Source organism: Saccharopolyspora antiqui, assembly GCF_052246905.1.
Classification (GTDB): domain Bacteria; phylum Actinomycetota; class Actinomycetes; order Mycobacteriales; family Pseudonocardiaceae; genus Saccharopolyspora.
Genome location: NZ_JBQQBO010000012.1, coordinates 171,918 through 225,606 on the forward strand (window position 1 = coordinate 171,918; position 53,689 = coordinate 225,606).

59 protein-coding genes are annotated in these 53,689 nt (G+C 68.9%); 20 read left to right on the forward strand and 39 right to left on the reverse strand.

Annotation, left to right across the window (positions count from 1 at the left end; genetic code table 11):
- Positions 1–42: 42 nt before the first annotated feature.
- Genes ACTWQN_RS20315 through ACTWQN_RS20325 form a run of 3 tightly spaced genes read right to left on the reverse strand, consistent with a single transcriptional unit; the run spans position 43 to position 2,545 of the window.
- Positions 43–954 (reverse strand): D-isomer specific 2-hydroxyacid dehydrogenase family protein, encoded by a 912-nt coding sequence (locus tag ACTWQN_RS20315; protein ID WP_443205083.1) that lies wholly within the window; start codon positions 952–954, stop codon positions 43–45.
- A gap of 17 nt (positions 955–971) precedes the next feature.
- Positions 972–1,568 (reverse strand): bifunctional 4-hydroxy-2-oxoglutarate aldolase/2-dehydro-3-deoxy-phosphogluconate aldolase, encoded by a 597-nt coding sequence (locus ACTWQN_RS20320; protein WP_443205084.1) that lies wholly within the window; start codon positions 1,566–1,568, stop codon positions 972–974.
- Positions 1,569–1,570: 2 nt separating this feature from the next.
- Positions 1,571–2,545, reverse strand: coding sequence for a sugar kinase (locus ACTWQN_RS20325; RefSeq protein ID WP_443205085.1), 975 nt, complete (start codon positions 2,543–2,545; stop codon positions 1,571–1,573).
- Positions 2,546–2,896: 351 nt separating this feature from the next.
- On the opposite strand from ACTWQN_RS20325, the gene ACTWQN_RS20330 reads away from it, so the two are divergent.
- The 3 genes from ACTWQN_RS20330 to ACTWQN_RS20340 all read left to right on the forward strand — a co-directional run bounded on the left by ACTWQN_RS20330 (position 2,897) and on the right by ACTWQN_RS20340 (position 6,065).
- The gene (locus tag ACTWQN_RS20330) at positions 2,897–3,442 is read left to right on the forward strand and encodes a YbhB/YbcL family Raf kinase inhibitor-like protein (RefSeq protein WP_443205086.1); all 546 of its coding nucleotides are present in this window, start codon (positions 2,897–2,899) and stop codon (positions 3,440–3,442) included.
- A 182-nt stretch (positions 3,443–3,624) separates the two neighbouring features.
- The gene (locus ACTWQN_RS20335) at positions 3,625–4,653 is read left to right on the forward strand and encodes a VanZ family protein (RefSeq protein WP_443205087.1); all 1,029 of its coding nucleotides are present in this window, start codon (positions 3,625–3,627) and stop codon (positions 4,651–4,653) included.
- 14 nt (positions 4,654–4,667) lie between these two features.
- Positions 4,668–6,065, forward strand: a complete 1,398-nt coding sequence (locus ACTWQN_RS20340; protein WP_443205088.1) for a mycothione reductase — start codon at positions 4,668–4,670, stop codon at positions 6,063–6,065.
- Between the two features lie 65 nt (positions 6,066–6,130).
- On the opposite strand, the gene ACTWQN_RS20345 is transcribed toward ACTWQN_RS20340, so the two are convergent.
- Complete coding sequence (locus tag ACTWQN_RS20345) at positions 6,131–7,393, reverse strand: CynX/NimT family MFS transporter (protein ID WP_443205089.1); 1,263 nt, start codon at positions 7,391–7,393, stop codon at positions 6,131–6,133.
- Positions 7,394–7,481: 88 nt separating this feature from the next.
- Between ACTWQN_RS20345 and ACTWQN_RS20350 the strand changes: the two genes are divergently transcribed.
- Entirely contained in the window at positions 7,482–8,183 is a 702-nt protein-coding gene (locus ACTWQN_RS20350; protein ID WP_443205090.1) for a FadR/GntR family transcriptional regulator, read from the forward strand.
- Here the strand turns inward: ACTWQN_RS20350 and ACTWQN_RS20355 are convergent.
- The 10 genes from ACTWQN_RS20355 to dxr form a co-directional block, all read right to left on the reverse strand.
- Entirely contained in the window at positions 8,153–8,401 is a 249-nt protein-coding gene (locus tag ACTWQN_RS20355; protein ID WP_443205091.1) for a type II toxin-antitoxin system Phd/YefM family antitoxin, read from the reverse strand. The two genes, ACTWQN_RS20350 and ACTWQN_RS20355, sit on opposite strands and share 31 nt — an antisense overlap.
- A gap of 19 nt (positions 8,402–8,420) precedes the next feature.
- On the reverse strand, positions 8,421–9,953 hold the full coding sequence (locus ACTWQN_RS20360; RefSeq protein WP_443205092.1) for a cobyric acid synthase: 1,533 nt from the start codon (positions 9,951–9,953) through the stop codon (positions 8,421–8,423).
- Between the two features lie 145 nt (positions 9,954–10,098).
- Positions 10,099–10,956 (reverse strand): type I methionyl aminopeptidase, encoded by an 858-nt coding sequence (map, locus tag ACTWQN_RS20365; RefSeq protein WP_443205093.1) that lies wholly within the window; start codon positions 10,954–10,956, stop codon positions 10,099–10,101.
- A gap of 86 nt (positions 10,957–11,042) precedes the next feature.
- A complete protein-coding gene (locus tag ACTWQN_RS20370; protein WP_443205094.1) occupies positions 11,043–11,435 on the reverse strand; it encodes a type II toxin-antitoxin system VapC family toxin in 393 nt (130 codons plus the stop codon).
- Complete coding sequence (locus ACTWQN_RS20375) at positions 11,432–11,704, reverse strand: type II toxin-antitoxin system Phd/YefM family antitoxin (RefSeq protein WP_443205095.1); 273 nt, start codon at positions 11,702–11,704, stop codon at positions 11,432–11,434. Before ACTWQN_RS20375 ends, ACTWQN_RS20370 begins: the two co-directional genes overlap by 4 nt.
- A gap of 56 nt (positions 11,705–11,760) precedes the next feature.
- On the reverse strand, positions 11,761–13,548 hold the full coding sequence (locus ACTWQN_RS20380; protein ID WP_443205096.1) for a penicillin-binding transpeptidase domain-containing protein: 1,788 nt from the start codon (positions 13,546–13,548) through the stop codon (positions 11,761–11,763).
- Between the two features lie 110 nt (positions 13,549–13,658).
- A complete protein-coding gene (locus tag ACTWQN_RS20385) occupies positions 13,659–14,495 on the reverse strand; it encodes a GNAT family N-acetyltransferase (RefSeq protein WP_443205097.1) in 837 nt (278 codons plus the stop codon).
- 193 nt (positions 14,496–14,688) lie between these two features.
- A complete protein-coding gene (gene ispG, locus ACTWQN_RS20390) occupies positions 14,689–15,843 on the reverse strand; it encodes a flavodoxin-dependent (E)-4-hydroxy-3-methylbut-2-enyl-diphosphate synthase (protein ID WP_443205098.1) in 1,155 nt (384 codons plus the stop codon).
- Between the two features lie 309 nt (positions 15,844–16,152).
- Positions 16,153–17,436, reverse strand: coding sequence for a M50 family metallopeptidase (locus ACTWQN_RS20395; protein ID WP_443205099.1), 1,284 nt, complete (start codon positions 17,434–17,436; stop codon positions 16,153–16,155).
- Positions 17,437–18,678, reverse strand: a complete 1,242-nt coding sequence (gene dxr / locus ACTWQN_RS20400) for a 1-deoxy-D-xylulose-5-phosphate reductoisomerase (RefSeq protein WP_443205100.1) — start codon at positions 18,676–18,678, stop codon at positions 17,437–17,439. It abuts the gene before it with no gap.
- A 126-nt stretch (positions 18,679–18,804) separates the two neighbouring features.
- Between dxr and ACTWQN_RS20405 the strand changes: the two genes are divergently transcribed.
- Complete coding sequence (locus ACTWQN_RS20405; RefSeq protein ID WP_443205101.1) at positions 18,805–19,080, forward strand: GlsB/YeaQ/YmgE family stress response membrane protein; 276 nt, start codon at positions 18,805–18,807, stop codon at positions 19,078–19,080.
- Positions 19,081–19,285: 205 nt separating this feature from the next.
- Entirely contained in the window at positions 19,286–19,570 is a 285-nt protein-coding gene (locus tag ACTWQN_RS20410; protein ID WP_443205102.1) for a DUF2631 domain-containing protein, read from the forward strand.
- A gap of 99 nt (positions 19,571–19,669) precedes the next feature.
- Here ACTWQN_RS20410 and ACTWQN_RS20415 read toward each other — a convergent pair whose 3' ends face one another.
- The 8 genes from ACTWQN_RS20415 to ACTWQN_RS20450 all read right to left on the reverse strand — a co-directional run bounded on the left by ACTWQN_RS20415 (position 19,670) and on the right by ACTWQN_RS20450 (position 29,408).
- Positions 19,670–21,103 (reverse strand): aldehyde dehydrogenase family protein, encoded by a 1,434-nt coding sequence (locus tag ACTWQN_RS20415; protein WP_443205103.1) that lies wholly within the window; start codon positions 21,101–21,103, stop codon positions 19,670–19,672.
- A 200-nt stretch (positions 21,104–21,303) separates the two neighbouring features.
- Positions 21,304–22,305, reverse strand: a complete 1,002-nt coding sequence (gene speB, locus ACTWQN_RS20420) for an agmatinase (RefSeq protein WP_443205104.1) — start codon at positions 22,303–22,305, stop codon at positions 21,304–21,306.
- Positions 22,306–22,429: 124 nt separating this feature from the next.
- Positions 22,430–22,996, reverse strand: a complete 567-nt coding sequence (locus tag ACTWQN_RS20425) for an aldehyde dehydrogenase family protein (protein ID WP_443205105.1) — start codon at positions 22,994–22,996, stop codon at positions 22,430–22,432.
- Complete coding sequence (speB, locus tag ACTWQN_RS20430) at positions 22,996–23,937, reverse strand: agmatinase (RefSeq protein ID WP_443205106.1); 942 nt, start codon at positions 23,935–23,937, stop codon at positions 22,996–22,998. Before speB (ACTWQN_RS20430) ends, ACTWQN_RS20425 begins: the two co-directional genes overlap by 1 nt.
- Before the next feature lie 44 nt (positions 23,938–23,981).
- Positions 23,982–25,289, reverse strand: coding sequence for a flavin monoamine oxidase family protein (locus tag ACTWQN_RS20435; protein ID WP_443205107.1), 1,308 nt, complete (start codon positions 25,287–25,289; stop codon positions 23,982–23,984).
- A 19-nt stretch (positions 25,290–25,308) separates the two neighbouring features.
- The gene (locus tag ACTWQN_RS20440; RefSeq protein ID WP_443205108.1) at positions 25,309–26,220 is read right to left on the reverse strand and encodes a cytosine permease; all 912 of its coding nucleotides are present in this window, start codon (positions 26,218–26,220) and stop codon (positions 25,309–25,311) included.
- Positions 26,221–26,521: 301 nt separating this feature from the next.
- A complete protein-coding gene (locus ACTWQN_RS20445) occupies positions 26,522–27,934 on the reverse strand; it encodes a PucR family transcriptional regulator (protein WP_443205109.1) in 1,413 nt (470 codons plus the stop codon).
- Between the two features lie 13 nt (positions 27,935–27,947).
- Positions 27,948–29,408 (reverse strand): PucR family transcriptional regulator, encoded by a 1,461-nt coding sequence (locus ACTWQN_RS20450; protein ID WP_443205110.1) that lies wholly within the window; start codon positions 29,406–29,408, stop codon positions 27,948–27,950.
- Positions 29,409–29,608: 200 nt separating this feature from the next.
- Here ACTWQN_RS20450 and ACTWQN_RS20455 point away from each other — a divergent pair, with 200 nt between their 5' ends.
- Positions 29,609–29,737: a hypothetical protein gene (locus ACTWQN_RS20455; protein ID WP_443205111.1), complete on the forward strand. Its 129-nt coding sequence runs from the start codon at positions 29,609–29,611 to the stop codon at positions 29,735–29,737.
- Between the two features lie 14 nt (positions 29,738–29,751).
- Here the strand turns inward: ACTWQN_RS20455 and ACTWQN_RS20460 are convergent, their stop codons facing one another.
- Positions 29,752–30,324 (reverse strand): TetR/AcrR family transcriptional regulator, encoded by a 573-nt coding sequence (locus ACTWQN_RS20460; protein WP_443205112.1) that lies wholly within the window; start codon positions 30,322–30,324, stop codon positions 29,752–29,754.
- 123 nt (positions 30,325–30,447) lie between these two features.
- Here ACTWQN_RS20460 and ACTWQN_RS20465 point away from each other — a divergent pair, with 123 nt between their 5' ends.
- Both ACTWQN_RS20465 and ACTWQN_RS20470 read left to right on the forward strand, forming a co-directional pair.
- A complete protein-coding gene (locus ACTWQN_RS20465) occupies positions 30,448–31,212 on the forward strand; it encodes an SDR family oxidoreductase (RefSeq protein WP_443205113.1) in 765 nt (254 codons plus the stop codon).
- A gap of 255 nt (positions 31,213–31,467) precedes the next feature.
- A complete protein-coding gene (locus ACTWQN_RS20470) occupies positions 31,468–32,367 on the forward strand; it encodes an NAD(P)-dependent oxidoreductase (protein ID WP_443205114.1) in 900 nt (299 codons plus the stop codon).
- Between the two features lie 26 nt (positions 32,368–32,393).
- Here ACTWQN_RS20470 and ACTWQN_RS20475 read toward each other — a convergent pair whose 3' ends face one another.
- A complete protein-coding gene (locus tag ACTWQN_RS20475; protein ID WP_443205115.1) occupies positions 32,394–33,815 on the reverse strand; it encodes a hypothetical protein in 1,422 nt (473 codons plus the stop codon).
- A 67-nt stretch (positions 33,816–33,882) separates the two neighbouring features.
- Complete coding sequence (locus ACTWQN_RS20480) at positions 33,883–34,155, reverse strand: AfsR/SARP family transcriptional regulator (RefSeq protein WP_443205116.1); 273 nt, start codon at positions 34,153–34,155, stop codon at positions 33,883–33,885.
- A gap of 142 nt (positions 34,156–34,297) precedes the next feature.
- Here ACTWQN_RS20480 and ACTWQN_RS20485 point away from each other — a divergent pair, with 142 nt between their 5' ends.
- Positions 34,298–35,440 carry a serine hydrolase domain-containing protein gene (locus ACTWQN_RS20485; protein ID WP_443205117.1) on the forward strand — a complete coding sequence of 381 codons (1,143 nt, stop codon included), beginning with the start codon at positions 34,298–34,300 and terminating at the stop codon, positions 35,438–35,440.
- Between the two features lie 407 nt (positions 35,441–35,847).
- On the opposite strand, the gene ACTWQN_RS20490 is transcribed toward ACTWQN_RS20485, so the two are convergent.
- Positions 35,848–36,762 carry a CE1 family esterase gene (locus ACTWQN_RS20490; protein ID WP_443205118.1) on the reverse strand — a complete coding sequence of 305 codons (915 nt, stop codon included), beginning with the start codon at positions 36,760–36,762 and terminating at the stop codon, positions 35,848–35,850.
- Between the two features lie 248 nt (positions 36,763–37,010).
- Positions 37,011–38,123, reverse strand: a complete 1,113-nt coding sequence (gene rlmN, locus ACTWQN_RS20495; RefSeq protein ID WP_443205119.1) for a dual-specificity RNA methyltransferase RlmN — start codon at positions 38,121–38,123, stop codon at positions 37,011–37,013.
- Between the two features lie 103 nt (positions 38,124–38,226).
- Here rlmN and ACTWQN_RS20500 point away from each other — a divergent pair, with 103 nt between their 5' ends.
- From ACTWQN_RS20500 to ACTWQN_RS20515, 4 genes are read left to right on the forward strand one after another with little or no spacing between them, the layout of a single operon-like run.
- On the forward strand, positions 38,227–39,123 hold the full coding sequence (locus ACTWQN_RS20500) for a metal ABC transporter substrate-binding protein (RefSeq protein WP_443205120.1): 897 nt from the start codon (positions 38,227–38,229) through the stop codon (positions 39,121–39,123).
- Positions 39,120–39,851, forward strand: coding sequence for a metal ABC transporter ATP-binding protein (locus ACTWQN_RS20505; RefSeq protein ID WP_443205121.1), 732 nt, complete (start codon positions 39,120–39,122; stop codon positions 39,849–39,851). Before ACTWQN_RS20500 ends, ACTWQN_RS20505 begins: the two co-directional genes overlap by 4 nt.
- A gap of 34 nt (positions 39,852–39,885) precedes the next feature.
- Positions 39,886–40,782 carry a metal ABC transporter permease gene (locus ACTWQN_RS20510; protein WP_443205122.1) on the forward strand — a complete coding sequence of 299 codons (897 nt, stop codon included), beginning with the start codon at positions 39,886–39,888 and terminating at the stop codon, positions 40,780–40,782.
- A gap of 13 nt (positions 40,783–40,795) precedes the next feature.
- Positions 40,796–41,473 (forward strand): metal-dependent transcriptional regulator, encoded by a 678-nt coding sequence (locus tag ACTWQN_RS20515; RefSeq protein ID WP_443205155.1) that lies wholly within the window; start codon positions 40,796–40,798, stop codon positions 41,471–41,473.
- Here the strand turns inward: ACTWQN_RS20515 and ACTWQN_RS20520 are convergent.
- On the reverse strand, positions 41,450–41,938 hold the full coding sequence (locus ACTWQN_RS20520) for a hypothetical protein (RefSeq protein ID WP_443205123.1): 489 nt from the start codon (positions 41,936–41,938) through the stop codon (positions 41,450–41,452). The genes ACTWQN_RS20515 and ACTWQN_RS20520 overlap by 24 nt on opposite strands.
- Positions 41,939–42,318: 380 nt before the next feature.
- On the opposite strand from ACTWQN_RS20520, the gene ACTWQN_RS20525 reads away from it, so the two are divergent.
- Positions 42,319–43,083 (forward strand): VOC family protein, encoded by a 765-nt coding sequence (locus ACTWQN_RS20525; protein WP_443205124.1) that lies wholly within the window; start codon positions 42,319–42,321, stop codon positions 43,081–43,083.
- Here ACTWQN_RS20525 and ACTWQN_RS20530 read toward each other — a convergent pair whose 3' ends face one another.
- Positions 43,084–43,713 carry a DUF5753 domain-containing protein gene (locus ACTWQN_RS20530; protein WP_443205125.1) on the reverse strand — a complete coding sequence of 210 codons (630 nt, stop codon included), beginning with the start codon at positions 43,711–43,713 and terminating at the stop codon, positions 43,084–43,086.
- 328 nt (positions 43,714–44,041) lie between these two features.
- Here ACTWQN_RS20530 and ACTWQN_RS20535 point away from each other — a divergent pair, with 328 nt between their 5' ends.
- The 4 genes from ACTWQN_RS20535 (at position 44,042) to ACTWQN_RS20550 (ending at position 46,163) form a co-directional block, all read left to right on the forward strand.
- Positions 44,042–44,542 carry a DUF6879 family protein gene (locus ACTWQN_RS20535; protein WP_443205156.1) on the forward strand — a complete coding sequence of 167 codons (501 nt, stop codon included), beginning with the start codon at positions 44,042–44,044 and terminating at the stop codon, positions 44,540–44,542.
- Between the two features lie 34 nt (positions 44,543–44,576).
- Complete coding sequence (locus ACTWQN_RS20540) at positions 44,577–45,410, forward strand: helix-turn-helix domain-containing protein (RefSeq protein ID WP_443205126.1); 834 nt, start codon at positions 44,577–44,579, stop codon at positions 45,408–45,410.
- 211 nt (positions 45,411–45,621) lie between these two features.
- Complete coding sequence (locus ACTWQN_RS20545; RefSeq protein ID WP_443205127.1) at positions 45,622–45,978, forward strand: hypothetical protein; 357 nt, start codon at positions 45,622–45,624, stop codon at positions 45,976–45,978.
- Positions 45,979–46,025: 47 nt separating this feature from the next.
- Positions 46,026–46,163: a hypothetical protein gene (locus ACTWQN_RS20550; RefSeq protein ID WP_443205128.1), complete on the forward strand. Its 138-nt coding sequence runs from the start codon at positions 46,026–46,028 to the stop codon at positions 46,161–46,163.
- A 3-nt stretch (positions 46,164–46,166) separates the two neighbouring features.
- On the opposite strand, the gene ACTWQN_RS20555 is transcribed toward ACTWQN_RS20550, so the two are convergent.
- Positions 46,167–46,682 carry a CGNR zinc finger domain-containing protein gene (locus ACTWQN_RS20555; protein WP_443205129.1) on the reverse strand — a complete coding sequence of 172 codons (516 nt, stop codon included), beginning with the start codon at positions 46,680–46,682 and terminating at the stop codon, positions 46,167–46,169.
- A gap of 4 nt (positions 46,683–46,686) precedes the next feature.
- Positions 46,687–46,857, reverse strand: coding sequence for a hypothetical protein (locus ACTWQN_RS20560; protein WP_443205130.1), 171 nt, complete (start codon positions 46,855–46,857; stop codon positions 46,687–46,689).
- Positions 46,858–46,931: 74 nt separating this feature from the next.
- Between ACTWQN_RS20560 and ACTWQN_RS20565 the strand changes: the two genes are divergently transcribed.
- Complete coding sequence (locus tag ACTWQN_RS20565; protein ID WP_443205131.1) at positions 46,932–47,330, forward strand: VOC family protein; 399 nt, start codon at positions 46,932–46,934, stop codon at positions 47,328–47,330.
- A gap of 77 nt (positions 47,331–47,407) precedes the next feature.
- Here the strand turns inward: ACTWQN_RS20565 and ACTWQN_RS20570 are convergent, their stop codons facing one another.
- The 8 genes from ACTWQN_RS20570 to rpsB all read right to left on the reverse strand — a co-directional run bounded on the left by ACTWQN_RS20570 (position 47,408) and on the right by rpsB (position 53,649).
- Entirely contained in the window at positions 47,408–47,881 is a 474-nt protein-coding gene (locus ACTWQN_RS20570) for a pyridoxamine 5'-phosphate oxidase family protein (protein ID WP_443205132.1), read from the reverse strand.
- 98 nt (positions 47,882–47,979) lie between these two features.
- Entirely contained in the window at positions 47,980–48,495 is a 516-nt protein-coding gene (locus tag ACTWQN_RS20575; RefSeq protein ID WP_443205133.1) for a phytanoyl-CoA dioxygenase family protein, read from the reverse strand.
- A gap of 37 nt (positions 48,496–48,532) precedes the next feature.
- Positions 48,533–49,264 (reverse strand): class I SAM-dependent methyltransferase, encoded by a 732-nt coding sequence (locus tag ACTWQN_RS20580; RefSeq protein WP_443205134.1) that lies wholly within the window; start codon positions 49,262–49,264, stop codon positions 48,533–48,535.
- A complete protein-coding gene (locus ACTWQN_RS20585) occupies positions 49,264–50,106 on the reverse strand; it encodes a phosphatidate cytidylyltransferase (RefSeq protein ID WP_443205135.1) in 843 nt (280 codons plus the stop codon). The genes ACTWQN_RS20580 and ACTWQN_RS20585 overlap by 1 nt, the downstream gene beginning before the upstream one ends.
- Before the next feature lie 36 nt (positions 50,107–50,142).
- Positions 50,143–50,700: a ribosome recycling factor gene (gene frr / locus ACTWQN_RS20590; RefSeq protein WP_443205136.1), complete on the reverse strand. Its 558-nt coding sequence runs from the start codon at positions 50,698–50,700 to the stop codon at positions 50,143–50,145.
- 100 nt (positions 50,701–50,800) lie between these two features.
- Positions 50,801–51,550 carry a UMP kinase gene (gene pyrH, locus ACTWQN_RS20595; protein WP_443205137.1) on the reverse strand — a complete coding sequence of 250 codons (750 nt, stop codon included), beginning with the start codon at positions 51,548–51,550 and terminating at the stop codon, positions 50,801–50,803.
- A gap of 272 nt (positions 51,551–51,822) precedes the next feature.
- The gene (gene tsf, locus ACTWQN_RS20600) at positions 51,823–52,638 is read right to left on the reverse strand and encodes a translation elongation factor Ts (protein WP_443205138.1); all 816 of its coding nucleotides are present in this window, start codon (positions 52,636–52,638) and stop codon (positions 51,823–51,825) included.
- Between the two features lie 189 nt (positions 52,639–52,827).
- Complete coding sequence (gene rpsB / locus ACTWQN_RS20605; protein WP_443205139.1) at positions 52,828–53,649, reverse strand: 30S ribosomal protein S2; 822 nt, start codon at positions 53,647–53,649, stop codon at positions 52,828–52,830.
- Positions 53,650–53,689: the final 40 nt, after the last annotated feature.

Below are 53,689 nucleotides of genomic sequence, written 5' to 3' on the forward strand. Positions count from 1 at the left end.
GTTTCGCGCGAAATCGCCCGACCCCCGCACCACCCGGGTGCGTCAGTAGCCCGCTGCGCGGTCGACCACGCCGAGCAACGGCTCGCCCGCCAGCCTCCGGCGAACGTTGTCCTCGACCCGCCGGGCCAGGGCCGGGATCAGCAGCGACTGCGGGTTCGCGGAGTGCGGCGAGATGATCGCCCGCGGATGCTGGAAGAGCGGATGTCCGTCCGGCAGCGGTTCCGGGTCCGTCACGTCCAACGCCGCGCCACCGATGCGCTCCGCGTCCAACGCCGCCACCAGCGCGTCGGTGTCGACCAGCGATCCGCGCGCGATGTTGACCAACCACGCGTCGGCGCGCATCCGGGCCAGCGCATCGGCATCGATCAGCTTCGCCGTCTCAGCGGTCGCCGGCGCGGCCAGCACGACGAAGTCCGACTCGGCCAGCAGTTGGCCCACCCCGGCGACGTCGTCGGATCCCCAGGTCCAGGCCGCCCCGTCGACCGGTTTGCCGGACCTGTTCACCGCGAGCACCCGAACCTCGAAGGGCCGCAACAACTCGATCAGCGCCCGACCGATGCCGCCCGCACCGATGATGCCGACCGTCGCGCCGAACAGACCGCGCATGCCCGCCGGACGCGCCCAGCGATCGGCCCGGGCCATCACGTTCAGCCGTCGCGCTCCGGCCAGCATCAGGCCGAGGGTGTGTTCGGCGACGGTCTGGGCGTAGGTGCCCGCCGCGGAGGTGAAGGTGATGCCGTCGCGCAGCGCACCGGCGGCCACCCAGGATTCGATACCGGCCGAGGGAAGCTGCACCCACTCCAGGCCTGAGTGGTCGAATTCGGCGAACCGGTCGGGCTTGCCGCCGTACCAGATCAGCGCGGTGGACTCCGCGGCCGAGCCGAGCTCGGCACCCGCCGCGACGACCGCCGCCGAAAGCTCCGGCGGGGCGTCCGGACCGATGTGGACCTTCACGTCTACTCCGTCTCCGATCAGCTGTTGTCGACCAACTTCGCCAAGGCGGGCAGCTGGTCGGCATCCTCCAACGCCGAACCGACCGCGACCACGGCCGCCCCGGCCGCGAGGAATTCCGGTGCGTTGTGCGAGTTCATCCCACCGGTGGCCACCATGCGCAGGCCCGGGAACGGGCCGAGCATCGCCCGGAACCACCCGGCGCCCAGCTCCGCAGCCGGAAACGCCTTGATCCAGGACAGTCCGAGGCGGTGGGCGTGCTGGATCTCGCTCGGGGTGGCCACGCCGGGCAGGTGCGGCAGGTCGAGTTCCGCGCTCAGCCGAGCGACCTCGGGGTCCAGGCCCGGCGCCACGGTGAACGCCGCGCCGAGTTCCTTGGCGGTGTGCAGCTGCTCGGTGGTCACGATCGTCCCGGCGCCCACCGGTCGATCGCGCTTCGCGCCCGCCAGCACCGCCGCGCGCAGCGACGACTCGGCCCGCTGGGTTTCGATCGGTACCTCGACCGCCTCGATGCCCAGATCCCACGCCCGCTCGGCCAGTTCGACGGTCCGCTGCGGGTCCATCCCGCGCAGGATCGCCATGACCGGGCCGGTGAAGAGCTTGTCGAAGAAACCCACGTTCACTCACTCCTGCCGAAGCTCAAGGTGCCCCACTGCTGCTCGTCGTAGCCGAGCCACTCGTCTATCGCGCCACGATCCGGCGGCGCCACGTGGTCTTCGGTGCTGAGCAGGCTCTGCGCGGCCAGGATGTGCCCGAGCCGCAGGCACCGGACGCCGTCCTCGCCGCGCAGCACACCGGAGAGGTATCCGGCGGCGAAGGCGTCCCCGGCGCCCACCGGCTCAACGACGTCGACCTTCGGGGCTGGCACGACCACCGTGTCATCCCCCAGGGCGTAGGCGGCATCGGCGCCGTCCTTGACCACGACGGTACTCGGCTCATCCAGCAGTTTCCGCACGTCCGCAGCGGTTTCGACGCCCCAGAGGGTGGTCGCCTCGTCAAGTCCGACGAACACGACATCGGCGAGCTGGGCGAGTTCCCGCAGCCGCGGCCCGGCCCGCTCGACCGACCACAGCGCTGGGCGGTAGTTGACGTCGAAGGTGATCCGGGCGCGGCGTTCGCGGGTCAGCACCCGCTGGACGAGCCGGTCGCAGCCGTCGGACAGCGCGGCGGTGATGCCGCTGAGGTGCAGCAGTCGCGGCGCGTCGAGCAGTTCGTCCGCGAGGAAATATTCGTCCATTGTGGACGCTGCGGAGCCCGCTCGGTAGTAGTAGACCCTGGTGCCCTGCGGGCCGGGATCCTTGAAGTACACGCCGGTCGGCGCGTCGGAGCGCACCTCCACCAGGCCGGTGTCCACTCCGGCGGCAGCGATGGCCGCCACCATGCGGCGGCCGAGCGGATCGTCGCCAACCCGGCTGGCCCAGCCGACCCGGTGCCCGAGCGCGGCCAGGTGAATGGCCACATTGGACTCGGCACCACCGGCGGAGAGGGTGAACGTCGGGGCCTGTTCGAGGGACACCGGGGCGGCCGGGGAAACCAGCGACATCGTCTCCCCCAGGCACAACACCTCACCGGGGCCGCTGCTGGGCTCCGCCACGTTCGCCTCCTCGATCACGCGCCGCACCGTCGGGGGACAGCTTAACGACTCGTCGCTGCGAAATACACATCTCCATTGCACAATATGCAACATGTTGTGCGGCGTTGGACACGTGGCGGATCCGCCGTGCGCCCGCGCGGGTGGCGGTCGGTCGACCTCAGAGCCTGTCTTTGATCTTGTTTTTGAAGCGGCGTAGCCACTTAGCCCACTATCGCAACCGGCACCGCCGCGGGTTCTCAGACGTCGTCTGAGGTTCCGCCACCCGCACCGCAACGCAAAACGAGTTAAAGGACAGGCACTAGGCTGAGCATCCGGTGATCACGCACAGCCCAGAAGATGGAGGATGCTCGCATGAGCTTGGAGCGCCCGATCGATCCGGATCCGTACTCGCTGCTGCCCGCGGTTCCGGCGTTCACCGTCACCTCCGACGACGTGACCGACGGGCAGCCGATGGCCCAGGCCCACGCCTTCGACGGCATGGGCGCCGACGGCCAGAACCAGTCCCCCCAGCTGCGCTGGTCGGACTTCCCGGCGACCACCAAGAGCTTCGTGGTGACCTGCTTCGACCCCGACGCGCCGATCCCGGGCGGATTCTGGCACTGGATCCTGGTCGACGTGCCCGCCGATGTCACCGAGCTGCCCAACGATGCGGGTAACCGGGACGGGCGGGGCATCCCGGCCGGATCCTTCCACGTGGCCAACGACTTCGGTGAGCGCGCCTTCGGCGGTGCCGCCCCGCCGCCCGGCGACCGCACGCACCGCTACTTCTTCGTGGTCCACGCCGTGGACACCGAGAAGCTCGGCGTGGACGACAGCGTCAGCCCGGCGGTGGTCAGCTTCAACCTGGCCTTCCACACCGTCGCTCGGGCCGTCATCACGCCCACCTACCAGCGCTGACGAGGGCGGATGCCAACTCGCCCGTTGGGCGCTGCCAGTTTCTAAAAGCCGTGCCAGTCCCGGTCTTCCGGGGCGGGCACGGCTTTTTCGCGCGCCAAGATCGCCCGATCGAGATGTATCCGAATCGCACCCTCGCGCCTCTTTAAAGGCAGGGAGATTTCGCAGGCGATCAGGAGATCGAGATGAGCGTGCTACCGGGATCGTTGGCCGCGCTGGTGGCAACTGCCGTGGCCGCGCTGCTGTTCGCGCCGTTCGTGGCCGGTGAGCACCGGCGGCACGGCGAGTTCCGCGTGGGCATCGCGGCGCTGCGCTTCGCCGTCCTGCTCTACGCGATCGGCCTGTGCTGCTACGTCTTCCTTCCGTTGCCATCCGCCGCGACGTGCTTCGCACCGCAGTGGCGCCCGTTCGCCGGGTTGACCGGCAGCTCCGCGATGTTGGGGCAGTTCGCCTGCAACATCGCGCTCTTCGTGCCGCTGGGCGCGCTCGCCCGGCGCGGCCTGCCGACCGCGGCGGTGCTCGGCGCGGCGGCCTCGGTGCTCATCGAGCTGACCCAGCTCACCGGGGCTTGGTTCGTCTACCCGTGCCCCTACCGGGTTTTCGACGTCGACGACGTCATCGCGAACACCACCGGCGCGCTGCTCGGTGGCCTGCTCGCGCCGCTCCTGCGGCGGCTGCCCACCGGGGCCAGCGGACGCCCCGCCGCCGAACCGCGCCCGGTCACCGCCCACCGCCGACTGCTGGGCATGTGCTGCGATCTGTTGCTGCTGTGGTGGCTCGGCGTCGGCTGCGCCCGCGCTGCCGACATCGCGCTCGGGGTAACCGGCACCGCCCCGACCGGTTGGTGGCAGGCAGCCGCGCTGTGGTTCGGGCCAGCGGCGTTGCTGCTGGTCGCGACCCTGATCGGCGATGGCAGTTCGCCTGGCCAGCACGCGGTCGTGTTGCGGGCCCGAGCACCGAACGGCCGCCCCGGACCGGCTGTGGTGCTGCGCCGCTGGGCGGTCGGGATCGGCGGGTTCGCCCTGGTCCAGGGCGTGTTCGAGGCCGTGGCAGGCGACCCGGACGCCGTGCTCGGCCTGCTGTGGTGCACCTTGCACGCCTGGGGTGTGACCAGCACCCGAGATCACCGTGGAATCACCGGGCGGATCGCCGGGTTGGAACTGGTCGACGCCCGAGGAAGCCAGTGCGCGGCGAACGCGGCCCGCTCGACGTGAGGCAGGATCGACCAGTGCGGCACTTCGATCTGATCATCATCGGTACCGGTTCCGGCAACTCGATCGTCGACGAGCGCTTCGCCGACTGGGACGTCGCCTTGGTCGAGAAGGGCATCGGGCCCAACGGCGCCTACGGCGGCACCTGCCTGAACGTCGGTTGCATCCCGACGAAGATGTTCGTGCACACCGCCGATGTCGCCGGTAGTCCGGCCAGCGGCGCGAAGCTCGGCGTCGATCTCGAACTGCGCGACGTGCACTGGCGCGAGATCCGGGATCGGATCTTCGGTCGCATCGACGCGATCTCCGCCGGTGGTCGCCGCTACCGCGCCGAGGACAACCAGAACGTCACCCTCTACGAGGGCGTCGCCCGGTTCACCGGGATCAAGCAGCTGACCGTGGACACCGCCGCCGGGCCCGAGACGATCACCGCGGACCGCGTCGTGGTGGCCGCCGGCAGTCGCCCGACCGTCCCGGAGATCCCCGGCCTGGACCAGGTCGACTACTACACCAGCGACACGGTGATGCGGCTCGACGAGCTGCCCCGCCGGATGATCATCATCGGCACCGGGTTCGTCGGCGCGGAGTTCGCGCACGTGTTCTCCTCGCTGGGCGTCGAGGTCACCATGATCGCCCGCTCCGGCCGGGTGCTGCGCGGCGAGGACGTCGACGTCTCCACCCGGTTCACCGAGCTCGCCGCCGATCGGTGGGACCTGCGGTTGAACCGCAAGGAAATCGCGGTGGAGCGCGACGGCGAGCTGGTCCGCCTGCACCTGGAAGGACCGGACGGTGCCGAGGCGGTGTCGGCCGAGGCGCTGCTCATCGCGGTGGGCCGGGTGCCCAACACCGACCTGCTCGACGCCGCGGCCGGTGGGTTCGAACTCACCGCGGAAGGCAAGATCAAGGCCGACGCCACCCAGCTGACCTCGGTCGACGGGGTGTGGGCGTTGGGCGACATCAGCTCCGACTACGAGCTCAAGCACGTCGCCAACCACGAGATGCGCGTGGTGCAGCACAACCTGCTGCACCCCGAGGAGCCGATCGAGTCCGACCACCGGTTCGTGCCGCACGCGGTGTTCTCCGCGCCGCAGATCGCCTCGGTCGGCCTCACCGAGCAGGAGGCGGTGCAGCGCGGCGTCAACTACGTCACCTCGACCCAGGACTACGCGGGCATCGCCTACGGCTGGGCGATGGAGGACACCACCGGCTTCGCCAAGCTGCTCGCCGACCCGGAGACCGGCCAACTCCTCGGCGCCCACATCATCGGCCCGCAGGCACCGACCCTGCTGCAGCCGCTGATCCAGGCGATGCACTTCGGCCTGGACGCCCGCACCATGGCCCGCGGCCAGTACTGGATCCACCCCGGCATGCCGGAACTCATCGAAAACGCCCTGTTGAACCTGCCCCTGAAGTAAGAAAGCGCGCGGATTTCGCTCGTGGGTGGTCACCACCCACTAACCCCGGTGGACGACCAGGCGGGTCAGATCGTGCGGGGGCGTCCGGCGATCACGCCGAAGACGGCCTGGACCGCGACGATCAGCATGGTCGCGATCAGCGAGGCCGACCAGTCGCCGGTCGAATCGTGCAGCACGCCGAACACGAACGGCCCGAAGGACGCGATCAGGTAGCCGAGGCTCTGCGACATCGCCGAGAGCACAGCGGTGTCGGCGGCGTTGGCGGTCCGCAGCGAGATGAGCACCAGCGCCAGCGGGAAGGCGCAGATCCCGGTCCCGATCGCCAGCGCCCACACCACCGGCATGCTCAACGGCGCCAGCAGCAGCCCGAGCATCCCGATGAGGTTCAGCACCGCCAACCCGATGGCCCAGCTGGACTGGCTGCGCGTCTTGGTCACCAGCGGCGGCAGGATCATGTTGACCGGCACACCGACCAGCAGCAACAAACCCAGCAACATGCCCGCGCTGGTGGCGTCCATCCCCGCACCCTTGAACACCTCGGGCATCCAGCCCATCACGACGTAGGCGACCAGCGACTGCATCGCGAAGTAGCCGGTGATCACCCACGCGAGCGGGCTGCGCATCAGCGACCGCCGTGGACCGGTCGAAGCGGCGACCTGATGCGTCGAGGAACGACGAGCCGTGGCGGGCACCCACACGCACAGCGCGGCCAGTGCGACCACCGCCCAGGTCGCCAGCGACAGCCGCCAACTGCCGGTGGCGGAGTTCAGGTACGGCGTCAGCGCCGAGCCGGTGGCGCCGCCCGCGGCCATCGCGGTGGTGTAGAGCGCGGTGGCCATCCCGACCCGAGTCGGGAACGACTCCTTGACCACCACCGGGATCAGCACGTTGCACATCGCGATCGCGGCGCAGACCAGCACGGTGCCACCCAGCACCGCCCACGGGCCGTCGCTCACCCGCAGCAGCATGGCGATGGTCAGCACCGCCAGCGAGACGCCGATGACCTTGTTGATGCCCATCCGCCGGGCCAGCAGCGGAGCGCCGATGCCCGCGAGCCCGAAGCACAGCGTGGGCACGGAGGTCACCACGCTCGCCCAGGTGGTGGACGCGCCGAGGGAGTCGCGCACTTCGCCGAGCACCGAGGCCAGGCTGGTGACGGCCGGGCGCATGTTCGCCGCCGCGAGCGCGACACCGGCGAGCAGCAGCCCGCCACCGGCCATCGCGACGTGCCTGGCGGGGAACACGGGCTCGGCCGCGCCCGCGTTCTCGATCGAAAGCGCGTGCGGGTGCTGATCAACGGGGGATTGGGTGGCATCCTGGTCAGCCACACGGTCAGGGGCGTGCTGTGGTCGCGACTCGGTGGACATCGCGACCTAGTATGTCAAACGTAGGATGTTTGGACGAAAGGATCTGTCAGTGCCTTTGGTCACCGCCAAGCGGACCGGGCTGGTCGATCAGGTCATTGCCCAGATCCGCGAGCTGGTGTCGTCCGGGGAATGGCCGCTGGACGGCAAGATCCCGCCCGAGACCGAACTCGTGGCGGCCCTCGGCGTCGGCCGCAACACCGTCCGCGAGGCGGTCCGCGCGCTCTCGCACGCCGGACTGCTGGAAGTGCGCCAGGGCGACGGCACCTTCGTGCGCGCCACCAGCGAGATCTCCGGCGCGGTGCGCAAGCTCTGCGGCACCGAGCTGCGCCAGGTGCTGGAGGTCCGGCGCGCGCTGGAGGTGGAGGGCGCGCGGCTGGCCGCCCGGGCCCGCACCGAAGACGACCTACGCGAACTGGCGATCTGCCTGACCACCCGGGATGCCGCCGTGCGGCGCCTGGACAGCGCGGACGTCGTCACCACCGACGCCGAGTTCCACCTGCGGCTGGTCGCCGCCTCGCACAACCCGGTGCTGATCTCGCTGTACGAGGGGATCCGCGAAGCGGTGGCCTCCAGCGTGGCGACCACCTTCAACCCGGAGACCCCGCCGGAACAGCACGTCTCGCACACCGAGCTGCTCGCGGCGGTGCGCGACGGCGAGCCGCGGCGCGCTGCCGAGGAGGCAGGCGCGTTCCTCGACGAGTTGCTGGCCCAGATGGGGCCTCAGCCGGACGAAGACGAGTCCGGCCAGTAGTCCGTTCCGACGTCGAACGCGTCCCCGGCGGCCGGGGCGACCCACGCCGCCGCGATCACGCCAGCGGCGAACCCACCGCCGGACCGGGGCCGCGCGGGTTGCAGCCACACCGACGGCGCGCCGAAGCGGGTGATCACGATCTCCTCCCCCGACTCGGCGCGGTCGAGCAACTCCACCAGTCGCTCGCGGGCTTCATCAACGGAGAACTCGGCAGCCATGGCATCGACGTTACCCGGATCACACCGATTGCGGGAACGTTCCCGAGGACAACCGGGGCAGGCCGCCGGGCGCGCCGCGCTCCAGCAGATCGCGCAGCGCATCGGTGTCCAGGTGTTCCTCCACCAGGTCCCCGAGCAGGTCCAACTGCCTGCCGCGCACTTCGGCGAACACCGTGCCAGCGGCCGGTTCGAAACCATCCCGTCCGGCACGCAGCGCCGCCCAGCGCAGGAAGGCCCGCCGGAACGCGTCGTTCTCGAACAGCCCGTGCCAGTGGGTGCCGAGCACGGCATCGGTCACCGCGCCTTCGGCTCGCCCATCGGGCAGCTCCACCAGCGGTGCCAGCTCGCCGATGCGGGCGGCGACCCCGTGGTGGATCTCGTAGCCCGCAACCTGCTGGCCGAAGGCCTGGCCACGAGGCCGCGCCAACGTCTTCCGCGGCGCGAACTCGATCTCCAGGTCGAGCAGACCGAGCCCGTCGACCACCCCGGCACCGGACTCCACCTCGTCGACGATGCGCCTGGCCAGCATCTGGAAACCGCCGCAGATCCCGACCACCGGCCCCCCGGCGCGGGCGTGCGCGAGGACCGCGTCGGCCAGGCCGCTGCGGCGCAGCCACGCCAGGTCCGCGACCGTCGACTTCGAGCCGGGCAGCACGACCAGGTCGGCATCGGCCAACCGCGACGGCTCGGTGACGAACCGGACCGCGACACCCGGCTCCGCGGCCAGCGCCTCGACGTCCGTGGCGTTGGAGATCCGCGGCAGCCTCGGCACCGCGACCCGCAGCCACTGCCCGCCCGCCGGTGGAGCCGGTCGCCCGACCACCCCATCGGCCACATAGGACAGTGAATCCTCGGCGTCCAGCCACAGTTCCTCGGCCCACGGGAGCACGCCGTGCACCGGGCGGCCGGTCAGCTCGCGCAGCTGGTGCAGGCCGGGCTCCAGCAGCGCCGGGTCGCCGCGGAACTTGTTGATCACGAACCCGGCGACCAGCGCCTGGTCGGCGGCGTCCAGCAGCGCGAGGGTGCCGAAGAGCTGCGCGAACACCCCACCTCGGTCGATGTCGCCGACCACCAGCACCGGCAGGCCGGCGGCCCGCGCGAGACCCATGTTGGCGATGTCGTTGGCCCGCAGGTTGATCTCGGCGGGCGACCCGGCGCCCTCGCACACGACGTAGTCGTGCTCCGCGCGCAATTCGTCCAATGTGGACACCACGGTGTCCAGCAGGGCCGCCTTGCGGGCCCGGTAGGACATCGCGGTCACCTCGCCGGAGACCTGGCCGAGCACCACGACCTGCGAGCTGCGGTCGCTGCCGGGCTTGAGCAGCACCGGGTTGAACCGCACCGACGGTTCGATGCCGCACGCGGCGGCCTGCAACGCCTGCGCTCGGCCGATCTCACCACCATCCGGCGTGACCACCGAGTTGTTGGACATGTTCTGCGCCTTGAACGGCGCGACCCGAGCGCCACCGCGCGCCAACCAACGGCAGATCCCAGCGGTGACCACGCTCTTCCCGGCATCCGACGTCGTCCCGGCGACCAACAACGCATTCACCCGACGTTCCTACCGCATTCGCCGACGCCCCCGGCACTCGCTGCGCTCAGCCCGCCGTGTCCGGTTTTGTCCAAACGCCGCGAATCACAGCGACCTCGCGACGTCCCGCTGCGCATGGCAAGACGCCGGGCAGACGGCCGATCGCTCACGGCAGGGTGAGGATTTCGTTGCCTTCTTCGGTGATCAGGATCGTGTGCTCGAACTGGGCGGTCCAGCTCTTGTCCTTGGTGGTGACCGTCCAGCCGTCGTTCCACATGTCGTACTCGTGGGTGCCGAGGGTGATCATCGGCTCGATGGTGAAGGTCATCCCCGGCTCCAGCACGGTCTGCACCGACGGCTCGTCGTAGTGCAGGATCACCAGTCCACTGTGGAACGAACGGCCGATGCCGTGCCCGGTGAAGTCGCGGACCACGCCGTAGCCGAACCGCTTGGCGTAGGACTCGATGACCCGGCCGATCACGTTGAGCTGGCGGCCCGGCTTGGCGGCCCTGATGCCGCGCATCAACGCCTCGTGGGTGCGCTCCACCAGCAGCCGCGCCTCTTCGGAGACCGCACCGGCCAGGAACGTCGCGTTGGTGTCGCCGTGCACGCCGCCGATGAACCCGGTGACGTCGACGTTGACGATGTCGCCGTCCTCGATCACCGTCGAGTCCGGGATGCCGTGGCAGATGACCTCGTTCAGCGAGGTGCAGGACGACTTCGGGAAGCCCCGGTAGCCCAGCGTCGACGGGTACACCCCGTGGTCGCAGAAGAAATCGTGCACCACCGCGTCCACCTGATCGGTGGTAGCACCAGGCCGCACCGCCTTGCCCGCCTCGGCCAGGGCCCGCGCGGCGAGCTTGCCCGCCACCCGCATCGCCTCGATGACCTCGGGCGGCTGCACGTAGGGATCGATGTTGCGCTTGGGAGCCGGTTTGTCCACGTACTCGGGACGCTCGATGTGCGATGGGACTGGGCGACGCGGCGTCTGCACGCCTGGCTTCAACGGAGTTCGAACCGGCATGCCCCCACTTTAACCACGTCGCCGAGGCGACCGCTCAGGAGTGCGAAAGCACGCTGGAGCCCGCTTTCCCGCTCACCGACCGGAGGTCACGCGCCGGGTGATGCGGTGGCCATACCGGCCCCCTCGGCCGCTGCCAGCAGCGCCGGGTCGTAGGAGACGTAGGCGTGCAGACCGTCCTTGATCTTGTACGCGGAGGCGAGGTGGATGGCGTCCACCGGCCCGACGTTGCAGCGCAGCTCGGCGGCCACGTCCAGCACGTCCTGCTTCACCGGCAGCTGGTCGATCTTCGACACGATGATCGACGCCAGGTCTTCGGCGGCCGGGCCCACCTCGCGGAAGGTGCGCAGCACGTCCACCTTCGACAACGCGCTGGTCACCCGTGGGTACTCCCAGCGCTCCCGGACCCACTGGCTAAGCGCCTTGCTCTCCGGCTCCGGGGCGATCAGCTTGATCAGCGCAGAGGAATCGAAGTAGATCAAAACCGCTCCTGTTCACGCCTGCGCAGCAGCCGGTCGGAGACGCTCGGGGTCGGCGCTGCTGGCAACGGTTCGGGGAGCTCGCCGCCGTCGCCGGGCAGGAGTTCTCCGGCGGCGACGAGTTCGTCGTACAGGGCTTGGTCACGCGTGGGCGGATTGAGCACCGCGACGGTCCGGCCGCGATCGGTCACCAGGATCGATTCCCCGGCGGCGACCCGCTTCAGATACCGACTGGCGTTCTGCCGCAGCTCACGGACGCCGATCCGCTCCATGCGCTACAACGTAGCACAACGCTGACCCTAGGTGATCACCCGAACACGTGAAGCGATCAGCTGCCCGCCAGGAACCGCTGCGCCGCTTCGACGGCCGGTCCGGACGACCCCGCATCGGTCAACAGCACCGCGAAGGCCAGATCGCCCCGGTACCCGACGAACCAGCCGTGCGAATGGGTGCCGTCGCCGAACTGCGCGGTCCCGGTCTTGCCCCGGACATCACCGGAGCCGTTCAGCGCGGTCGCGGTACCCGAGGTCACCACCTCGCGCATCATCGTCCGGAGCTGGTCGAGCGCCGCCTGCGGCGGCGGTTGCGGAGTGGCGTTGGCCTTGGTCGTCGTGCCCCGGATCAACGTCGGCACCACCATCTGCCCCTTCGCCACCGAAGCCGTCACCAGCGCCATGCCGAACGGGCTGGCCAGCACCGTGCCCTGCCCGATGCCGTTCTCCGCGCGCTGCACCGTGCTGTCGGCGGGCGGCACCTTGCCGGTGAGGGTGGTCGCGCCGGGCATCTCGAAGTCCACGCCGAGGCCGAACTGGTGCGCCGCATCGGTCAACGCCTGGCCGGGCAGATCGACCGAAACCTGCGCGAAGGAGGTGTTGCAGGACTGCGCGAAAGCCGTGTGCAACGGCACCCTGCCGAGGTCGAATTCGTCCTCGTTGGGCAGCACCCGGCCGTCGAACACCTTCTTGCCCGGACAGTCCACCGGGGTGTTGACGTCGACCTTGCCGGTCTCCAATCCGGCGGTCGCGGTCACCGTCTTGAACGTCGAGCCGGGCGGGTACTGACCGGACAGCGCGACCGGGCCCTGCGCGTCGGCGGGCGCGTTCTGGGCGACCGCGAGCACATCCCCGGTGGACGGCTGCACGGCCACCAGCATCGCGGCCTGCGGTACCGAATCCAGCGCCTGCTCGGCCGCCTGCTGCGTGCGGTCGCTGAGGGTCACGTTGGTCGTCGCGACCGGTCGTTCCGCGACGCTGTGCAGTTCGGTGGCCGTGTTGCCGGTCGCGTCCAACGTCACGACGCGCCAACCGGCGTTGGCCTCGACCTGCGCGTCGACCGTGCGCGCCACTCCGGCGAGCACCTGGGTGCCCAACCCCCGCTCGGTGGTGACCAGCCGCGTCTGGGCCGGGAAGCGCACTCCCGGCAGGTCGTAGATCTGCGATTTGACCTGCTCGTAGTCGCTCTGCCGCAACGTGACCACCGCGTACGGCTGACCCGGCGGCGTCCGCCCCGCACCGTCCAAAATGGACTGCTGGGTGATGCCGGGATCGATGGTGCGCAGCGCACCTGCCAGCGATGCCGCGGCGCCCGGCACATCACCGGCTTCCGACGGGCTCAGGCTCACGGTGACCAGCTGCTCCGGCCCCATGATCTCCTTGCCGTCGCGGTCCAGCACCGGCGCCGGATCGGGTCGTTGTTCCTGGAAGGCCAGGGTCTGCCCAACACCGAGCTGCGGGTGCAGGACCGACGGCGCCCAGCGGACCTTCCAGCCCTCGTCCCCCTCGACGAGCTTCAGCTCGCTCGGGTAGTTCCAGACCTTGCCGTTGCCGAAGTCCCAGGACATGTCGAACCGGGCGGTCGGCACCCCCTGAGCGTCGTCGGCCACTTCCCGAACCGTCGCGTGCACCGCCGTCGGCGAAAGTTCGCGACGCGCGGCCTCCAGCGCCTGCCTGGCCTGCTGCGGCTGATCCGTCTGGTTCGCCGCCCCGGCCACGTCCCCAGCCGCCACGGCGTTCACGAAGGACCGGGCCACATCCTCCTCCGAAGGCCCACTGCTACAGCCAGCCAACGGCACCAACACCAACACGGCCAACCCGACGAAGATCCGCAACGAACCCATGCCCGCGAGTATGCCGTCAGCCCACGGGTGAAGGGCACCTTTTACCAAGTAACTTGGCGAAAGGTGCCCTTCACCTGTCACACCTGCGGGGGATCATCCACTGTGGGGGGTCAGAGCAGGACGGTGCTGAAGGAGCCGACGCGGCGGAAGCCGACCTTGCGGTACGCCAATCGCGCCGCGATGTTGTAGTCGTTGACGTACAGGCTCGCGGTCCGGCCCAGCCCGCGCACCAACCGGTCCGCGACCGCGGCGGTCCCCGCGGTGCCCAGCCCGGTGCTGCGCCGATCCGGATGCACCCAGACGCCCTGGATCTGGCCAACGGTGCGGGACATCGCGCCGATCTCGGCCTTGAACACCACCTGGCCACCTTCGAAGCGGGCGAACGCCCGGCCCCCGGCGATCAGGTCCGCGACCCGGGCCCGGTAGCTGGCCGCGCCACCGTCGCTGGACGGGTCCACCCCGACTTCCTCGGTGAACATCGCCACCGCGGCGGGCAGGTAGCGGTCCAGCTCGTCCGGGCGCACCGGACGCACCAGCGGATCCGGGGCCATCCGGGGCCGCTCGGAAAGCACCATGAGCGGCTGCTCCGCGCGGATCTCGCGCGCCGGGCCCCACTGCGCCGCGACCTCGTTCCACAGCGCCAACACCTGCTCGGCCGGGCCGACCAGCGACGAGCACACGCGGCGGCGGCGCAACGCCCGATCGGCGAAGGCGCGCATCGCGTCCGCACCGCCGCGCAGCGGAATCAGGTTCGCGCCCGAAAAGCACATCCCGGCGAGCTTGTCGCCATAACCCCAGAGTTCACCGCCGAGGCGCAGCGGATGGATCCCGGCCTCCTCGACGCGCGCGGCCACCATGCAGGCCGCGACCGGGGCGGAATCCAGTACGGAACGGACCAGCAGCGCGTCCCGTTCCTCCAATAGCCGTGCACCGGCGAGCTTGAGCACCCGCCAAGACTGCCAGAAACCCGGGGCGGCAAGCCTCCTCGACCGGGATGCACCACACTCACCCGAACCCGTACTCACCCGTTCGGAGTAGCTCGGTCGACGGTATCCGGGGAATTCCGCGAGTCTGCGCACGCCTGGGCCGATGCCTTGCCGAAACCGGCCACCCCGAACCGGGGACGGCCGGTCGGGCAGATCAGCTGACGGTGACCACCGGCGAGCCGGTCTCCGCGTCCGCCGGTTCGATGTCCTCGGCGATGCGCATGGCCTCTTCGATCAGGGTCTCGACGATCTGGTGCTCGGGCACCGTCTTGATCACCTCGCCCCGGACGAAGATCTGGCCCTTGCCGTTGCCGGAGGCGACCCCGAGATCGGCTTCGCGCGCCTCGCCCGGCCCGTTGACCACGCAGCCCATCACCGCGACCCGAAGCGGCACCTCCATGCCCTCCAGCCCGGCGGTGACCTCCTCGGCGAGCTTGTAGACGTCGACCTGCGCTCGCCCGCACGACGGGCACGACACGATCTCCAGCTTCCGCGGCCGCAGGTTCAACGACTGCAGGATCTGGGTGCCGACCTTGATCTCCTCGACCGGCGGCGCCGACAGCGATACCCGGATCGTGTCGCCGATGCCCTGCCGCAGCAGCGCACCGAACGCCACCGCGGACTTGATCGTGCCCTGGAACGCCGGGCCCGCCTCCGTGACCCCGAGGTGCAGCGGGTAGTCGCACTGCTCGGCGAGGAGCTCGTAGGCGCGCACCATCACGACCGGATCGTTGTGCTTCACCGAGATCTTCAGGTCGTGGAAGTCGTGCTCGGCGAACAGGCCCGCCTCCCACAGCGCCGACTCCGCCAGCGCCTCCGGCGTGGCCTTGCCGTACTTCTGCAGCAGCCGCGGGTCCAGCGAACCGGCGTTGACCCCGATCCGGATCGGCGTGCCGTAATCGGACGCCATCGCAGCGATTTCGGCGACCTTGTCGTCGAACTTCTTGATGTTGCCGGGGTTCACCCGCACCGCCGCGCACCCGGCCTCGATCGCGGCGAACACGTACTTCGGCTGGAAGTGGATGTCCGCGATGACCGGGATCTTCGACTTCTGCGCGATGGCCGGTAGCGCCGCCGCGTCGTCGGCGCTCGGACATGCCACCCGCACGATGTCGCAGCCCGCCGCGGTCAACTCCGCGATCTGCTGCAACGTGCCGTTGATGTCCGCGGTGTTCGTCGTCGTCATGCTCTGCACGGAGACGGGGTGGTCACTGCCCACTCCGACCGCTCCGACCTGCAACTGCCGGGTCTTGCGCCGCTCCGCGAGCACCGGAGCAGGGGCCGCGGGCATGCCCAGATCGACGGTCATCGATACCTCTCCACCTCTTGTGGTGTGCTTCGGACGGCTCGCGCCGCCCACGTTTCACGATACCGGCGGGGATTCAGCCGGCCGGTCGTAGTGGCGGCTGGCCGGATCACGTTGCGTGATCGTCCCCGCCCGTTCATCTCACATTCGGCCCAGCGTCGAGCTGCGTCCGACACCCCATCAGGCCAACCGGTGCGGCGCACCCCGAAGCCTCCTCAGCGCGGCCGATCCCGCTTCCACCTCGGCGCAAGCCGTCCGCCTCACGAGTGAAATTTCCGCCTCCTGCCACGCCGACCGGTCGCGACCACAGCCCTAGTTCAGCGTCACCGGGTTGACGATGTCGGCGACCAGGACCAGCAGCGAGTAGGCGATGAAGATCAGGCTCACCGCGTACGCCAGCGGCATCAGCCGAGCGGTGTCGAAGGGTCCGGGATCCGGCCGCCGCACCAACTTGGCGAACCCGCGGCGGATCGACTCCCACAGCGCGCCCGCCACGTGCCCGCCGTCCAGCGGCAGGATCGGCAGCATGTTGAACACGAACAACGACAGGTTCACCCCGGCCAGCAGGTTGAACATCAGGATGATCCGGTCGTCGACGCCGATGTGGTCCGAGGACAGCACCTCGCCGCCCAACCGGCTCGCGCCGACGATGCCCACCGGCGAATCCAGATCCCGCTGCCCGCCGAAGATCGCGCTGACCAGGTCGGGCACCCGCTGCGGCAGTTCGACGACCTTCTGCACGGTGAGGTTGACGAAACCGCCGATGGTCTTCACCACGCCGCCGAAGTCCTGCTTGACCAGCGCCGATGTCGGGGTGAGGCCGAGGAAGCCGACCTTCTCGAACTCGCTGGTCGAGTTCAGCTTCGGCATCTCGTTCTGCATCAGGGTCGGCTGCAGGGCCACCCGGTGCCCGTCGCGTTCGACGACCACCGGCACCGAACCGCCGGAGGAACGGATGGCCAGCTGCAACTGGTCCCACGAGGCGTAGGGCCGGCCGTTGAACTCCAGGATCCGGTCGCCGGGCAGGAACCCGGCCGCCGCGGCCGGGGACGGTGGCGCGCCGGGCGGGCACACCTGGGTGTTCTCCGCGTTGGCGGGCAGCACGCAGGCGCTGACCACATCGACGGTCGTGGTCGGGGTCGCCAGGCCGTGGCCCATCAGGATCGCGGTGAAGATGCTGACCGCCAGGATGAGGTTCATCACCGGCCCGGCCAGCATCACGATGATCCGCTTCCAGGGGCTGCGCTGGTAGAACTGCCGGTGCTCGTCCTCCGCAGTGATCTCTTCGGCGGACATCTGCCGGGCGTCCTCGATCATCGTCCGCCACGGCGAGGACGACGCGGTGCGCCCGAACTTCTCGTCCTTCTTCGGCGGGAACATGCCGATCATCCGGATGTACCCGCCGAACGGGATGAGCTTGACGCCGTATTCGGTGTCGCCCTTCTTCCGCGACCAGAGGGTGCGGCCGAAGCCGACCATGTACTGGGTGACCTTGATCCCGAACAGCTTCGCCGCCGCCAAGTGGCCCAGCTCGTGCCACGCGATGGAGAACAGCAGCCCGAGGAAGAAGATCACGATGCCCACCACGACCAGCATCTATTCCGCCTTCCCCACGAGCTCGCGCGCCCGAGCGCGTGCCCAGTCCTCGGCCGCGAAGACCTCGTCCAAGCCCGCCGGATCGCTGCGCCACTGATCGGCGTCGGCGAGCACCTCACTCACAGTTTGCACGATTGCGACGAAGCCCAGTCGGCCTTCGACGAACGCCGCCAGTGCTTCTTCGTTCGCCGCGTTGTAGATCGCGGGCAGGCAGCCACCGCCGATGCCCGCCGAGCGGGCCAGTTCGACGGCCGGGAAGGCTTCGTCGTCGACCGGCTCGAAGGTCCATTCCTGGGCCTGTTCGAAGGTCAGTGCCGCAGCGGCCCCCGGCACCCGGCGCGGCCAGTCCATGCTCAGCGCGATCGGGATCCGCATGTTCGGCGGGCTGGCCTGGGCGATGGTGGCGCCGTCGACGAAGGTGATCATCGAGTGCACGATCGACTGCGGGTGCACCACGACGTCGATGCGGTCGTAGCCGATGCCGAACAGCAGGTGCGCTTCGATCAGCTCCAGGCCCTTGTTCACCAGCGTCGCGGAGTTGATGGTGATCACGTTGCCCATCGACCAGGTCGGATGGGCCAGCGCCTGCTGCACCGTGACATCGAGCAGTTCGTCCCGCTTGCGACCCCGGAACGGGCCGCCGGAGGCGGTGAGCACCAGGCGTGCCACCTCGTCGACCCGGCCGCCGAGCAGGCACTGCGCCAGCGCCGAGTGCTCGGAGTCGACCGGCACGATCTGGCCGGGTGCGGCCCTGTCGAGCACCAGCGAGCCACCGGCGATCAGCGACTCCTTGTTCGCCAGCGCCAGCTGGGCGCCGGTCGCGAGCGCGGCGAGCGTGGGTTTGAGCCCGCGCGAGCCGTCCACGCCGTTGAGCACCACGTCCGCCGGGGTGGATTCGATGAGATCGGTCACCGCGTCCGGCCCGGCCAGCAGCCGGGGCAGGCGGAACTCGCCAGCGGCGTAGCCGCGCCGCTGCGCCTCCGCGTAGAGGGCGAGCTGGACGTCCTCGACGGCGGTGCCCCTGGCTACCGCGACGGCCGGGACGCCGAACTCCAGCGCCTGCGCCGCCAGGGTCTGCGGGTCGCTGCCGCCCGCGGCCAGTCCGGCGACCCGGAACCGGTCGGGGTTGTGCCGGATCACGTCCAGGGCCTGGGTCCCGATGGAACCGGTCGAGCCGAGCACCAGGACGCTGCGCGGGCTGGTATCGCTCGGGGTGCTCTGATTCGGGGTGTCGGCGTGCATCACGGTCATTGTCCCCGAAGCAGGTGAGCACCGGTCGCTCGCGGTGCGCAAAGCACCATCGGGGTCCACGATCGGGTGGTAAGCCATGCCCCCCGGTGCACCGGGGGGGACGTGAGGAGGCCAACCATGGGCATCATCGGATGGATCGTTCTCGGGCTGATCGTGGGCGCCATCGCCAAGCTGATCATGCCGGGCAAGGACCCGGGCGGAATCCTGGTCACCCTGCTGCTCGGCGTGGTCGGGGCGTTCCTCGGCGGTCTGCTCGGCAACTGGCTCTTCGGCATCGGCATCGAACGGTTCTGGTCGCTGAGCACCTGGATCCTGGCCATCGTCGGCTCGGTCATCGTGCTGGGGATCTACCGGTTGATCGCCAGCCGCCGCAAGGCGGTGCGCGGCGGATAGCCGGGGAAGATCGGTGCCCGAACGACGGAAGGGTGTTGCGGAAGCCGCTTCCGCAACACCCTTTTCGCTGCTCGGGAGCGAACAGGCGGGCGTCCGGGTGCCGACGGCGTGTGCGAGGATGGCAGCAATGCGGATCGCCGGGTGGTGATCCGCGCAGCTAGCGATGTTTCCGGCCCGCGCGGCCGGTGTGGCGCAGGAGGGGAACGTGGCGAGCACCGAGCTGGAGAAGAAGCCCAGCCAGGCCATCGACCCGGCCGATGAACCGTCGGTCGAGTGGGGCTGGCACGGCGGTTTCCCGAAGGGCACCCAGATCGCCGGTTGGTTCTCGGTCGTCGCGATCCTGGCCATGCTCATCGGCAACCACCAGGGCATCCTCAGCGGCGGCGGGCAGTTCAAGACCGAGGACATCTACCTGATCCTGATCGCAGCGGCGCTGGCCATCGGCCTGCTCTTCGACCTGCGCCGACGCAAGACCGCGTGGCGCCGCTGACGCTGTTGGCGATTTCGCGCGAAATCGCGCACTTCACCGGACACGCGAACGCCGCCTCCGAACGGTCGGAGGCGGCGTTCGCGTTCCCGCGTTCTCGGGTCAGACGGTGATGCCGGTGAGGACCGTGACGCGTTCCTCGGTGAGGTCGGTCATCGCGGCGTGCACGCCTTCGCGACCGAAGCCGGAGTCCTTGACCCCGCCGTAGGGCATCTGGTCGGCGCGGAAGCTCGGCACGTCACCGATGATCACGCCACCGACCTCCAGTTCCGCGGACGCCCGGAAGGCCAACTGCAGGTCGTGGGTGAACACCCCGGCCTGCAGGCCGAAGCGGGAAGCGTTGACCTTCTCGAACGCCTCGTCCATCGAGTCGACCGGCGCGATGGTCATCACCGGCGCGAAGACCTCCTCGCTCGAAACCTTCGCGTTCTCCGGAACGTCGACCAGCACCGTCGGCGCGTACGTCGTGCCTTCGCGGGTGCCCCCGGTGAGCACCCGGGCGCCAGCGGCGACGGCTTCGCCGACCCACTGCTCGACCCGCTCGGCGGCTGCCGCGTCGATCACCGGCCCGACCTTGGTGGCCGGGTCCTTCGGATCACCGGTGCCCTGCGCCTCGACCGCCTTGACCACCCGATCGACGAGATCGTCGTAGCTGTCCCGGTGGACGTAGACGCGCTGCACCGAGATGCACGACTGACCGGCCTGGAACATCGCGAAGGTCGCGATCCGGTCTGCCGCGTAGTCCAGGTCGGACCAATCCGAGTTGACGATCGCCGCGGCGTTGCCGCCGAGTTCGAGGACGACGTGCTTGCGCGGCACCGATTCGCGGATGCCCCAGCCGACCGGCACGGAACCGGTGAACGACACCACCGGCAGCCGCGGGTCGGCGACGAGTTCGGCGGCCCGGTCGTTGGGGGCGGTCAGCACCGACCAGGAACCGGCGGGCAGGTCGGTCTCGGCCAGGATTTCGCCGAGCAGCAGCGCGGACAGCGGCGTCTTCGGGGAGGGCTTGACCACGATCGGTGCGCCGACGGCCAGCGCCGGAGCTACTTTGTGCGCCACCAGGTTGATCGGGAAGTTGAACGGCGAGATGCCGAGCACCGGCCCGCGCGCAACCCTGCGGACCAGCCCCATCCGGCCGGTCGCGCCAGCGTCGGTGTCCAGCCGCTGCAACTCGCCGGAGAAGCGGCGGGCCTCTTCCGCACCCCAGCGGAAGGTCGAGACGGCACGCGAAACCTCGACGCGCGCCCAGACGATCGGCTTGCCGCTTTCGGCGGTGATCAGCTGCGCGAGCTCCTCGGCCCGCTCGGCGAGGCGTCGGCTGACGTGGTCCAGCGCCGCCGCGCGCGCGTGCGCGGGCAGCGCGGCGAACTCGCGGCGGACCGCGTGCGCGGCGGCGACGGCCCGCTCCACATCGGCGTCGGTGGCGTAGCACGTGGTGGCGACCGGCGAGCCGTCGTAGGGGTGCCGCACCTCGAACGTCGCATCGCTGGTGACCCGCTCGCCAGCAACCCAGTACCCGGTGACCGAAGACATCGGTACCTCCTGTTGATTTCGTCCCTACCGCGACGCTACGACCACCAACCCCACCCCAGCACTGCCAATCTGTCCACCCCGAACCGGCCGCGTGGACCAATCGGCAACATTCCCAAGATCTCGGCGCAGCCGGGTCAAGCGCGCCGACGCTGGTCGATTTCTCGCGACGTTGGGCACGCCCGGTGGTTTGGGGATGAGGTTCAGCGGCCGTCGAGCAGTGGGCGGGTCGGGTCGTACGGCATTCCCTTGCGGCGGGCGGTTATCGCGGAGAGGGCTTCCAGGACGACTCGGTTGCCGAGGGCTGCGGTGATGTCGGCGTGGTCGTACGGCGGGGCGACTTCCACCACGTCCAGGCCGACGACCGGCAATTCCAGGCAGAGGCGTCGTACCGCGTCGAGCAGTTGGCGGGAGCTGAAGCCGCCGGGTTCGGGAGTGCCGGTGCCCGGTGCCATGCCCGGGTCGACCACGTCGACGTCCACCGACAGGAACACGCCGTCGCAATCGTCGAGCGCGATCCGGGACGCCTCGGTGAGCACCTCGTCGAGCCCGCGCGCGACGACCTCGGTCATCTCGAACGACCGCATCCCCTGCTGCGCCATCCAGCGCAGCGTCTCGGGCTCCGGCCAGTAGCCCCGCAGGCCGATCTGCAGGAACCGGTCGCCCCGGCAGGCGCCGGACTCCAGCAACCGCCGCATCGGCGTGCCGTGGCCGTAGAGCTCGCCGTGGATGATGTCGCCGGTGTCGGCGTGCGCGTCGAAGTGGATGACCGAGACCCGGCCCCAACCGTGGTGGCGGGCCACTCCGGTGATGTCCGCGAAGGCGATGGTGTGATCGCCGCCGAGGATGACCGGGATCGCCCCGGCCGCGGCCACCTCGGTCACCGCCGATTCCAGGCGCCGCAACGAAACCTCGGTGTTGCCAGCGGGCATCTCGACGTCCCCGGCATCGACGATCCGCAGTTCCCGCAGCGGATCGACGCGCAGCGCCAGGTGCGGGCGCGAGCCGTCGTGCGGCAGGTAGTCGGTGGTGCGGATGGCCTGCGGCCCCATCCGGCAGCCCGAGCGGTGCGAGGTGCCGCCGTCGAACGGTGCGCCGATGATCACCACGTCGGCGCCCGCGATGGTGGCTTCGTCGTCGAGGTCGGCGCGGTCCACGCCGAGGTAGGTGACGTCCGGACCGTACATTCCACCCAGCCTGGGCATGGCTCACTCCTGATCGACTCGTGCCGTCGCTCACGCGGAAGTGTGATGGGTGAGGGGCACCTGTGACCAAGTAACTGGGTCACAGGTGCCCCTCACCTCGAAAGGATCACGCGGGCGGGTGGGGTCAGGTGAGGTTGTGCATGACGTGTTTGATGCGGGTGTAGTCCTCGAAGCCGTAGCGGGAGAGGTCCTTGCCGCAGCCGGACTGCTTGAAACCGCCGTGCGGCATCTCCGCGACCAGCACCAGGTGCGTGTTCACCCAGACGCAGCCGAAGTCGAGCTCGGTGACGAGGCGCTGCGCCCGCGCGTGATCGCGCGTCCACACGCTGGCCGCCAAGCCGTAGTCGACGCCGCCCGCCATGCTCAGCGCTTCCGGCTCGGCTCCGAAGGCCTGCACGGTGAGCACCGGCCCGAAGATCTCCTCCTGCACGACCTCGTCGTGCTGCTCCACCCCACCGAGCACCGTCGGCGCGAAGAAGTACCCGTCCTCGCCGACCCGATCGCCGCCGGTGAGCACCTGCGCGTGCTCGAAGGCTCGCCGCGCCGAGTCGTACGCCGCCTCGACATCCGCGGTGGACGAAAGCGGCGCGGTGCCCAACACCTTGCCGGTGCAGGGATCGATCAGGTCGGTGGTGCGGCGGCTGTCCGCGTCCACCGGCCGACCGTCGATGATGTTGCGGACCTGGCGCATCAGCGTCCTCCGGGCAGGACGCACAGCAGGTCGTAGATCACGTGCGCGGCCGCGATTCCGGTGATCTCGGCGTGGTCGTAGGCCGGGGACACCTCCACCAGATCGGCGCCGACCACGTTCAGGTCGGTCAGGCCCCGCACCACTTCGAGCAGTTCGCGACTGGACAGGCCGCCCGCCTCGGGTGTTCCGGTGCCCGGCGCGAAGGCCGGGTCGAGCACGTCGATGTCGATGGACAGGTAGACCGGTCGCGATCCGAGCCGGGCGCGGATGCGCTCGATGATGGTGTCCAGCGGCGTGCGGGCGAAGTCGCGGCAGTGCACCGCGGCGAACCCGGCGCGCTCACTTTCGTCGAGGTCCAGCTTCGAGTACAGCGGGCCGCGCAGACCGACGTGCATGGAGTGCTCGAAGTCGATCAGTCCTTCCTCGGCCGCGCGCCGGAACGGGGTGCCGTGCGTGTAGGGCGCGCCGAAGTAGGTGTCCCAGGTGTCCAGGTGGGCGTCGAAGTGCAGCACCGCGATCGGCCCGTGCCGCTCGTGCTGCACCCGCAGCAGCGGCAGCGCGATGGTGTGGTCGCCGCCGATGGTGATCAGCGTGCGCCGGGTTCCGGACAGCTCCCGCGCACCGACCTCGATGCTGTCGATGGCCTCCCTGATGTCGAACGGGTTCACCCCGAGGTCCCCGGCGTCGGCGACCTGCCGCAGCGCGAAGGGTTCGGTGTCGTTGGCGGGGTTGTAGGGCCGCAGCAGCCGCGAGCTCTGCCGGACGTGGTTGGGGCCGAAGCGCGCGCCGGGCCGGTAGCTGACGCCGGTGTCGAACGGCACGCCCCAGATCAGCACGTCCGCATCGGACACGTCGGCCAGCCGGGGCAGGCGGGCGAACGTGGTGTCCCCGGCGTAGCGCGGCACCCGCGTGCCGTCCACCGGGCCGATCGGGTCGTTCATGGTGTCCTCCCCTTCTGCTCGTGAGTGCGAACTCCGGTTCGCACTCACGACTCCTTCGCCGCGGCCAGGATCTCCGCCGCGGCGCGCTTGCCGGATTCGATCGCGCCGTCGATGAAGGTCCGCCAGCGGCGCGCGGTGTGCGAGCCGCCGAAGTGCACCCGGCCTTCGGGACGCCCCACGCACAGCTCGTACTTGGCGAACTGCCCGGCGCGGAACGTCGCCCAGGTGCCCTTGGAGAACTCGTCGTGCACCCAGTCGTGCGATCGGGCGTCGAGGACCTCGGCTCGCGGGGCGAATTCGCGGACCGCGCGCTGCACGTCGACGAGGTCCCCGGCGTCGACCCGATCGTGTTCCGGGGCGAAGCAGACCAGCACCACACCGCGCTCGGTGGTCTCCATCGCGCCGACGTAGTCGAAGCTGGTGCCCCAGCCGAAACCGCTGATGTCCGCCGGTACGTCGCGGGCCAACGCCCAGACCTTCTGACCCTGCCCGGCGTGGTTCTCCCGCGACATCGCGAGTTTGTCCGCGGGCAGCGCCGGGGTGAACTCGATGTCCTGCCAGACCCCGACCGGAGTGGTCATCAGCACCCGGTCGCCGCGCACCACCCCGCCGTCGTAGGCCACCGTGACGCCTTTTTCGTCGGCGTCGATGCCGCGCACCGGGCTGGACAGCCGCAGCTCGGCGCCACCGTCGGCCAGGATCGCCCGCGCCAGCGACGCGGTGCCGCCCACGAAGGTGAAGCCCAGCACGCTGGCCTGCACCATGCCCCACAGCGAGCTGTCCATCGAGGAGCACCAGCGGATCACGTCCAGCGCCGAGCCGGTCTCCGCATCGGCGTTCGCGCAGCCGCAGAACCAGGAGATCATCAGTTCCTTGGCGTTGCCGGTCAGCCCGACGTCCTCGGCCCACCGGCCGATCGGCACGTCGAGGTCGGCGACGTCCTGCTCGGACAGCGGGCGCAGCGGGTCGAACCGGGAAGCCGCCTCGATCAGCGACCGGACCGCGTGCTCCAACTGCTCGTACTCGTGCGGTGCCACGGGCAGCAGGCTCTCCAGCACCTCGCCGCGGTCGGACCAGGTCATCCGGCTGGGCATTTCGCTGTCCTTGATCGCAACGCCGTAGCGCCGCACCTCCGCCCAGACGTGCGTCTGCTGCGGAACGATCCAGGTGCCGCCCATCTCCAGCCCGAAGCCGTCGAAGCCGTCCGGCTGGTACCAGGTGGAGCCCCCGATCCGGTCGCGGGCCTCCAGGATCAGCACATTCTTGCCGGCCTCCCGCAGCTCGCGCGCGGCGGTCAGCCCGGCGAAGCCCGCTCCGATGACGACGACGTCGTAACGATCCATTTCGTGCACTTCCTCGATCAGTAGCGGTTCAGACGTTCGCGGCGATCCGAACGTCGGTTTCGCGCGGCATCGGCTGCGGACTGCCGATGTTCAGCAGCAGGTAGACGACGGTGGTGACGGCCGCGGCGAGCAGGAAGCTCAGGTCGATCCCGCCGGTGAGCGCCAGCAGCGGCCCCTTGTACAGCGCGGACTTCCAGGACGAGTACCGGCGCGGCGAGACGTAGCGGCTGTAGTCGCCGAGCAGCGTGATGAACGCGATCGGCCCGCTGAGCCCGGCCGCCACCGTGGACAGCGCCCACGTCGTCCAGAAGTCCCCGAGCAGGTAGCCCGCATCGGTGACCGGCGCGGTCTGGAACTGGCCCGCGAAGCCGATCACGCCCGCCGCCATGAGCACCACGGTGCCCAGCGCCACCCATTTGCTCAGCCGGGTCAGCAGGTGGTAACCGAAGATCGCGACCAGCACCGAGAGCACCGCCAGCAGCGCGTAGGTGATGCTGTAGCTGACGCCGCCGTCGGGCAGCCCGAACAGCAGGTGCAGCGGGCCGACCACCGCCGCCCCACCCGTCCACACCGTCAGCGCGGCGTAGCCCAGCGAGAGCAGCAGGCCGATCACCGATCCGATCAGTCGACCCCGCACGCCGAAGTGGCCGCCACTGCTGGTGGACAGGTTCGTGCCGGTCTTCAGCGACACCAGGGCCAGCGGCGCGACCAGCACGGTGCCCAGCAGGGTCCCGGCGGTCATCGAGGTGACGGCTGGCCAGAACTCCAGCCCGAACGAGGCGGGCAGCCAGCCGAAGATTGCCACGCCGAGGCACATGTTCGAGCCGAGCAGGATGCCGACGACATCACGCGGCCGGCCGGTGCGGTCGGCGTCGGGGATCGTGTCGACGCCGTGCGCCTCGATGCCGACGCGCGCGGTCGGGGACGGATCCGGGGTCATTCGTCGACCTCCTTGGCGGGGAGCGGAAGGGGAGTTCCGCGGCACCGACAAAGAGTGGTCACGGTCACCAGCCGGAGGTAGTCACCGATCCTCCGAAGTCCCCCACCGCCGTTGGACGATCGCACAACGCCGCAGGACGATCACCCGGCGGCTGTCAGGTCTTCCCCAGGACCCTGTCCTCGAAGCGGCCCGCTGGGCCCCGAACGCTGCGGGGAGCGCCGATTTCGCGCGAAATCGCCGCTGCCCGCAGCCGCACACCGAAGTAGTTCGAGGCACTGCGAGTTCCGCTTCGCGGCAGCGATCAGGGTTGGCGGAGGGCGCGGAGGGCGAGGTAGAGGTCGACGCGGTCCGGGGTGCTGGACAGGCTGCGGCCGGTGAGGTCCTCGACGCGGCTCATCCGGTGCCGCAGGGTGTTGATGTGCACGTGGAGGCGCTGCGCGGCCTCCTGCCAGCGGCCACCCGCGTCGAGGAACACCGCCAGGGACGGCAGCAGGTCGCTACCGCGCCGTTCGTCGTGGTCGAGCACCGGTCCCAGCAGGGCCCGCGACGTGGCCGCCAGCAATTCCGGATCCTGCGCGGAAAGCAACAGGGCCGGGCTGCTCAGCTGCTCGTGCGTCATCCAACCGCTCGCCGACCGCGACGACACCGCCTCGGCGGCGTGCCTCGCCTGCAGCAGGCTCACGCGCAGCTCGGCGGCCGTGCCCGGCTGCCCGACGCCGATGTGCACCACCGCGCTGGACAGCGCGTCGTGGATCCGCCGCGCGAGGTCCACGGTCGTGTCCCGCACCCGCGCGAACGCGACGACCTCGCTGCCGTGCTGCGCCACGACACCGTCGGTGCCCAGCAGGTCGCCCAACCGCACGGAGTCCGCGCCGGGGCTGGACGTGCGCAGCACGACGGCGGCTAGCGGCCCGTCCGGCGGCAGGCCCAGCGAGTGCAGCCTGGTGCGCACCGTCTCGATGCCGAGGACTCCACTGTGGACCCATTCGAAGAGTTCCCACGCGTAGCGCAGTTCCGTCGCCCGCACCGCCCGGGTGCGCTCGATCTCCAATGCGATGAACGGCATCGCCTGCACCACGGCCGCGTGCTGCTCCACGTCGAGTTCCGCCAGCGGGCGGGGCAGCAGCAGTTCCGCTTCGGCCAGTCCTTCGCCCACCAGCGGAAGCGGATGGTTCGGCCGCGGCGCGACACCCGCCACCGGGCCACCGGCGACGCGCACCGCCACGGGCTCGCCGAGCTGCTTGGCCAGCGTGTCCAACACGGTTTCGACGCCGCGATTCACCCGCAGCGCCGCGACGATCGCGTCGTGCTGCGCGAGGTGCCGACGCAGCGGGCGCTCCCACTCCGCCCGCTTGGTGTTGACGAAGGCCTCCACGATCTGCAGGAACGCCACCTCGACCGGCACCACGAAGCAGGTCAGGCCGTGCTGGCGCGCCGCGTCCACGAACTCCTCCGGAACCCGCGTTTCCGGTGGTACCAAGCCGAATCCGACCGCTGCCACATCGGCGGCGACCAGATCGTCGATGAACGCCGCCGCGCTGATCCCCGCGGTGCGCCACACCCCGGCGGTGAGCACGATCTCGCCGCCGCGCAGGAATCGGCCGGGCGCCTGGATCTCGATGGTGTGCACCCAGCGGATCGGCCGGTCCACCCGACCTCGCACCCGCACCTGCAGCGCGAGTTCCGGCCGGTTCAGCAGATCTTCGACGAGCACCGCGCCACCTCCGTCACTCGCCGGGCCGATCGAGGGCCTGCAACGCCAGCCACAGTTCCGCTCGCACGCCGGGCTGGTCGAGGCTGCGTCCGAGCAGCTCTTCCACCTTGCGCACCCGGTTCCGCAAGGTGTGCCGGTGCACGCCCAACCGGCTCGCCGCCGGATCCCACTGCCCGTGGTGCGCCAACCAGGTCTGCAACGACTCGACTAGCGCGTCCTTTCCGCGCAGCGGCGCGAGAACGGCCTCGGCGAACGCCCGCGCATCATCGCCGGGAACCAGGTTCAGCAGCCCGTACCCGGCGAGGTCGCGGAAGTGCACAACGGTGTCGCCGCGCTTTGCCGCGCGCGCCGCCTGCTCCGCCTGCCGCAGGCCTTCGGCGAGCCCGGCCAGCCCGCCCGGTTCGGACACCCCGATGGCCAGGCCGGAATGGCCGGTGAGCCAGCCCAGCCCGCCGTCGCCGACGAGACCCACCACGACGTCGCCGTGTTCGGCCAGGTAAACGGGGGCGCTCGGGGTATCCGCCGCGAGCCGGGACAGCAGCTCGTCGCGGTCGCGAGCACCGGCCAGCACCACCACCCGGAACGGCTCGGGCGGCAGCTCGGCGTGCAGGTCGCCGAGCGCGTCCTGCACCGGGGCGCCGCGCAGCATCAGCTCCAGGAACCCCGACCGCAGCCGTCGCCGGGCGGCGCCGAGCGCCTCGACCTGCTCCAGGGCCAGGGTGAGCAGCGAGGCCGCCGAGTTGATCACGTGGTGGTCGGTGGTGGCGAACGGCCCGCTGCGACCGACGACCAGGAATCCGCGGGCCCGGCCGCCCAGCGCCTGGATGCTCACTTCCTGGTCACCGAGCGAGAATCCGGCCGCGGCAAGGCCCCGCTTCGCCCGCATCTTGTCCACTTGGGACTCGAATTGCCCCAGCCGGGCACTGGCGGCGGCGGGTGCGCTGTGCAGCAGCCGACCGCCCGCGTCGAGCAGCAGCACCCAGACGTCCAGCAGCCGTGCGAGCTTGCGCACCAAGGCGGCCACCCCGTTCGTGGTGCCCGCCGCCTGCGCGAGTTCGTGCTGAGCCCGGCTGGTTCGGCGCAGGCTCGCGTACTCGTCGGCGGCGAGGGCGCGCGAAACCGCCTTGCTGATGGCGATGAACGGGGTCGGTCGAGGCACTTCGAGCAGCGGCAGCGCGGCCCGTTCGGCGGCCTCGACGAGCTCGGGCGGAATCCGCCGGTGGCTCAACCCGACACCGAATCCGAGCCCGGCGGCCCCGACCGCGGTGAGCCGTTCGACGAGTCCCGCGCAGTCCTCGGCACGCAGGGTCAGGCCGGTGGTCAGCAGCAGTTCGCCGCCTTCCAGGAACGGCGTCGGATCCGCCAGTTCACTGGTGTGCACCCAGGAGACGGGCTGGTCGAGCGCCTGCGCACCGGCCCGCACGAGGAGCCCCAGCGCGGCGTCCGCGACCAAGTCGCGCAACGTCAACGGCACCGAGCACCTCCTGACACTGTGTCGAAACCCGACTTGCGAGTTAACCAGATCGTCCAGTGTTCGAACACGGACAGCCGCCGCTGGTCATCGAGCACCCGGTCCTGGACGAGGGCCTGACCGTCCTCGAAGGGGCCATCCACGAGCGCCCCGGCTGAGCCACCAGTCCGCGGGCAGCCCGCCAGATATCCGGACACGACGCCATGTGGTCGGGCCTGGTCGAGCAGGGACGGGAGCACCTGGTGCTGCCGGACGGCCGACGACCGTCAGGGTGGGCGCGTGGCGAGGTCGGCCGGGACGAGACGCTGTGGCTGCAGGTGGACGGGGACTGACGGCGTTGGTACCGCTAAGAGATTGAGACGATGTCGTCGCCGAAGGCGGCGGCGAGTGCCTTCGCGATCAGGTCGGGCAGTTCGGTCCGTCCGTCGTCCTCGGCCCAGCGCACCAATGCGGTGTGCAGGGCGGCCAGGCAGGCGCTGGCCGCAGCTTGGACGCGGAAGGCCGTATCGGGATCGGTGGCATCGCCGCCGAGGGCGTCGACGATCGTCTGCTGAAGGACGTAGTGGTTGTCCAGGTGTTTGGCCCGCAGGGCTGGTGTCGAGGTCATGAGCTGGAGGCGGGCCAGCAGGAACTGCTCGTTCGCCGTCAGATCGCCTCCGTGGCGGTCACCGGTCAGTGTCGTGGCGGAGTCGATGAGCGCGTTGCCGATGCGGCGGACCAGGGGTTGTGCGGCGGACGAGGCGGCGATCCGTTCGGCGGCGAGTCGTTGGTCCTGGTCGATGAGTACGAGGTCTTCCTTGGTGGGGAAGTGCCGGTACAGGGTCATGGGTGACACGCCCGCGGCTTCGGCGACGTCGGTCACGGTCGTGGCGTCGTATCCGCGCTCGGTGAACAGCCGTACCGCGTGCGCTTGAATCATGCGCTGGGTCTCGGCTCGCCGTTGTGCTCGCAATGTTGAGTGCCGGTCGGGCATGTGGTAGACGATACCATCGTGATAGTGTCTACCAGATTGGTAGTAACTAACAGGATGGGATGGATGAGCATGAACGATCTGACCGGCAGGACGGCTCTCGTAACCGGAGCATCGCGCGGCATCGGGCAGGAGATCGCGGCCCGGATGGCGGCGAAGGGCGCAGTGGTCATCGTGCATTACGGCAGGGACAAGGACGGTGCGACGGCGACGGTCGACGAGATCGAACGAACCGGCGGAACCGCGCTCGCCGTCGGGGCGGAGCTGGGCGTGGATGACGACGTCGAGACGCTCTTCGCGGGAGTCGAGGCCGGCCTGGCCGGGCGGCCACTCGACATCCTCGTCAACAACGCGGCGGCGGTGCCCGCCGGCCCGATCGGAGTCACGACACGGACGGAATTCGACCACCTCTTCGCGGTGAACGTGCGAGCGCCGTACTTCATCATCCAGCGAGCATTGCCATTGCTCCGCGACGGTGGCCGAATCATCACGATCTCGTCCGTGGCGGCCCGGAGCGCCCTCCCTCACCAGACGTCCTTCGCTATGACGAAGGGCGCGGTCGAGACGATGAGCATGACCCTGGCCAACGAGCTCGGGGGCCGGGGAATCACGGTGAACGCGGTCGCTCCCGGCGCCACTCAGACGGCGACCAACGGATCGTCGTTCGATGCGCCGGGCCAGGCCGAATTCATCGCCAAGGGAACGGCGCTCGGTCGGCTGGGTGGCCCCGACGACGTCGCCGACGTAGTCGCATTCCTCGCCTCCGACGAGGCGCGCTGGATCACCGGTCAAGTCATCGACGCAAGCGGCGGCCTGTTCCTCGGACCACGCCCCTGACCACACGTAGTCGACAAGGACACGCGACTCGATGGCGGTCACCGCCAGACGGCGCCGGTTTCCCGCGCCGAGTGTCGAATTCTCGTCGCCGCAGGCGGCCGATGCCGGTAGTCGAGTGGCAGCGTTTCTTGGCATCGGACAGGTACTGCCGGTTGTTCATCGGCGAGATCGACGACGCGGCCAAGCACGCCGAGGAATACCCATGACCGAGCCCTTCGGTCATGAACCGCAGAGCGAACTGAACGGGAGCAACCAATGCCCTACTCCGACGCCGGCCACGCTCCGGTGACGGTCATCGGCCTGGGACGGATGGGCCAAGCGCTGGCCAGAGCGTTCCTGGCAGACGGACACCCCACAACCGTGTGGAACCGGTCGGCAGCCAAGGCCGAACAGCTCGTCGCCCGCGGCGCGATCCTGGCGGCCTCGGCCCGCGCCGCCGCCGCGGCGAGCCCGCTGGTGGTCATCTGCGTAGCCGATTACCAGGCTGCGCGCGAACTCCTCGACCCGCTGGGGGACGTACTCGCGGGACGGGTCCTGGTGAACCTGACCTCGGGCACCTCGAAGCAGGCCCGCGAGACCGCCGATTGGGCGACACTGCAGGGCGCCACCTATCTCGACGGCGTGATCTTGGCCTTTCCCCAGGGGATCGGCACCGCCGACGCCGTTCTCCTCTACAGCGGGCCGCGGCCGGCCTTCGACACGCACGAGTCAACCCTGCAGAGCCTCGGCGCGGGCACCACCTACCTAGGCGTCGATCATGGATTGTCCTCGCTGTACGACCTGGCGATGCTGAGCGTCATGTGGAGCGTCCTGAATGGATTCCTGCACGGCACCGCCCTGCTCGGGACGGCACAGGTGGACGCCGCAACGCTCGCCCAATTCATGAAGCAGGGAATCGGGTCCATGATCGAATGGATTTCCGCCTATGCGGAGCAAATCGACGCCGGCAAATACCCGGCCGTCGATTCCACCATCAACACCCACCTGGCGGGAATGAAGCACCTCATCCAGGAAAGCGAGTCCCTCGGTATCAATGTGGAACTACCCAAGTTCGTCAAGACACTGACCGACCGGGCGGTGGCCGACGGCCGCGGCGGCGACAGCTACGCGGCCATGATCGAGCAGTTCCGCAAGCCGACCACGGCCCGACCGTGACCGGCCGGACTCGCCTCGTCAGGGCCTTATAGGCGCAGCTTCGTCAGCTGGTCGGTGGCCTCTTGCGGTGTCATGACGGCACCTCGGTGGTAGACCCGGTGGTATTCGGAATGGCCGAGCCGGTCCACGAGAGCCGCCACGAGCGAGCGTAGTTCGACGTCGCCGTCGTCGAAGGTGCCACGGATGGCCTGGCTCACCCCGAGCGCGGTGGCCGCGCCGGCCGGGTCGCCCTCCAGGGACAGGAGCTGGGCGGCCGATGGGACGTCCATGTGCGCCTGCGCTGCTTGGATGGTGCGGGGCAGCAGCTCGCGTGCGCGTGCGGCGTCCCCTTCGGTGAGGAGGTTGGCCATCCTGGCGGGGACCATCAGGTTCTGTGGTGTCTCGGGCGGGAGCGGCAACTCGCGGGCGAGCGTCTCCATCCGGTCGAGTTCTTGATCGGAGCGTTCGATGTCGCCGGAGCGGCGGTGCAGCTCGGCCAGGCTGCCCAGGACCTCGATCTCCAGCATGGGCTGACCGCGCTCCCAGGCCGCTCGTTCGGCGGTTTCGATGTCGTGCCGTGCGCTGTTCAGGTCGCCGCCGCGCATGCGCTCGGTGGCGAGCCCGAGCCGGATTGAGACCGCGTCCTGCGAGCCGAGTTCGGTGGCGATCGCGATGCTGCGCGCGTAGGCGCCGATCGCCTCGTCGTGCTCACCGCCGATGGCGTGGATACGTGCCATGCTGTACAGCGTCTTGGCCGTCCACGATCGGTCGCCTGCCTCCTCGAACGCGTGCAACGCCGCTGCCATCGCGGTCGCGGCGCCCGCCAGGTCGCCCCGCTCGCCACCCCGCAGGGCTTCGACGACAAAGGTGCAGGCGATCGCCCAGCGGTCCTTGCCGCTTCGTACCCGGGCGATCTCGCGATCGACCAGCTCATCGAGCCCGAGCATCGCCGCCATCGTCAGCACTATCAGCAGCAGCATCGGATAACGCCGCAGCGCGCCCGTGCGCGCGCAGTCGTCGATGAGCGCACGCAGCCGCTCGGGGTCGGTGATCGGCCCGTCGCCTTCGCCCGCCAGGTGGATCGCGGTGAACGCGGCCCGGGCAGCCGCGGGCAGCGCATCGCCGAACTCCAGGACCCTGGCCACGTAGGCATCGCCTCGACCGTCGTAGCGGAGCATGACCCAGTACCAGTACAGCGGACCGAGGATCCGGGCCGCCGCCTCGGCGTCGCCGCCGTCGATGGTCGTTTGCAGGGCGAACATCAGGTTGTCGTACTCGGCCTCGAACAGCCGCACCGACTCGATCTGCTTGTCCGAGCGCAGCAGCGGCTCGTGTTCCTCGGCCAGGTCGGCGAAGTGCCGGATGAGCCTGTGCAGAACGGTTTTGTCTTCCCCCGCGAGCCGGAGTTTGTCCGCCGTGTGGGTTCGGATGGTTTCCAGCATCCGGTACCCGTCGCCAGCGCGTTCCACAATGGACTTGTCGACCAGAGAATTCAGCAGATAGATGACCTCGCCCGAGCGTCGATGTGCTCGGGGCTTATTCGCAAGCGGTACCCGCTGGCCGTCGTCTCCACGAGCCCGGCCCGCCCAGGGCTCTGCGCAGTCGATGTACCAGTGCATGCAACGCGTTGACGTTGTCACCGGGCGAGTGTCCCTCCCACAGGCCGCCGAGAAGCGAATCGACCGACACCACTTCGCCCCCGGCCAGTGCCAGTCTGGCCAGGAGCGCGCGAACCCTGGTGCCGCCGATGTCGATGGGCGCGCCGTTGTCGGCATAGGCCCGGACCGGTCCCAGCACCTCAATCCGCATGGTCATAAGGCTACGTGGCAGGAATTACCGATCAGCGTCCTGATAACCGAACTGGGGGCGGCCGTAAGAGCGATCTAAGACGCCTGTCAGCGCCGCCGGACAACGTGGCGGGCGTACGGAAAAACGTCCGAAAGGCAAGGCAATGGCAGCGCAGGAGAAAATGCAGCAGGTGCTCGACTGGGCGGTGGCCGAGGTCGGCATCCCCGGCATCGTCGTCGAGGCCAGGGACGGGGATCGGACCTGGTTCGGCACCGCCGGCGTGGCCGACGTCAAAACCGGTGGCCGCCGCCGGCCGGGGGAGTACGTGCACACCGGCAGCAGCGGCAAGACATTCACCGCCGCTGCGATCCTGGCCCTGGAGGCCGAGGGCAAGCTGAGCCTCGACGACACGGTGAACAAGTGGCTACCGGGTGTGCTGGACGTCAACGGCTATGACGGCAACAAGATCACCATCAGGCATCTGCTCAGCAACACCAGTGGTCTGTTCTCCACCGGCTTGGCGCCGGAGCTGGCCCAGCGGTATGCCACCCGCGCCGAGTTCGTCAAGCATCGCGGCGACGAGGTCACCACGGAAGACCTGCTCAAACTGGCGGTCTCCCAGCCGCCGGTCGCGGAGCCCGGCGAACGCTTCGAGTACTCCAACGGCGGCTTCTACATCGCCGGGGCGATCATCGAGAAGGTCACCGGCAACAGCTATGCCGAGGAGGTCGAACGCAGGGTCATCAGGCCACTCGGCCTGACCAACACCTTTGTGCGCCCCTCCCAGGACGCCGGATACCCCGATCCGCACCCGCGCGCATACTCCAACCTGTTCTACAAGGACGGCACCGACGTGGCGGCGGTCACCGCGGAGAACTGGGAATCGATGATCGAGGAGCCCGGACTCGCGCCGCTCGATGTCACCGAGTTCAACACCTCGTGGAGTTGGTCAGCCGGTAACGTCGTCTCCACCACCGGCGACATGATCCGGTTCGTCAATGCGATGGCGAGCGGCAATCTGCTGCCGTCGGCCCAGCACCGCGAGATGTGGACCACGGTATCCACCCCTGATTACTGGATGCCGCACGCCCGATACGGCCTCGGCATTATCGAGTTCGACAAGGAGGCCATGGGCGGCCGGACGCTGCGCGGCTTGGGCGGTAGCTTCTGGGGACACTTTTTCTTCGCGGCGGGCACCCTCGACGGCAAGCACGCCTTCGCCATGCACGCCAACACCGAGTGGAAGTCGTGGGACGTCGCCTTCAGGCTTATGGAAGCGGAGTTCGGCTTCACCATCGGTGTGTAAGCGTGCGGCCACCGAGCGGTGCCCACGAAAGACAGGCACCGTCCGGTGGCCGCCCTCCTGGTGGCCCAGTACAGCTAACGGCGGATGACGCGCTGTGCGCTGGGGAATTGTGGCCGCGCGGATTATCGCTCGGAGATGAGGCGTGCCTCGCACTGGGAGATCAGGCGTGCCTCGCACTGGCGCTGCGGCTTGACGTGCCGGTCATGACCGCCGACAAGGCGTGGCGGGACATCAACGTGCGGGTTCCCGTCCAACTTCTCCGCTAGTGGCCGCGAACGCCGCCACTGCCCGGAAATCGGCCGAGAAGCGCTCGGTCGGTACGCGCCGTCCGGGGGTTAACCGGCGCGTACCGACCCGCGCTCGGATCGAAGTCACTTCGGGGGGACGACTTCGATCCGGTCCTCCGCTCAGCGAAGACGGTGCTGGGCGAAGAACTTCATGATGATCGGCGTCGCGTCGAGGACCGCCGGTTGATCCGAGTCCGGATTCGGCTGGGTGCTCGGCCAGTCGTGCCCGAGCCCGTCGATCCGGTAATGCACCACGTCGCCGCCCCGGTCGCACCCGAGCCATCGGCTGACCTGCACACCGTTGTCCTCGTCGCGGACCACCGGGCGGTCGGCGCAGCCGTTGCGGTCCGCCCAGCCCGACATCCAGTCCGGAAGCGGCGGCAAGCCCTTCTCCGGATTTCCGTCGTAGGGGATCGTGGTGTCCGCTGTCCCGTGGAAGTTCAGGATCGGAGCCGACCGCCGCGGCTCGCACGCACCGCCCTCGGGGTAGAAGGCACCGGACACCGGTGCGAACGCGGCGATCCGGCCGCTGAGCTGGCAAGCCAGCACCCCGGTGAAACCGCCGCCGTTGGACTTCCCGGCCGCGTAGATCCGCGTGGGGTCGACGCAGAAGTCCCGCTGCAACTCGTTGAGCAGGTCGCTGGTGAACAGCACGTCGTCGGCCGACGCCGAGTACGGCGCGCCCTGCCAGGCCGTTTCGCCGTCCGTGCCGACGAGTCCCAGCGGGTACACGGCAATGGCGTCGGTGGCGGAGAACCCGGACAGCTCGTCCTGGTACTCCGACGTCCGTCCGTGCCCGTGGAAGGACAGCACCAGCGAAGTCGGCTTGACCCAGCGGTAGTCCTGCGGCACGTGCACCAGGTAGCTGCGGGTCGCCCCGCCGGAGACGATCGTGCGCGTTTCCGACGTGCCCGGCGCTACCGGTGCGGACCGCGAGCAACCGGCGGAGGGGATCGGATGGTCGATCACCTGAGCCGGTTGAGCCTGCGCTGGCACTGCGCCCAGCGCCGTGGCGGCGCCGACCGCAGCGAGCACTGCCGCGAACCGTCTTTTCCGGACCGGTCGGGTAGTGCGGTGGGCGAACCCACGAATTGCACGGTAAGGCACCGTTGCCTCCCAGCTCGATCACTTCTCGGGTGCAACGATCATGGGCCAGCCGGGGCCACCGGTCACCGTTTTGTTCATTGCGTTCACGGATGGCGCCGCGCAATCCCGATGGGTGAAGAGTGAGGGGCACCCGTGACCAAGTAACTGGGTCACAGGTGCCCCTCACCTCGAAAAAATCAGCCTTCGGCGGCGAGTTGGCCGCAGGCCGCGGCGATTTCCTGGCCCCGGGTGTCGCGGACCGTGCAGGGCACGCCCGATTCGTTGACCCGGCGGACGAACTCGCGCTGCACGGGCTTCGGGCTGGCGTCCCACTTGCTGCCCGGCGTGGGGTTCAGCGGGATCAGGTTGACGTGCGCGAACTGGCCGAGGTGGCGGTGCAGCAGCTTGCCGAGCAGATCCGCGCGCCACGGCTGGTCGTTGATGTCGCGGATCAGCGCGTACTCGATCGACACCCGTCGCCCGGTGTGGTCGGCGTAGCCGCGGGCCGCTTCCAGCACCTCGGCTACCTTCCAGCGGTTGTTCACCGGCACCAGCGTGTCGCGCAGTTCGTCGTCCGGGGTGTGCAGCGACACCGCCAACGTGACGTGCAGGTTCTCCGCGGTCATCTTCTTGATCGCGGGCACCAGCCCGACCGTCGACACGGTGACCGACCGCTGCGAAAGGCCAAGCCCGTCCGGGGCCGGATCGCAGATCCGGTGCACCGCGTTGATCACCCGCCGGTAGTTGGCCAGCGGCTCGCCCATGCCCATGAACACGACGTTGGACAGCCGACCGGTCCCGCCGGGGATCTCCCCGTCGCGCATCATCGCCGCCGCCGACCGCACCTGGTCGACGATCTCGGCGGTCGACAGGTTGCGCTGCAGCCCGCCCTGCCCGGTGGCGCAGAACGGGCAGGCCATCCCGCACCCGGCTTGGCTGGAAATGCAGACCGTGGCGCGGTCCGGGTAGCGCATCAGCACGCTCTCCAGCAGCGTGCCGTCGTGCGCGCGCCAGAGCGTCTTGCGGGTCGTGCCGCTGTCGGTGTCGAGGTGCCGAACCGGGCTGAGCAGCGGCGGCAGCAGGCCCTCGGCGAGCTTCGCGCGACTGGCCGCCGGGATGTCGGTCATCGACGCCACATCGGCGTTGAGCCGACCGAAGTAGTGGTTCGCGAGCTGCTTGGCGCGAAACGGCTTCTCCCCCAGCTCGGTCACCGCGGCGCGCCGTTCGTCGGCGGAGAGGTCGGCGAGATGCCGCGGCGGCATGCCACGGCGCGGGGCGTCGAAGACGAGCGGAAGGGAAGTCGCAGACATAGCGCCGACCAGTGTCCCACGCCCCGAAACGACCTTGGTGGCCACCGTAAGGTCAGGTACAGTTTTCGGGATGGCGAAATCCGACTCCGCAATCTGCCGAAACATGTCTCTCGGTGTGGTGGCGTTCCTGGTGCTCAGCACCGCGTGCGGCACCGGGTTCAGCGAGCCGGATGACGGGCGCAAGCGCGTCGTCACCACCTTCACCGTGATCGCCGACATGGCCCGCAACATCGCCGGGGACAAGATCGTGGTGGAGTCGATCACCAAGCCGGGCACCGAGATCCACGAGTACGAACCCACCCCCAGCGACATGCTCAGGGCCGCCAAGGCCGACTTGGTGCTGGACAACGGACTCGGCCTGGAACGCTGGTTCGACAAGTTCGTGCAGCGCAGCGAGGCCGAGCACGTGACGCTGACCGAGGGCGTCGAACCGATCCCGATCCGCAGCGGCGAATACCAGGGCAAGGCCAATCCGCACGCGTGGATGTCGCCGCGCACCGCGATGACCTACGTCAACAACATCCGCGACACCTTCATCCGGCTCGACCCGGCCAACACCGCGACCTTCCACGCCAACGCCGAGCGCTACCTGCATCGCCTGACCGAGATCGACCAGTACCTGCGCGACGAGCTCGCGGCACTGCCCGAGCAGCACCGCGCGCTGGTCACCTGCGAGGGCGCCTTCTCCTACCTGGCCCGCGACGCGGGCCTGCGGGAGGCCTACCTGTGGCCGGTCAACAGCGATGCGGAGGGCACGCCGCAGCAGATCAAGGCCACCACCCGGTTCGTCCGGGACAACGCGGTGCCGACCGTGTTCTGCGAATCCACCGTCAACGACGAACCGCAGCAGCAGGTGGCCCGGGAAACCGGTGCGCGGCTCGGCGAAAAGCTCTACGTCGACTCGCTTTCCGGACCGGATGGCCCGGTGCCGACCTACCTCGACCTGCTGCGCCACGACGCGGAGGCGATCGTCGACGGACTGCGCGGAGGTGCCCGGTGACCCCGGCGATCAGCGCTCACGGCATCACCGTCCGCTACGGCGAGACGCTGGCCCTCGACGACGTGTCGGTGGACATCGGCACCGCCCGGATCTGCGGACTGCTCGGGATGAACGGCTCCGGCAAGTCGACGCTGTTCAAGGCGCTGATGGGGCTGGTCCGCCCCGACGCCGGGCACATCCGGCTGCTCGGCCACGACCAGCGGCAGGCCCGCCGGGACGGCCTGCTGTGCTACGTCCCGCAGTCCGAAGCGGTCGACTGGACGTTCCCGGTCACCGTCGCGGACGTGGTCATGATGGGCCGCTACGGCCACCTCGGCTTCACCCGGCGCGCCAGGCAAGCGGACAAGATCGCGGTGCGCGCGGCGCTGGAGCGGGTCGGGCTCGCGGAGCTGGCCGGAAATCCGATCGGTGCGCTCTCCGGCGGCCAGCGCAAACGCGCCTTCGTCGCTCGGGCCATCGCGCAGCAGGCACAACTGTTGTTCCTCGATGAGCCGTTCGCCGGGGTGGACAAGAAGTCCGAGGCGACGATCAGCGACCTGCTGCGGGCGCTGCGCGCCGAAGGCCGCACGGTGGTGATCTCCACCCACGACCTGGCCAGCGTCCCGGCGCTGTGCGACGAAGCGGTGCTGCTCCAGCAGCGGGTGATCGCGCACGGCCCGCTCGGCGAAGTCCTGGCACCCGAGTCCCTGGCCCGCACCTTCGGCGTCGAAACCGCCGGGGAGCCGTGATGAGTCCACCGACGACAGGCACGGAGGAGAACTGGTGAACGACATCGTCCAGTGGCTCGTCGAACCGCTGCAGTTCGGCTTCATGCAACGGGCGCTGCTGGTCAGCCTGGTGGCCGGGCTGGTCTGCGCGGTGCTGTCCTGCTGGGTGACGCTGATCGGCTGGTCGCTGCTCGGCGATGCGGTCTCGCACGCCGTGCTGCCCGGTGTCGTGCTGGCTTATGTGCTGGCCGTGCCGTTCTCCATCGGGGCGTTCCTGTTCGGCAGCCTCGCGGTCGGCCTGATCGCCGCGGTGCGCAGCACCACCCGGCTCAAGGGCGACACCGCGATCGGCGTGGTGTTCACCGGGCTGTTCGCGCTCGGCCTGGTGCTGGTCTCGCGCATCCCGAGCCAGGTGGATCTCAACCACATCCTGTTCGGCAACGTCCTGGGCGTCACCGACCACGACATCCTGCAGGTGCTGGTGATCGCGGCGATCGTGCTGGGCGTGGCGTTGCTCAAACGCCGGGACCTGACGCTCTACGCGTTCGACCCCACGCACGCGCACGCGATCGGCCTCAGCCCGCGCCGGATCAGCGCGCTGCTGCTGACGATGCTGGCGCTGACGGTCGTCGTGGCGCTGCAGGCCGTCGGCGTCATCCTGGTCACCGCCATGCTCATCACGCCCGGTGCGACGGCTTTCCTGCTGACCCGGCGGTTCCCGCGGATGCTCGCGGTGGCTGCCGCGCTGTCGGTGCTCAGCAGCGTCCTGGGCACCTACTTGAGCTTCCACGCCGACACTTCGACCGGCGGCATGATCGTGGTCTGCCAGACCGCGGTGTTCGCGCTCGTCTACCTCGGTGCGCCAGGTCAGGGGCTCATCCCGGGTGCGCTGCGCCGCCGCGCGGTGATCAACGGCCGCTCGCCCGTCGGCTCGTCGCCGCCCGTATCGTGAAAGTATGACGAGTATGGCCGAGCGCCCGTCGTCGTCCGTTGAGGACTACCTGAGGGCGATCTACGGGCTGAGCGAACGGGGCGTGCCCGTCACGAACGCCACCTTGACGCACCGGCTCGGCCTCAGCCCGTCCTCGGTATCGGGCATGATCAACAAACTCGCGCAGCTCGGCCTGGTCACGCACGTCCGCTACCGCAGCGTCGAACTGACCCCGGAAGGCCGCCGGTTGGCCTACAACGTGCTGCGCCGACACCGGCTCATCGAGTTGTTCCTGGTCGAGGAGCTCGAATACAGCTGGGACGAGGTGCACCGGGAGGCCGACGCGCTGGAGCACGCGGTGTCCGACGAGTTGGTCGAACACATCGCCACCAAGCTCGGCCACCCCACCCACGATCCGCACGGCGATCCGATCCCGACTGCCGAGGGCACCGTGGAAATGCCCGCGACGCTGCTGCTGGACCAGGTCGAGCCGGGCACGATCGGCACCATCGCGCGGGTGTGGGACACCGATTCGGAGCTGCTGCGCTATCTGACCGAGCACGGCATGACGCTGGGCTCGCGGATCGAGATCGTGGAGCGCAAACCCTTCGGCGGGCCACTGGTGGTGCGCGTCGGGGAGCCGCCGGACGAGGAAACCCATTTCGTGGGCGACGAGATCGCGGCCGCGCTATCGATCAGCGTGCACCGGTGAGCGGACCGCTTCGTCGGTGTGCCGCGCGCTGGCCGAACGCGGCACGACCGCTTGCGACGGTGTCCGCTCCAACGGATCGGCCGGCGGGTCGTCGCCGTAGACCTGTTCGGTCACCAGGCGACCGTGCAACTCGTCGGTGCGGTGCGCGCCCAACACCGCCAGCAGCAGGTCGAACCGGCTGTCGGTGAGCGCCACCGAGACGTAGCCGAACCCGGCGAGTCCGGTGAACACCAGGCCGGACACCCACCACACGGACCCGCCTTGCGCCAGGACCATCACCGCGACGGCGAGCACCAGGCCGGATGCGAACGCCATCGCACGCGCGATCGTCACCTGCCGCAGCAACGACCGGAACGCCGGGTACTGGTGGCAAAGCTGCCGGATGATGCGGGCTCGCTCGCGGCGGTCCAGCTGAGCAAGCCGACTCAAGCCCGCGGTGACCGGCTTCGCCGCGCGGTTGGTCATGGCTGCTCCTGTAACCCTGGTGCTTGCTTCGATCGGGGTCCTTGGCATGCATATCGGCACCCTGAGTGACCACTATTAGTCGATCACGCGGGCCGTCACGGAGCAAGGCGTCATTCGGGGGCGTTCGGATTGCGGAAAAGGCACCGATCAGTAACGTCGCTGGGCGGGTGTTTCAGCTTGATCGGCCACGCGGGTTTTCCGGACTGCGGGTCCGGTCACCCTGGGGTATCCGGAGAGCGCTTCGAAGTCTTCGATCTTGTTCTTCGAAGCGGCGCAGCCGCTTAGCCGACCGGGGCAACTCGCACCGCCGCGGGTTCTGAGGTTCCGCCACCTGCACCGCAACGCGAAACGAGTACGAAGACAGGTACTGAGGAGGAGCGATGGGGATCGCAGTTGGGGCTCCTGCCTGGGTGGATCTGGCCACGCCTGATGTCGCCGACGCCAGGGATTTCTACGCCGGGCTGTTCGGTTGGCACTGGATCCAACGCCCGGACTACAACATCGCGATGAAGGAGCACAAACCGGTCGCCGGGCTGCTGCTGCCGGAAACCGACGTACCGACCGCCTGGACCCTGTACCTGGAGTGCGGCTCGGCCCGCCGCGCGGTGGAACGCATCCGCGCACTCGGCGGGAAAGTGCTGGTTCCGCCGACGGAAACGCCCGCCGACGAAACGTTCCTGGTCGCCGAGGATCCCTCCGGAGCGATCATCGGCCTGTGGGAGGCGCCGCCGAACGGCACGTTCGGCCGCGACCACGCGGGCATGCTCTGCTGGGCCGAACTGCACACCCGCGACGGCTCGTCGGCCGATCCGTTCTACGCCGAACTGCTGGGCTACCGGCAGGAGCAGATCGGCGAGACGGGAAACGGTTTCGACTACACGGTCTGGTACGTCGACGACCTGCCGACCCTGGGTCGCTTCGAGACCAGTTCGGCGCTGCCCGAGGACGTGCCCGCGCACTGGCAGCTGTACTTCCAGGTCAACCCGGACCAGGACACCGACGCCGCAGCGGGCAAAGCGCTGGAACTGGGCGGGAAGGTGCTGCGCGAACCGTCGGACTCCCCGTATGGTCGCCTCGCCCTGCTCCAAGACGTCGTGGGCGCCACGTTCTTCGTCATCGACACCGCCCAACGCACCGGGGAATGATCACCTGAACGTGCCAGCGATCCGCGACAGTATCGCCCGCGCCTCGTCGCCTTGGGCGGCGACGCTCCACAGTTGATCCGTCAGCTTCCGATAGATACCGACCTGGTCGGGATCTGTGATGCGGAGTTCCGCAGTGATGTTCTCGACCAGCACCTGATCGTCGAGGATCCAGTACCCGTGCAACACGACGTGCGGAAGCTGCCGGGACACGGGTAGCAGGCCGACGCGGACGTTGGGCAGCCCAAGCGCCATCCCCAACCGATCGACCTGCCCAGCCATGACCGCACGAGACGCAACCGAATGCAGCAGCGCAACCTCGGCGATCAGGATCTCGATTCGCTTGTCCGGGCTGTAAAGCACTTCCTGCCGCCGAAGCCGCTCCCGAACCGACTCATCCAAATCCCGCGGAACGTCGAGCAAATCGGCCTGTTCCTCGAAAACGGTGCGAGCGTAGTCAGCCGTCTGCAACAAGCCCGGAACCACGTTGAGGCTCACGCCTCGAATCACCGAGGCCTGCTGCTCCAGGCCCCCAATGCGAACCTGCGCAACCCGGTGGCCGTCTTGAAGCTGACTGCGCCATGCCACCTGCTCACTGCTGATTGCTTGCTGACGACCAGTTCCATCCGACACGGATTCCTCCAAACGTGCCCTTGAACGCACCTCGATCTTGCGGGATTCTGTAGAAGAAATGTTCTCGTATGTTCTCCTTTGGAGGCAAGATGCACGCCAGATTTCTCGGCAAGGATCCTGGGTCCCAGGAGGGACAGTCGCCTACGCTCTTCGTGACAGACCGCACTGATCGGAAGACCTACATAGCGCAAGGGTGGGTTGTGACCGATCCGCAAGTACTCGCCGATGTGGGGCCGGTCCCCGAAGGCGAGGGCATCGTCGAGATCCCAGCCGATGTGCTGGCCTTCTACCAGCACGACCAACGGGAGGGAGACCGCTGAGCCTGCTGATCGGCGAAGAGTTCGGCAAACTCTTCCGAACTTTCGAGCACACAGCCTACCGACTCGAAACAAGAGACCAGTACCGCTCGCCGAGCGAGACCGACGCACTGCGCCAGTTCGTCGATGGCGAGGAGGTAGACCTCGGCTGGTTCCAGGGCTGGCTGCAGATGATTCGAAAAGCTACGACACACGGGCGCCGGTTCAGCCGCGTTCGTGTCGTCAGCGTTCCGTTGACGGACTACAGCCGGTTCGGGGTGTTCTGTGCGCAGTTCACCAATGCTGCGGGCGAGGACATTCGTTACCTCTCACGGGACCAAGCCGCAGATCTGCCCGACTACGATTACTGGCTGTTCGACTCGCGGAAGCTGGTCCGGATGCACTTCGACGACTCGGACAACTTCGTGGGCGGCGAAGTCATCGAAGACCACGAAGTGATCGTTCAGCACAACTACTGGCGAGACGCCGCCTGGCACAAGGCGGTACGGCGGGACGAATTTGCGACCAGGTAGAACATCGGGCAGCACCAGCGTCCACGAGGCGCGGATGGCGTTGGCCAGACGGCTCCGCGAGCTGCGTCAACAAGCCGGACTGACTGGCAGGCAGCTGGCGGAGTCGTTGTCCTGGGCTCCGTCGAAGATCTCGAAGCTGGAGAACGGCCGACAAACTCCTACCGCTGACGATATTCGCCGCTGGGCGAGATCGACCGGCAGCGAGCAGGAATCAGAAGCCTTGCTTGCTTCCCTCCGCACACTCGAAACGCAGCACGCCGAGTGGCAACGTCAGCTCAGTGGTGGCTTGCGGGCGCATCAGAACGAACTCTCCGAACTGGACGAGGCCACCCGTTTGTTCAGGGCTTTCGAGGCAACTTTCATACCAGGGCTCCTGCAAACCGCAGAGTATGCCCGTGCCCGCTTCACCCAGAGCATCACGGTCTTCAAAGTGCGCAACGACCTGGACGAAGCCGTGCGAGCTCGGGTCAGAAGGCAAGAGATTCTCTACCGACCGGACAAAACGTTCCACTTCGTGCTCACCGAAGCGGCCCTGCGCTACCGGCTTTGCCCGCCCGAAGTCATGCTCGGTCAGTTGGACCGGCTGATCTCGCTGAGCGGTTTGCCCAATGTGAGCCTCGGCATTATCGCGTTCGACGCGCCCTACGCCATCGCTCCTGCTCACGGCTTTTGGCTACTCGACAGCGACCGGGTGATGGTCGAGACGTTCTCCGCCGAGCTGAACCTAGCTCAGCCACAAGAGATCGAGTTGTACAGCGAGATCTTCGAATCTCTGGCGGCAGCCGCGAGTTACGGGCGCGCGGCCCGAGCGGTCATCACGCGCGTGATCGACGATCTCGTTCCAGAGACATCCGAAGATGGCGGCTAGTTTCTACTCCTGATCCACACAAGGATGGTTTCGAGAAATTTCAAGAAACTATCTAGATTGCAATCATTGTTGCTCCGTACCCTTCAATCCCAGGTTGCCGAATTGAAGGGATACAGAGCATGGCAGCGACGACGCATACGTGTGGGGATTGCAATGGGCGTGGGTGTGATCGGTGTGATTGGACCGGGTCGGTCACGATTGTTGATGACTGATGGGGTTGCTGGACCCGTCCGAGCTGCCCGCCGATGCGGTGGCCGAGACCGTCACCTTCGGACGGGGTAAGTCGCGGAAGAGCTTCACCTTCTACCGGGTGCCGATGCCCTGCCAGGGGCCCGCGCTGCGCCGGGACAGCAGTGGGCGCTACCTCGCCTACATGTACGCGCACTTCGTTTTCCACTGGTACGAAGGCGAAAGCGCGGTTCGGATCTTCCACGGCGACATCGACCACCCGAACAACTGGACGCTGCCCTGGACGTTCAACATCGAACGCGAGTGGGCGCGCGAGGTCCTGGCGGAACGAGCGAGGCAATGGACGAAAGAACACCTGGCCCGGTTCAGCAAGAAGTAGCGAGCACGATAGGCAGTCGACTGAGCGACCCGGCCCAACTGGCTGTTGTGCTGCGCCAAGCACAATGGGACATCGACAACCTGGCCTACGAGCTACCCACCCGCGACGCCGGAGCAGCGGAATGCCGCAAACTGGCTGACGACCTCACCAACCTCGCCACCCTGCTCCGCAGCTACCCCGGCTGAGCGTCACCGGTGTTTGGCTCGGTGGCGGGCTACCGCGTCGTTGTTCGCGCAGCGCAGCGAGCAGTACGTTCTTCGGCCGTTCCTGGAGGTGTCGACGAACGCGCGGTCGCACGCTTCGCGCGCGCACCGGCCGAGGCGGTCGGCTCCCGCGAAGCAGACCACGTAGGCGAGTCCGGCGGCGGTGACCGCTCGGACGTGGGCTGCCGAGTCCGCTCCCGGCGAGCTGTAGTGCAGGTGTGGCTGGCCGTCGTGCAGCGAGATGTAGGGCTGGCTGGCGGTGTCGGCTAGCAAGCCGTTGATCACTTCGCACCGCTGTCGCAGCTCTTGCCGGTCGAAGCAGGCGGCGAGCCGGTCGCACCATCGCGTCAACTCTTGGACGTGCTCGGTCGGCAGCGTGGCTTCCGCGACGCCGTGCGCGGACAGGATCGGCTCCAGCAGTTCAGGGGTGAGCGGCCTGCTCGCATTGACCAGATCCGCCGCCAAGCGGGCCGCCTCACCGCCGTATTCGTTGAACCGCACTTGGTCACCCCAGCAGCCGCAGTTCGTGACCGTCGAGGAAGATGCCGATACGTCCGCAGGCGCACCTCCGGTAGGTGATCTCGCCCTGCGACGTCCAGTGCCTGGACAGCACCGACCACCTCGCCCGGTCCGGCGGACATTTTCCGGCCCCTTCGCTCGCGCTGGTAACAGGCATGGCTTCAGCCTGGTGTCAGGGACTAATGCACTTCAACCATTACATCGGCGGCTGGTTGGTTACCGTGTTCCGACATGGGCCTGGAATGGGAGCAAACGGTGGTGGACGCCGCCAACCCCGCGATGCTGGGGCGCTGGTGGACGGCGGCGCTCGGCTGGGTGGTGATCAACGACTCGCCCACCGAGTACGAGATCCGCCCAGCACCGGATCGGCTACCAGGTCTGGTCTTCGTACCGGTGCCGGAAGCCAAGTCCGGGAAGAATCGGCTGCACATCGACCTCCGCCCGGACGACCAGGCAGCCGAAGTGCGACGGCTACTCGAACTCGGTGCGAAACACGCGCACATCGGTCAAAGGCGAACCGTGCCGTGGGTGGTGCTCGCCGACCCGGAGGGCAACGAATTCTGCGTCCTCGGCGAACGGCACGGGCACGTGCCATTCGCCGAGTCGTCAGCGGGTGGTTTGCCGATTTGACAGCCATCGCGGCAGGGGCGCACCGTCCGCCATGCGGACGGCGCGTGCGGGTCGCCTCGTGCTGGAGATTTGGTGGATTATCCGGAGAAATCGGCGGTTAGCCAGCGGTCCGGTCGGATTTCGATGTATTCCGGCTCGCCATTGCCGTTCCCGCCGCCGAGTTCCCACTCCGCCCACCCGTCGACCGCCTCCGCAGGCAGGTATCGGCGGCCGATGCTGACGAGTTCTTCCTTCGTCGGTCGTTCCTGCTTGACCACTGTCCCCTCGACGGTGACGTACTTGTACGGCACCTCCGGGTGTTGCACCGAGAAGGACAGCTTGCCCGCGCGCCGGATCAGTCGTGACTTGCGCTTGCCCTGCCTGGTGACGACGGCGATGTTGCCGCCCGGCTCGTACGCGTACCAGGTGGGTAGCGTCGCCGGCGGGCGATCGTCGTCGCTGATCACGCTCAGCACCCCGACGCGGGGCTCCGCCAGGAACTGCTCCCGTTCCTCCCGGCTGAGCTTTCGCGACCGACCGACGTTCTCGTCCAACTTCGTCTCCGCAGCCATCCGCGCTCCTGAAGGTCATGGGTGTTGACGAAGCAGTCCAACCGGTACGCCGCCCGGGTATTCCAGGCCGGTGACAAGCCCACCTGATGGGACCGGGATCATCGCCGCAGGCCGTTGAGCACGGCGCGGGCCACCGGAGTCGGCTGGTCGTCCTGAAGGTCGAGGTGCTGCTTGGCGTGCAGCGGGGGTTGCGCCATGAACCGCGGTGTTCGGCCGCGGTGCGGCTGCGCGGCGTGCACCAGGAAGGGGTGGCACAGGTAGACGTCACCGAGGACGCCCGTCGCCAGGGCAACCGGACGGTGCTCGGAGGCCGGAACGGCGTCCTGGCACAGCGACATCCATTCGCGTCCCTCCTCGCCGCCGGATTCGAGCAGCCGGGGCACGTCCAGATGGGACCCGACGCGGATCCGGGTTGGCGCGTCGTCGGGGCCGACGTCCGAGAACAGGAAGAGCATCAGCAGCGCACGCTCCCGAGACCGGAGGCTGAGCCTGCCCTCCCCCTGCGGCCCGGCGAAGCTTGCCTCCACGTGCCATCCATCATCGCCGGGCTCGCTGGAGCTGGGGAAGCGGACCGGGAAGGTGCCGAGACCGACGCGGGGAACCCAAGCGGTCAAACCGTTTTCCCGGCGCGCAGTTCGGGGATGGATCGGCTCAGGGGTGCAGCAGGCCGGTTGGTTTGCGGCGGGTGCGCAGGCGGTAGCCGACCGGGATCGAGCAGCCGGGGGTTTCGCGGGCCGCGCGGGCGGCGATCTTCGCCGAGAACTCGATGCCCAGCACCGCTTCGAGGCTCTCCCGATCGTCGAAGCGCCACAGGGTGTCCACCGAGACGCTGTCGAAATCATGGCGCCGGAAGAACTCCTCGACCGCCGCCGGGTCGATCTGCGGCGCATCCGCCCGCATCCAGTCGCCGTACGGCGGGCGGGACGCGTCGAGGTCGACGATCGCGATCGTGCCGCCCGGTCGCAGCACCCGCTCCGCCTCGGCCAGGCCCGGTTCGCAGCCGGGGCCGAAGAAGTAGGCCGTGCGGGCGTGCACCAGGTCGGCGCTGGCATCCGCGAGCGGCAGTTGCTGGGCGGACGCGATCCGCACGTCGACACCGGGCGTCGCCGCCAACCGGTCACGAGCGCGCTCGGCCAGCGGCGGATGCGGCTCGACACCGATCACCGTGCGGGCCGTCGCGGCGAACAGCGGCAGGTGGAAACCAGCACCGCAACCGATGTCCACCACGTCGAGACCCGCCCAGTCGCAGCGTTCCCGCAGAGCTCGCCACAACGCCCCGGTGCAGTCCTGGGCGCGGTTCTCCGTCTCGTAGAGCTCCGGCCAGTGCCAGATGTTCGGGCTCGGCGTGACCTGCGGCCGGGCCGATTTCCGCCAGGTGCGCATCAGGTCGGGATCAGCCAGAACAGCATCATCCAGGCCACCGCGGCAGAGGGCAGCAGGGAATCCATCCGGTCCATCAGGCCGCCGTGGCCCGGCAGCAGGTTGCCCATGTCCTTGATTCCGAGGTCGCGTTTGATCAGCGACTCCATCAGGTCGCCCAGCGTCGCGCTGCACACCAGCGCCGCGCCGAACAGCGCGCCCTCCCACCACTGGCCGTGCAGCAGCAGCGTCACCGACAGGATCCCGGCCACCACTCCGACCAGCATCGACCCGCCGAAGCCCTCCCAGGACTTCTTCGGGCTGACCTTCGGCGCCATCGGATGCCGTCCCAGCAGCACGCCGAAGGCGTAACCGCCGGTGTCCGAGGCGACCACCCCGATCATGAAGCACAGCGCCCGGAACGCACCGTCCTCCGGCCGCACCAGCATCGCCGCGAACGAGGCGAAGAGCGGCACGTAGGCGGCGGTGAACACCGAGGCGCTCACATCCCGCAGGTAGCCGTCAACCCCGTCGCGGAACCGCCACGCCAGGCACACCAGCGCGGTGATCGTGAACGCGACCAGGATGCCGCGCAACCCGAGCCAGGACAGCCAGACCATCGCCTGCCCGCCGACCAGTACCGGGATCAGCGAAACCCGGATCCCGGCGCCGCGCTTGAGCGCGTTGGCCAGTTCGACGGTGGACACGGCCACCGCGGCGGCGACGATCCCGATGAAGACGAACCGCACCATCAGCAGCGACAGGATGATGGCGGCACCGAGCACAACTCCGACACCGATGGCGGCACGGAGATCGCGTCCGGCCCGAGAAGGACGCGAGGGCGGGTCCGGGGTGTCAGCGGTCATCCCGGACTCACCTTCGCATTGGCCGGCCGTCACCACTCAGACCTCTAGCAGTTCTGCTTCCTTGTGCTTGACCAGCTCATCGATCTGGGCGACGTAGCGGTGCGTGAGGCTCTCCAGCTCCTTCTCACCACGGGTGCCCTCGTCTTCGCCGGCCTCGCCGTCCTTGACGATCCGGTCAATCTCTTCCTTGACCTTGCGGCGGATGCCGCGCACGGTGATCCGGCCTTCCTCGCCCTTGTGCTTGGCGAGCTTGACCATCTCCTTGCGGCGCTCCTCGGTCATCTGCGGGATCGACACCCTGATCAACTGACCGTCGTTGGACGGGTTGACCCCGAGGTCGGAGTCCCGGATGGCCTTCTCCATGGCCGCCAGCTGGCTGGCGTCATAGGGCTTGATGACCACCAGCCGCGCCTCCGGCACGGAGACACTGGCCAGCTGGTTCAACGGCGTCGGCGAACCGAAGTAGTCGACGACGATGCCGGAGAACATCGCGGGGTTCGCGCGGCCGGTGCGAACGGTGGCCAGGTCGTCCTTGGCGACCTGCACCGCCTTTTGCATCTTCTCCTCGCCTTCGAGAAGAGCTTCGTCGATCACGGCTGCTCCTTAAGTCTGCCGACCGGTGGACAATGCAAGTGTCGCCTGCTGCGCAGCGCGGCCCCAGGGCGGGCCCACTCCGGATCAGGATCCAGCACGCTCAGGCCGACGAGGCGGCCGGGGTGCTGACCAGCGTGCCGATCTTCTCACCGCTGACCGCGCGGGCGATGTTGCCTTCTTGCAGCAGGTTGAACACCAGGATCGGCATGTGGTTGTCCATGCAGAGGCTGAAGGCGGTCGCGTCGGCGACCTTCAGACCGCGTTCCAGCACCTCGCGGTGCGTGATGTGGTCGAACAGCTTCGCGTCCGGCGTGGTCTTCGGGTCGGCGGTGTAGACCCCGTCGACGGCCTTGGCCATCAGCACCACCTCGCAACCGATCTCCAACGCGCGCTGCGCCGCGGTGGTGTCGGTGGAGAAGTACGGCATCCCGGTGCCCGCCCCGAAGATGACCACCCGGCCCTTCTCCATGTGCCGCATGGCACGCCGCGGGATGTAGGGCTCGGCGACCTGGCCCATGGTGATCGCGGTCATCACCCGCGTGTCGATGCCGTGCTCGCGCTCCAGGAAGTCCTGCAGGGCCAGGCAGTTCATCACGGTGCCCAGCATCGCCATGTAGTCCCCGCGCGCGCGTTCCATGCCGCGCTGCTGCAGTTCGGCTCCGCGGAAGAAGTTGCCACCACCGATCACGATGGCCACCTCGACGCCGTCGGCGACGATCTCGGCGATCTGCCTGGCTACCGTGCCGACCACGTCCGGATCGATGCCGACGCTGCCCCCGCCGAACATTTCGCCGCCCAGTTTGAGCAGTACTCGGGCATAACCACGCTGCGCTGGGTCGTCGACGGTCACTGGTTCCTCCCGCGAGGTTCGGAATGGCTGGTTGAGGATGTGCGGGTTGGCTCGCGCAGCTGCTCGGTGTCGCGAGCGCTGGAAAACACCGCGCGGATCGGTCTGCTCGCCGACGACGGCGCCGCAACCTTGCGAAAACGCCCCGCCTTGCGAACCAAGGCGGGGCGCCGATGCCGTATCCCACGGCCGTCGCGCCGACCGGTCCACCGCGCCTGGTGGACCGGCGACACGCTACCTACCGGCCCGCCCGGCATGCGCCGGAGCGCGGCCGGTCAGGCCTGGCCGACCTCGAACCGGACGAAGCCGGTGACCGTCACGCCAGCCTCGTCGAGCAGCGCCTTGACGGTCTTCTTGTTGTCCTGCACGGACGGCTGGTCCAGCAGGGCGTTCTCCTTGAAGAACCCGTTCAGGCGACCCTCGACGATCTTCGGCAGAGCCTTCTCCGGCTTGCCCTCGGCCTTCGCCGTCTCCTCGGCGATGCGCCGCTCGTTGGCGACGATGTCCTCCGGGACCTCGTCGCGGCTGAGGTACTTCGGCTTGAGCGCGGCGACCTGCATGGCGGCGCCGCGCGCGACCTCCTGGGTCGGGCCGCTGTACTCGACCAGCACGCCGACCGCCGGGGGCAGGTCCTGGGAGCGGCGGTGCAGGTAGGTGGCCACCTCGCCGTCGAACCTGGCGACCCGGCGCAGCTCCAGCTTCTCGCCGATCTTGGCGGACAGCTCCTGGATGACCTCCGAGACGGTCTTGCCGTCCAGCGGGGCGGCCAGGGCGGTCTCCAAGTCACCGGCACCAGCGGCCTTGACCGCGGCGACGATCTTGTTGGCCAGCTCGATGAACTCGTCGTTCTTGGCGACGAAGTCGGTCTCGCTGTTCAGCTCGATCAGCACACCGCCGTCGGCGGCGACCAAGCCCTCGGCGGTGGCGCGCTCGGCGCGCTTGCCCACGTCCTTGGCGCCCTTGATGCGCAGGCTCTCGACGGCCTTGTCGAAGTCGCCGTCGGCCTGCTCAAGAGCCTTCTTGCAGTCCATCATTCCGGCGCCGGTCAGCTCGCGAAGACGCTTGACGTCGGCCGCACTGAAGTTCGCCATCGTGCGTTATCCGTCCCTCTTAGTACGCAGCTTCGAAGGTCTTGCAGACATCAGCCGGGTCGCGTCCCGCAGCGTTCGACCAGCTCAGTGGGGATGCGTACCCGGCATTGGTGGCGTCTGCCAGTGTGCCTGGCAGACAGCGAGACCGCGCTGCGCGCCCACCGTGCGGCGGGCGCGCAGCAACCGGACTCAGGACTGCGCGGCGGCCTCGCCGCCCTCCGCGGCCTGACCGGAACCGGCGAGCAGCTCCTTCTCCCACTCGGCCAGCGGCTCGGCGCCAGCGGCGGGCTTCTCCTCGCCTTCCGGGGCACCGTTGGTGCGGCCGCTGCGGGCCATCAGGCCTTCGGCGACACCGTCGGCGACCACGCGGGTCAGCAGGGCTGCGGACCGGATCGCGTCGTCGTTGCCCGGGATCGGGTAGTCGACCTCGTCCGGATCGCAGTTGGTGTCCAGGATCGCCACGACCGGGATGCCCAGCTTGCGGGCCTCGCCCACGGCGATGTGCTCCTTCTTGGTGTCCACGATCCACACGGCGCTGGGCACCTTGCTCATGTCGCGAATACCACCGAGGGTCTTTTCGAGCTTGTCCTTCTCGCGGGTCAGCATCAAGATCTCCTTCTTGGTGCGACCCTCGAAGCCCCCGGTCTGCTCCATGGTCTCAAGTTCCTTGAGGCGCTGCAGACGCTTGTGGACGGTCTGGAAGTTGGTGAGCATGCCACCCAGCCAACGCTGGTTGACGAACGGCATGCCGACCCGCAGGGCCTGCTCGGCGATCGCTTCCTGCGCCTGCTTCTTGGTGCCGACGAACAGGATCGTCCCGCCGTGCGCGACCGTCTGCTTGACGAAGTCGAACGCCCCGTCGATGTAGGTCAGCGTCTGCTGCAGGTCGATGATGTAGATGCCGTTGCGCTCGGTGAAGATGTAGCGCTTCATCTTCGGGTTCCAGCGCCGGGTCTGGTGCCCGAAGTGCACGCCGCTGTCGAGCAGCTGTTTCATGGTGACGACGGCCATGGCCTGATTCGCACCTCTTGAGTCGGGCGCGCCCCGCGGG

What these genes read in the sequence shown, in the direction of transcription:
- ACTWQN_RS20355 (WP_443205091.1), bottom strand. Translation starts at nt 8,401, where the DNA reads ATGGCTGCCGAGTTCTCCGTTGATGAAGCCCGCGAGCGACTGGTGGAG.
- ACTWQN_RS20470 (WP_443205114.1), top strand. Translation starts at nt 31,468, where the DNA reads ATGCCCTACTCCGACGCCGGCCACGCTCCGGTGACGGTCATCGGCCTG.
- ACTWQN_RS20440 (WP_443205108.1), bottom strand. Translation starts at nt 26,220, where the DNA reads ATGACCCCGGATCCGTCCCCGACCGCGCGCGTCGGCATCGAGGCGCAC.
- ispG (WP_443205098.1), bottom strand. Translation starts at nt 15,843, where the DNA reads ATGACCGTCGATCTGGGCATGCCCGCGGCCCCTGCTCCGGTGCTCGCG.
- rlmN (WP_443205119.1), bottom strand. Translation starts at nt 38,123, where the DNA reads ATGTCTGCGACTTCCCTTCCGCTCGTCTTCGACGCCCCGCGCCGTGGC.
- ACTWQN_RS20380 (WP_443205096.1), bottom strand. Translation starts at nt 13,548, where the DNA reads ATGGGTTCGTTGCGGATCTTCGTCGGGTTGGCCGTGTTGGTGTTGGTG.
- ACTWQN_RS20375 (WP_443205095.1), bottom strand. Translation starts at nt 11,704, where the DNA reads ATGGAGCGGATCGGCGTCCGTGAGCTGCGGCAGAACGCCAGTCGGTAT.
- ACTWQN_RS20415 (WP_443205103.1), bottom strand. Translation starts at nt 21,103, where the DNA reads ATGTCTTCGGTCACCGGGTACTGGGTTGCTGGCGAGCGGGTCACCAGC.
- dxr (WP_443205100.1), bottom strand. Translation starts at nt 18,678, where the DNA reads ATGCACGCCGACACCCCGAATCAGAGCACCCCGAGCGATACCAGCCCG.
- ACTWQN_RS20585 (WP_443205135.1), bottom strand. Translation starts at nt 50,106, where the DNA reads ATGACCGCTGACACCCCGGACCCGCCCTCGCGTCCTTCTCGGGCCGGA.
- ACTWQN_RS20405 (WP_443205101.1), top strand. Translation starts at nt 18,805, where the DNA reads ATGGGCATCATCGGATGGATCGTTCTCGGGCTGATCGTGGGCGCCATC.
- ACTWQN_RS20335 (WP_443205087.1), top strand. Translation starts at nt 3,625, where the DNA reads ATGAGCGTGCTACCGGGATCGTTGGCCGCGCTGGTGGCAACTGCCGTG.
- ACTWQN_RS20545 (WP_443205127.1), top strand. Translation starts at nt 45,622, where the DNA reads ATGGGGTTGCTGGACCCGTCCGAGCTGCCCGCCGATGCGGTGGCCGAG.
- ACTWQN_RS20330 (WP_443205086.1), top strand. Translation starts at nt 2,897, where the DNA reads ATGAGCTTGGAGCGCCCGATCGATCCGGATCCGTACTCGCTGCTGCCC.
- tsf (WP_443205138.1), bottom strand. Translation starts at nt 52,638, where the DNA reads ATGGCGAACTTCAGTGCGGCCGACGTCAAGCGTCTTCGCGAGCTGACC.
- map (WP_443205093.1), bottom strand. Translation starts at nt 10,956, where the DNA reads ATGCCGGTTCGAACTCCGTTGAAGCCAGGCGTGCAGACGCCGCGTCGC.
- ACTWQN_RS20525 (WP_443205124.1), top strand. Translation starts at nt 42,319, where the DNA reads ATGGGGATCGCAGTTGGGGCTCCTGCCTGGGTGGATCTGGCCACGCCT.
- ACTWQN_RS20570 (WP_443205132.1), bottom strand. Translation starts at nt 47,881, where the DNA reads ATGGCTGCGGAGACGAAGTTGGACGAGAACGTCGGTCGGTCGCGAAAG.
- ACTWQN_RS20425 (WP_443205105.1), bottom strand. Translation starts at nt 22,996, where the DNA reads ATGCGCCAGGTCCGCAACATCATCGACGGTCGGCCGGTGGACGCGGAC.
- ACTWQN_RS20395 (WP_443205099.1), bottom strand. Translation starts at nt 17,436, where the DNA reads ATGCTGGTCGTGGTGGGCATCGTGATCTTCTTCCTCGGGCTGCTGTTC.
- ACTWQN_RS20520 (WP_443205123.1), bottom strand. Translation starts at nt 41,938, where the DNA reads ATGACCAACCGCGCGGCGAAGCCGGTCACCGCGGGCTTGAGTCGGCTT.
- ACTWQN_RS20500 (WP_443205120.1), top strand. Translation starts at nt 38,227, where the DNA reads ATGTCTCTCGGTGTGGTGGCGTTCCTGGTGCTCAGCACCGCGTGCGGC.
- ACTWQN_RS20515 (WP_443205155.1), top strand. Translation starts at nt 40,796, where the DNA reads ATGGCCGAGCGCCCGTCGTCGTCCGTTGAGGACTACCTGAGGGCGATC.
- speB (WP_443205104.1), bottom strand. Translation starts at nt 22,305, where the DNA reads ATGCCCAGGCTGGGTGGAATGTACGGTCCGGACGTCACCTACCTCGGC.
- ACTWQN_RS20540 (WP_443205126.1), top strand. Translation starts at nt 44,577, where the DNA reads ATGGCGTTGGCCAGACGGCTCCGCGAGCTGCGTCAACAAGCCGGACTG.
- ACTWQN_RS20455 (WP_443205111.1), top strand. Translation starts at nt 29,609, where the DNA reads ATGTGGTCGGGCCTGGTCGAGCAGGGACGGGAGCACCTGGTGCTGCCG.
- ACTWQN_RS20580 (WP_443205134.1), bottom strand. Translation starts at nt 49,264, where the DNA reads ATGCGCACCTGGCGGAAATCGGCCCGGCCGCAGGTCACGCCGAGCCCG.
- ACTWQN_RS20560 (WP_443205130.1), bottom strand. Translation starts at nt 46,857, where the DNA reads ATGCCTGTTACCAGCGCGAGCGAAGGGGCCGGAAAATGTCCGCCGGAC.
- ACTWQN_RS20465 (WP_443205113.1), top strand. Translation starts at nt 30,448, where the DNA reads ATGAACGATCTGACCGGCAGGACGGCTCTCGTAACCGGAGCATCGCGC.
- rpsB (WP_443205139.1), bottom strand. Translation starts at nt 53,649, where the DNA reads ATGGCCGTCGTCACCATGAAACAGCTGCTCGACAGCGGCGTGCACTTC.
- ACTWQN_RS20485 (WP_443205117.1), top strand. Translation starts at nt 34,298, where the DNA reads ATGGCAGCGCAGGAGAAAATGCAGCAGGTGCTCGACTGGGCGGTGGCC.
- ACTWQN_RS20565 (WP_443205131.1), top strand. Translation starts at nt 46,932, where the DNA reads ATGGGCCTGGAATGGGAGCAAACGGTGGTGGACGCCGCCAACCCCGCG.
- ACTWQN_RS20460 (WP_443205112.1), bottom strand. Translation starts at nt 30,324, where the DNA reads ATGATTCAAGCGCACGCGGTACGGCTGTTCACCGAGCGCGGATACGAC.
- ACTWQN_RS20480 (WP_443205116.1), bottom strand. Translation starts at nt 34,155, where the DNA reads ATGCGGATTGAGGTGCTGGGACCGGTCCGGGCCTATGCCGACAACGGC.
- speB (WP_443205106.1), bottom strand. Translation starts at nt 23,937, where the DNA reads ATGAACGACCCGATCGGCCCGGTGGACGGCACGCGGGTGCCGCGCTAC.